49 protein-coding genes and 4 tRNA genes (1 of these 53 running past the window's edge) are annotated in these 56,426 nt (G+C 63.5%); 36 read left to right on the top strand and 17 right to left on the bottom strand.

Going from position 1 to position 56,426, the window contains the following annotated elements; all coding sequences use genetic code 11:
• The 15 genes from rfaE1 to AZSI13_RS10250 all read left to right on the top strand — a co-directional run.
• Positions 1-383, top strand: the end of a protein-coding gene (gene rfaE1 / locus AZSI13_RS10320) for a D-glycero-beta-D-manno-heptose-7-phosphate kinase (RefSeq protein WP_109041086.1). Its footprint begins 565 nt before the window's first position; only the last 383 of its 948 coding nucleotides appear in the window; its start codon lies off the left edge, out of view; the stop codon is at positions 381-383.
• Between the two features lie 9 nt (positions 384-392).
• Positions 393-1,385: an ADP-glyceromanno-heptose 6-epimerase gene (gene rfaD / locus AZSI13_RS10315; RefSeq protein WP_109041085.1), complete on the top strand. Its 993-nt coding sequence runs from the start codon at positions 393-395 to the stop codon at positions 1,383-1,385.
• Entirely contained in the window at positions 1,379-2,287 is a 909-nt protein-coding gene (gene cysM / locus AZSI13_RS10310; protein ID WP_369406661.1) for a cysteine synthase CysM, read from the top strand. Before rfaD ends, cysM begins: the two co-directional genes overlap by 7 nt.
• Before the next feature lie 5 nt (positions 2,288-2,292).
• The gene (locus tag AZSI13_RS10305; RefSeq protein WP_109041083.1) at positions 2,293-3,093 is read left to right on the top strand and encodes a 3'-5' exonuclease; all 801 of its coding nucleotides are present in this window, start codon (positions 2,293-2,295) and stop codon (positions 3,091-3,093) included.
• Between the two features lie 109 nt (positions 3,094-3,202).
• A tRNA-Val gene (locus tag AZSI13_RS10300) sits at positions 3,203-3,279 on the top strand.
• A 151-nt stretch (positions 3,280-3,430) separates the two neighbouring features.
• Positions 3,431-5,347, top strand: a complete 1,917-nt coding sequence (gene thrS / locus AZSI13_RS10295) for a threonine--tRNA ligase (protein ID WP_109041082.1) — start codon at positions 3,431-3,433, stop codon at positions 5,345-5,347.
• Positions 5,348-5,393: 46 nt separating this feature from the next.
• Entirely contained in the window at positions 5,394-5,921 is a 528-nt protein-coding gene (gene infC / locus AZSI13_RS10290) for a translation initiation factor IF-3 (protein ID WP_109041081.1), read from the top strand.
• Positions 5,922-6,030: 109 nt separating this feature from the next.
• On the top strand, positions 6,031-6,228 hold the full coding sequence (gene rpmI, locus AZSI13_RS10285) for a 50S ribosomal protein L35 (protein WP_109041080.1): 198 nt from the start codon (positions 6,031-6,033) through the stop codon (positions 6,226-6,228).
• A gap of 16 nt (positions 6,229-6,244) precedes the next feature.
• The gene (gene rplT / locus AZSI13_RS10280) at positions 6,245-6,604 is read left to right on the top strand and encodes a 50S ribosomal protein L20 (RefSeq protein ID WP_109041079.1); all 360 of its coding nucleotides are present in this window, start codon (positions 6,245-6,247) and stop codon (positions 6,602-6,604) included.
• 135 nt (positions 6,605-6,739) lie between these two features.
• Positions 6,740-7,786 carry a phenylalanine--tRNA ligase subunit alpha gene (gene pheS, locus AZSI13_RS10275; RefSeq protein ID WP_109041078.1) on the top strand — a complete coding sequence of 349 codons (1,047 nt, stop codon included), beginning with the start codon at positions 6,740-6,742 and terminating at the stop codon, positions 7,784-7,786.
• A 9-nt stretch (positions 7,787-7,795) separates the two neighbouring features.
• The gene (gene pheT / locus AZSI13_RS10270) at positions 7,796-10,168 is read left to right on the top strand and encodes a phenylalanine--tRNA ligase subunit beta (protein ID WP_109041077.1); all 2,373 of its coding nucleotides are present in this window, start codon (positions 7,796-7,798) and stop codon (positions 10,166-10,168) included.
• Between the two features lie 6 nt (positions 10,169-10,174).
• Positions 10,175-10,483, top strand: a complete 309-nt coding sequence (locus tag AZSI13_RS10265) for an integration host factor subunit alpha (protein WP_201262371.1) — start codon at positions 10,175-10,177, stop codon at positions 10,481-10,483.
• Positions 10,467-10,835, top strand: a complete 369-nt coding sequence (locus tag AZSI13_RS10260) for a MerR family transcriptional regulator (RefSeq protein ID WP_109041076.1) — start codon at positions 10,467-10,469, stop codon at positions 10,833-10,835. The genes AZSI13_RS10265 and AZSI13_RS10260 overlap by 17 nt, the downstream gene beginning before the upstream one ends.
• 50 nt (positions 10,836-10,885) lie before the next feature.
• Positions 10,886-10,962: transfer RNA gene (locus tag AZSI13_RS10255), tRNA-Pro, on the top strand.
• 328 nt (positions 10,963-11,290) lie between these two features.
• A complete protein-coding gene (locus AZSI13_RS10250; protein ID WP_109041075.1) occupies positions 11,291-12,466 on the top strand; it encodes an MFS transporter in 1,176 nt (391 codons plus the stop codon).
• Here AZSI13_RS10250 and AZSI13_RS10245 read toward each other — a convergent pair.
• Complete coding sequence (locus AZSI13_RS10245) at positions 12,436-13,200, bottom strand: flagellar brake protein (RefSeq protein ID WP_109041074.1); 765 nt, start codon at positions 13,198-13,200, stop codon at positions 12,436-12,438. The two genes, AZSI13_RS10250 and AZSI13_RS10245, sit on opposite strands and share 31 nt — an antisense overlap.
• A gap of 120 nt (positions 13,201-13,320) precedes the next feature.
• A complete protein-coding gene (locus tag AZSI13_RS10240) occupies positions 13,321-13,821 on the bottom strand; it encodes a DUF411 domain-containing protein (protein WP_235609730.1) in 501 nt (166 codons plus the stop codon).
• Positions 13,822-13,995: 174 nt separating this feature from the next.
• Between AZSI13_RS10240 and AZSI13_RS10235 the strand changes: the two genes are divergently transcribed.
• The 5 genes from AZSI13_RS10235 to AZSI13_RS10215 all read left to right on the top strand — a co-directional run bounded on the left by AZSI13_RS10235 (position 13,996) and on the right by AZSI13_RS10215 (position 20,074).
• Positions 13,996-15,186: an FIST signal transduction protein gene (locus AZSI13_RS10235; RefSeq protein ID WP_235609729.1), complete on the top strand. Its 1,191-nt coding sequence runs from the start codon at positions 13,996-13,998 to the stop codon at positions 15,184-15,186.
• Positions 15,171-17,357, top strand: coding sequence for a bifunctional diguanylate cyclase/phosphodiesterase (locus tag AZSI13_RS10230; RefSeq protein ID WP_109041073.1), 2,187 nt, complete (start codon positions 15,171-15,173; stop codon positions 17,355-17,357). The genes AZSI13_RS10235 and AZSI13_RS10230 overlap by 16 nt, the downstream gene beginning before the upstream one ends.
• A gap of 148 nt (positions 17,358-17,505) precedes the next feature.
• Positions 17,506-18,474: an acetyl-CoA carboxylase carboxyltransferase subunit alpha gene (locus tag AZSI13_RS10225; RefSeq protein WP_109041072.1), complete on the top strand. Its 969-nt coding sequence runs from the start codon at positions 17,506-17,508 to the stop codon at positions 18,472-18,474.
• Positions 18,443-19,861, top strand: coding sequence for a tRNA lysidine(34) synthetase TilS (gene tilS / locus AZSI13_RS10220; RefSeq protein ID WP_165833448.1), 1,419 nt, complete (start codon positions 18,443-18,445; stop codon positions 19,859-19,861). Before AZSI13_RS10225 ends, tilS begins: the two co-directional genes overlap by 32 nt.
• A gap of 122 nt (positions 19,862-19,983) precedes the next feature.
• Positions 19,984-20,074: transfer RNA gene (locus AZSI13_RS10215), tRNA-Ser, on the top strand.
• 26 nt (positions 20,075-20,100) lie between these two features.
• Here the strand turns inward: AZSI13_RS10215 and AZSI13_RS17575 are convergent.
• From AZSI13_RS17575 to menB, 4 genes are all read right to left on the bottom strand, one after another.
• Positions 20,101-20,436: a tyrosine-type recombinase/integrase gene (locus AZSI13_RS17575; RefSeq protein WP_165833446.1), complete on the bottom strand. Its 336-nt coding sequence runs from the start codon at positions 20,434-20,436 to the stop codon at positions 20,101-20,103.
• Positions 20,437-20,578: 142 nt separating this feature from the next.
• On the bottom strand, positions 20,579-21,493 hold the full coding sequence (locus tag AZSI13_RS10205) for an SPFH domain-containing protein (protein WP_109041069.1): 915 nt from the start codon (positions 21,491-21,493) through the stop codon (positions 20,579-20,581).
• 65 nt (positions 21,494-21,558) lie between these two features.
• A complete protein-coding gene (menC, locus tag AZSI13_RS10200; protein WP_109041068.1) occupies positions 21,559-22,683 on the bottom strand; it encodes an o-succinylbenzoate synthase in 1,125 nt (374 codons plus the stop codon).
• A 10-nt stretch (positions 22,684-22,693) separates the two neighbouring features.
• Positions 22,694-23,524 carry a 1,4-dihydroxy-2-naphthoyl-CoA synthase gene (gene menB, locus AZSI13_RS10195; RefSeq protein WP_109041067.1) on the bottom strand — a complete coding sequence of 277 codons (831 nt, stop codon included), beginning with the start codon at positions 23,522-23,524 and terminating at the stop codon, positions 22,694-22,696.
• Between the two features lie 216 nt (positions 23,525-23,740).
• On the opposite strand from menB, the gene AZSI13_RS10190 reads away from it, so the two are divergent.
• The gene (locus AZSI13_RS10190) at positions 23,741-24,589 is read left to right on the top strand and encodes a 3-hydroxybutyryl-CoA dehydrogenase (protein ID WP_109041066.1); all 849 of its coding nucleotides are present in this window, start codon (positions 23,741-23,743) and stop codon (positions 24,587-24,589) included.
• Positions 24,590-24,747: 158 nt separating this feature from the next.
• Here AZSI13_RS10190 and gpmI read toward each other — a convergent pair whose 3' ends face one another.
• Positions 24,748-26,400 (bottom strand): 2,3-bisphosphoglycerate-independent phosphoglycerate mutase, encoded by a 1,653-nt coding sequence (gene gpmI, locus AZSI13_RS10185; protein ID WP_109041065.1) that lies wholly within the window; start codon positions 26,398-26,400, stop codon positions 24,748-24,750.
• A 139-nt stretch (positions 26,401-26,539) separates the two neighbouring features.
• Here gpmI and AZSI13_RS10180 point away from each other — a divergent pair, with 139 nt between their 5' ends.
• The 3 genes from AZSI13_RS10180 (at position 26,540) to AZSI13_RS10170 (ending at position 29,108) form a co-directional block, all read left to right on the top strand.
• Positions 26,540-27,580 (top strand): patatin-like phospholipase family protein, encoded by a 1,041-nt coding sequence (locus tag AZSI13_RS10180; RefSeq protein ID WP_109041064.1) that lies wholly within the window; start codon positions 26,540-26,542, stop codon positions 27,578-27,580.
• Between the two features lie 63 nt (positions 27,581-27,643).
• Positions 27,644-28,282 carry a methyltransferase domain-containing protein gene (locus tag AZSI13_RS10175; RefSeq protein ID WP_109041063.1) on the top strand — a complete coding sequence of 213 codons (639 nt, stop codon included), beginning with the start codon at positions 27,644-27,646 and terminating at the stop codon, positions 28,280-28,282.
• Positions 28,283-28,289: 7 nt separating this feature from the next.
• Complete coding sequence (locus tag AZSI13_RS10170) at positions 28,290-29,108, top strand: DUF1684 domain-containing protein (RefSeq protein WP_109041062.1); 819 nt, start codon at positions 28,290-28,292, stop codon at positions 29,106-29,108.
• Positions 29,109-29,177: 69 nt separating this feature from the next.
• On the opposite strand, the gene AZSI13_RS10165 is transcribed toward AZSI13_RS10170, so the two are convergent.
• Positions 29,178-29,987, bottom strand: a complete 810-nt coding sequence (locus AZSI13_RS10165; protein WP_235609728.1) for a zinc-dependent peptidase — start codon at positions 29,985-29,987, stop codon at positions 29,178-29,180.
• Positions 29,984-30,910, bottom strand: a complete 927-nt coding sequence (locus AZSI13_RS10160) for a DMT family transporter (protein WP_109041061.1) — start codon at positions 30,908-30,910, stop codon at positions 29,984-29,986. Before AZSI13_RS10160 ends, AZSI13_RS10165 begins: the two co-directional genes overlap by 4 nt.
• Positions 30,911-31,100: 190 nt before the next feature.
• Between AZSI13_RS10160 and AZSI13_RS10155 the strand changes: the two genes are divergently transcribed.
• The gene (locus tag AZSI13_RS10155) at positions 31,101-33,323 is read left to right on the top strand and encodes a bifunctional (p)ppGpp synthetase/guanosine-3',5'-bis(diphosphate) 3'-pyrophosphohydrolase (protein ID WP_109041060.1); all 2,223 of its coding nucleotides are present in this window, start codon (positions 31,101-31,103) and stop codon (positions 33,321-33,323) included.
• A 110-nt stretch (positions 33,324-33,433) separates the two neighbouring features.
• Here the strand turns inward: AZSI13_RS10155 and AZSI13_RS10150 are convergent, their stop codons facing one another.
• Together AZSI13_RS10150 and ppk1 are read right to left on the bottom strand one after the other, a co-directional pair.
• Entirely contained in the window at positions 33,434-34,000 is a 567-nt protein-coding gene (locus AZSI13_RS10150; RefSeq protein ID WP_109041059.1) for an NADPH-dependent FMN reductase, read from the bottom strand.
• 256 nt (positions 34,001-34,256) lie between these two features.
• Entirely contained in the window at positions 34,257-36,365 is a 2,109-nt protein-coding gene (ppk1, locus tag AZSI13_RS10145; RefSeq protein ID WP_109041058.1) for a polyphosphate kinase 1, read from the bottom strand.
• Positions 36,366-36,589: 224 nt separating this feature from the next.
• Here ppk1 and ppx point away from each other — a divergent pair, with 224 nt between their 5' ends.
• The 8 genes from ppx (at position 36,590) to AZSI13_RS10105 (ending at position 45,221) form a co-directional block, all read left to right on the top strand.
• Positions 36,590-38,122 (top strand): exopolyphosphatase, encoded by a 1,533-nt coding sequence (gene ppx, locus AZSI13_RS10140; protein ID WP_109041057.1) that lies wholly within the window; start codon positions 36,590-36,592, stop codon positions 38,120-38,122.
• A 6-nt stretch (positions 38,123-38,128) separates the two neighbouring features.
• Complete coding sequence (locus AZSI13_RS10135; RefSeq protein ID WP_109041056.1) at positions 38,129-39,244, top strand: ABC transporter permease; 1,116 nt, start codon at positions 38,129-38,131, stop codon at positions 39,242-39,244.
• Positions 39,241-39,999, top strand: coding sequence for an ABC transporter ATP-binding protein (locus AZSI13_RS10130; RefSeq protein WP_109041055.1), 759 nt, complete (start codon positions 39,241-39,243; stop codon positions 39,997-39,999). The genes AZSI13_RS10135 and AZSI13_RS10130 overlap by 4 nt, the downstream gene beginning before the upstream one ends.
• 16 nt (positions 40,000-40,015) lie before the next feature.
• A complete protein-coding gene (locus AZSI13_RS10125; RefSeq protein WP_109041054.1) occupies positions 40,016-40,942 on the top strand; it encodes an MlaD family protein in 927 nt (308 codons plus the stop codon).
• 106 nt (positions 40,943-41,048) lie between these two features.
• Positions 41,049-41,543: an ABC-type transport auxiliary lipoprotein family protein gene (locus tag AZSI13_RS10120; RefSeq protein ID WP_109041053.1), complete on the top strand. Its 495-nt coding sequence runs from the start codon at positions 41,049-41,051 to the stop codon at positions 41,541-41,543.
• Between the two features lie 52 nt (positions 41,544-41,595).
• Positions 41,596-43,239 (top strand): acyl-CoA synthetase, encoded by a 1,644-nt coding sequence (locus AZSI13_RS10115; protein ID WP_109041470.1) that lies wholly within the window; start codon positions 41,596-41,598, stop codon positions 43,237-43,239.
• A 72-nt stretch (positions 43,240-43,311) separates the two neighbouring features.
• Complete coding sequence (locus AZSI13_RS10110; RefSeq protein ID WP_109041052.1) at positions 43,312-44,100, top strand: enoyl-CoA hydratase; 789 nt, start codon at positions 43,312-43,314, stop codon at positions 44,098-44,100.
• A gap of 215 nt (positions 44,101-44,315) precedes the next feature.
• The gene (locus AZSI13_RS10105) at positions 44,316-45,221 is read left to right on the top strand and encodes an EamA family transporter (protein WP_109041051.1); all 906 of its coding nucleotides are present in this window, start codon (positions 44,316-44,318) and stop codon (positions 45,219-45,221) included.
• On the opposite strand, the gene AZSI13_RS10100 is transcribed toward AZSI13_RS10105, so the two are convergent.
• Entirely contained in the window at positions 45,218-45,724 is a 507-nt protein-coding gene (locus tag AZSI13_RS10100; RefSeq protein ID WP_109041050.1) for a diguanylate cyclase, read from the bottom strand. The genes AZSI13_RS10105 and AZSI13_RS10100 overlap by 4 nt on opposite strands.
• Before the next feature lie 94 nt (positions 45,725-45,818).
• Positions 45,819-47,111, bottom strand: a complete 1,293-nt coding sequence (locus tag AZSI13_RS10095; RefSeq protein WP_235609727.1) for a TIGR03862 family flavoprotein — start codon at positions 47,109-47,111, stop codon at positions 45,819-45,821.
• Positions 47,112-47,308: 197 nt separating this feature from the next.
• On the opposite strand from AZSI13_RS10095, the gene AZSI13_RS10090 reads away from it, so the two are divergent.
• From AZSI13_RS10090 to AZSI13_RS10080, 3 genes are read left to right on the top strand one after another with little or no spacing between them, the layout of a single operon-like run.
• Positions 47,309-48,286 (top strand): ABC transporter permease, encoded by a 978-nt coding sequence (locus AZSI13_RS10090; protein WP_109041049.1) that lies wholly within the window; start codon positions 47,309-47,311, stop codon positions 48,284-48,286.
• 1 nt (position 48,287) lies between these two features.
• Positions 48,288-49,736 carry an ABC transporter permease gene (locus AZSI13_RS10085; protein WP_109041048.1) on the top strand — a complete coding sequence of 483 codons (1,449 nt, stop codon included), beginning with the start codon at positions 48,288-48,290 and terminating at the stop codon, positions 49,734-49,736.
• Entirely contained in the window at positions 49,736-51,772 is a 2,037-nt protein-coding gene (locus AZSI13_RS10080) for an ABC transporter ATP-binding protein (protein ID WP_109041047.1), read from the top strand. The genes AZSI13_RS10085 and AZSI13_RS10080 overlap by 1 nt, the downstream gene beginning before the upstream one ends.
• Positions 51,773-51,886: 114 nt before the next feature.
• On the opposite strand, the gene AZSI13_RS10075 is transcribed toward AZSI13_RS10080, so the two are convergent.
• The 4 genes from AZSI13_RS10075 to AZSI13_RS10060 form a co-directional block, all read right to left on the bottom strand.
• Positions 51,887-53,092, bottom strand: coding sequence for an MFS transporter (locus tag AZSI13_RS10075; protein WP_109041046.1), 1,206 nt, complete (start codon positions 53,090-53,092; stop codon positions 51,887-51,889).
• Between the two features lie 382 nt (positions 53,093-53,474).
• A complete protein-coding gene (locus tag AZSI13_RS10070; protein ID WP_109041045.1) occupies positions 53,475-55,283 on the bottom strand; it encodes a LysM peptidoglycan-binding domain-containing protein in 1,809 nt (602 codons plus the stop codon).
• 218 nt (positions 55,284-55,501) lie between these two features.
• The gene (locus AZSI13_RS10065; RefSeq protein ID WP_109041044.1) at positions 55,502-56,272 is read right to left on the bottom strand and encodes an NAD-dependent deacylase; all 771 of its coding nucleotides are present in this window, start codon (positions 56,270-56,272) and stop codon (positions 55,502-55,504) included.
• Between the two features lie 76 nt (positions 56,273-56,348).
• A tRNA-Asp gene (locus AZSI13_RS10060) sits at positions 56,349-56,425 on the bottom strand.
• Position 56,426: the final 1 nt, after the last annotated feature.

Raw genomic sequence — 56,426 nt, 5'->3', positions numbered from 1 at the left:
CCGTGTTGACGCCCAATCGTTCCGAATTCCGCCAAGTGGCGGGAAGCTGGCGGGATGAGGCCGAGCTGGAACGCAAGGCCCGGCAGTTGCGGCAAGAACTGGAACTTGACGCCCTTCTGGTGACTCGGAGCGAAGAGGGAATGAGCCTCTATCAGGCCGCCGAGACTTTCCACCAGCCGGCCCAGGCTCTGGAAGTCTTCGACGTCTCCGGTGCCGGCGATACGGTGATTGCTACCTTGGCAGCCATGATCGCCAGTGGCGCGTCCTGGAGCGATGCCATTCGCCTGGCCAATCTGGCGGGAAGTATCGTGGTGGGCAAGCTCGGTACCGCCACCGTCAGCCGGGAAGAATTGTCGGCCGCCCTGGCGGCGGCCACCAACTAAGGAACCCCTATGTACTACATCGTTACCGGCGCCGCCGGCTTTGTCGGTGCCAATCTGGTCAAGGCCCTCAACGAGCGGGGTATCACCCGCATCATTGCAGTGGACAACCTGACCAAGGCGGACAAGTTCAAGAACCTGGTGGATTGTGAAATTGCCGACTACCTGGACAAGGGCGAGTTCCTTGAGCGTCTGCTCTGCGGCCACTTTGATGGCGATGTGGAAGCCATCTTCCACGAAGGCGCCTGCTCCGACACCATGGAGACCGATGGCCGCTACATGATGGAAAACAACTACCGCTACTCCCTCTCCCTGCTGGACTGGTGCCTGGAGCAGGAAGTGCAGCTGCTATATGCTTCCTCCGCTGCCACCTACGGCGGCAGCAGCGTCTTCAAGGAGGAGCGGCAGTACGAGGCGCCGCTGAACGTCTATGGCTACTCCAAATTCCTCTTTGATCAAATTGTGCGTCAGCGCCTGCCGGATGCAGGCTCCCAGGTGGTGGGATTCCGCTACTTCAATGTCTATGGCCCCCGGGAAAGCCACAAGGGACGCATGGCCTCCGTTGCCTTCCATCACTTCAACCAATATCGGGCTGAAGGCAAGGTCAAGCTTTTCGAGGGCTGCGATGGCTATGCCAACGGTGCCCAGCAGCGCGACTTCGTCTATGTGAAGGATGTGGCCAAGGTCAATCTGTACTTCCTCGACCATCCGGAGAAATCCGGCATTTTCAACCTGGGCACCGGCCGGGCCCAGAGCTTCAACGACGTGGCAGTGGCTACGGTCAATAGTTGTCGTGCCCTGGAAGGTAAGGCCCCCTTGTCTTTGGAGCAGATGGTGCAGCAAGGGCTGGTCGAATATGTGGCCTTCCCTGAGGCGCTGAAAGGCAAATACCAGAGTTTCACCCGGGCCGATCTAACCCGCCTGCGGGCTGCCGGCTATACCGACGAGTTGTCGACCGTCGCCCAAGGGGTGAGCGATTATGTGCAATTCCTGAGCGGATGCTGACCATGTACAAGACCCTGGCCGATTTCATCGGCAACACCCCTCTGGTGCAACTCAAGCGCCTGCCGGGCGAGGCGATTGCCAAGCGCGGCAATGTTATCCTGGCCAAGCTTGAAGGCAACAACCCGGCTGGCTCGGTCAAGGATCGTCCTGCCTTGTCGATGATTTCCCACGCTGCCCGCCGGGGGCAGATCAAGCCGGGGGATACCCTGATTGAGGCGACTTCCGGCAATACGGGCATTGCCCTGGCCATGGCCGCGGCTATCGGTGGCTATCGCATGATCCTGGTGATGCCGGAGAACCAAAGCCTGGAGCGTCGCCAGACCATGCGGGCCTACGGTGCTGAGCTGATTCTGACGCCGCGGGATGGCGGCATGGAGCTGGCCCGGGACGTAGCCGAGAAAATGCGCGATGAAGGCAAGGGCATCATTCTTGACCAGTTTGCCAATCCTGATAATCCCCTGGCCCATTTTGAGGGGACAGGCCCCGAAATCTGGCGGGATACGGAGGGTAAGGTGACCCACTTCGTTTCCAGCATGGGAACCACCGGTACCATCATCGGCACCTCCCAATACCTGAAGGCCCAGAATCCGGCGATCCAGATCATCGGTTGCCAGCCGGAGGAGGGGAGCCAGATTCCCGGCATCCGCAAATGGCCTGAAGCCTATCTGCCGAAAATCTACGACAAGCGCCAGGTGGACCGGCTGGAATACGTTTCCCAGGCGGAAGCGGAGGACATGACCCGTCGCCTCGCCCGGGAGGAGGGTCTGTTTGCCGGAATTTCCTCTGGTGGTGCCTTGGCGGTGGCCCTGCGTCTGGCCCGGGAAGTGGAAAACGCCACCATTGTCAGCATCGTCTGCGATCGGGGCGATCGCTATCTGTCCACCGGCGTGTTCCCGGCCTGAACGCCATGATTCCCGTACTTGTCTTCGATATCGAGACCATTCCGGATGTCCCCGGCTTGCGGCGCCTGCACGACCTGCCGCCGGACCTGTCCGACGATGAGGTGGCGGAACTGGCCTTCCAGCAGCGCCGGGCCCAGAACGGCAGCGATTTCCTGCCGCTCCATCTGCAGCGGGTGGTGACCATTTCCTGCGCCCTACGAGCCCGGGATGCTTTTAAGGTCTGGTCCCTGGCGGCTCCCGAGCTTGGGGAAGGGGAGATCATCCAGCGATTTTTTGATGGCATCGAGAAGTTCACGCCGCAAATTGTTTCCTGGAATGGGGGGGGCTTTGACCTGCCGGTGTTGCACTATCGAGGCATGATCCACGGGGTGATGGCGCCGCGTTACTGGGATCTGGGTGATGGCGACTATGCCGATTCCCGCGATTTCAAGTGGAACAATTACATCAGCCGCTACCACACTCGCCATCTTGATCTGATGGATTTGCTGGCCATGTACCAGCCCCGAGCCAGCGCTCCCCTGGATGACCTGGCCAAGCTCATGGGGTTTCCCGGCAAGCTGGGTATGGATGGCGGCAAGGTGTGGCAGGCCTGGCAGGTCGGCAAAGCGGATGAAATTCGCGACTACTGTGAAACGGACGTGGTGAATACCTATTTGGTGTCCACACGCTTCCGTCTCATGCGCGGAGAGGTCTCCAGGGAAGAGCATGCCCGGGAAGTTGCCTTCGTCAAGGCGGAACTGGGCAAGCTGGAAAAGCCTCATTGGCAGGAATTTCTGGCCGCCTGGCCGGAAGATGCCCAACCCTGAAAAGATGTTCTTACAGGCAGGAAATAAGTTTTTTCGCGAAATCGAGTATTTTTTCTGAAAAACCCCTTGCGCGAATCTCTGGCTTGTATATAATTCGGCCTTCTTCAGCAGGCGCGTAGCTCAGTTGGTTAGAGCACCACCTTGACATGGTGGGGGTCGTTGGTTCGAATCCAATCGCGCCTACCAACACCTTGAACGGAGCTGTACCGTGATTTTCCGAACTTGCACTACTTGGTTCTGAAAGCCTAAGCGGTTCGCCTTCGTTCCTATGTCGAAAAAAAGTGCGGATCCGTCCGCACTTTTTTTTTGCCCTGATTTTTCTGCTGTCGGAGAAAACATGCCTAATATCACCTTGCCCGACGGTTCCGTCCGTTCTTTCGATGCCCCGGTGACGGTGGCCGAAGTGGCTGCTTCCATCGGCGCTGGCCTGGCCCGCGCTGCTCTTGCCGGCAAGGTGGATGGCAAGCTGGTGGATACCTCTTTCCGTATGGAGCGGGATTCCCAGCTGGCAATCATCACGGACAAGGATGCCGATGGCCTGGAGATCATTCGCCACTCCACGGCTCACTTGCTGGCCTATGCCGTCAAGACCCTGTTCCCTGAGGCCCAGGTGACTATCGGCCCGGTGATCGACAACGGCTTCTACTACGACTTCGCCTACAAGCGCCCCTTTACTCCCGAAGATCTGCTGGCCATCGAAAAGAAGATGGCAGAGCTGGCCAAGCAGGATATCCCGGTGAGTCGTGAAGTCCGTTCCCGCGATGATGCGATCCAGTTTTTCCTGGGTCAGGGTGAAAAGTACAAGGCTGAGCTGATCCAGGCCATTCCTGCAGATCAGGAAGTTTCCCTGTATCGCGAAGGCGACTTTACCGACCTTTGCCGCGGCCCTCACGTTCCCTCCACCGGCAAGCTGAAAGTCTTCAAGTTGATGAAGGTGGCCGGTGCCTATTGGCGTGGCGATTCCAAGAACGAGATGCTGCAGCGTATCTACGGTACTGCTTGGGCCAAGAAGGAAGATCAGGAAGCTTATCTGCACATGCTGGAAGAGGCTGAGAAGCGGGATCATCGCCGCATCGGCAAGCACCTTGATCTCTTCCATATGCAGGATGAAGCGCCCGGAATGGTTTTCTGGCACCCCAAGGGTTGGGCTATCTGGCAGGAAATCGAGCAGTACATGCGGCAGGTTTACCGCAACAATGGTTACCAGGAAATCCGTTGCCCCCAGATTCTTGATCGTACCCTGTGGGAAAAATCTGGCCACTGGGAACATTACAAGAACAATATGTTTACCACCGAGTCCGAAAAGCGGGACTACGCCATCAAGCCCATGAACTGTCCAGGTCATGTGCAGGTCTTCAATTCCGACCTGCGCTCGTATCGTGATCTGCCGCTGCGTTATGGCGAGTTCGGGTCCTGCCACCGCAACGAGGCCTCCGGTGCTCTCCATGGTTTGATGCGGGTGCGTGGCTTTGTTCAGGATGATGGTCACATTTTCTGTACCGAAGACCAGATTGAAGCTGAGGTGACGGCGTTCAATGCCCTGGTGAAGCAGGTGTATGCCGATTTCGGTTTCGATCATGTGGCCGTCAAGCTCGCCTTGCGACCGGAGGGTCGGGTTGGTTCCGACGAAATCTGGGACAAGGCTGAAGCTGCCCTGCGTGCCGGCCTTAAGGCTTCCGGCCTGGAATGGGATGAGCTGCCCGGTGAAGGGGCTTTCTATGGCCCCAAGATCGAGTTCCATATCAAGGATGCCATTGGCCGTTCTTGGCAGTGCGGCACCATGCAGGTGGATTTTTCTATGCCGGGCCGCCTCGGTGCTGAGTTTGTCGGCGAGGATAATGCTCGTCATGTGCCGGTCATGCTACACCGGGCAATTCTTGGCTCTCTGGAGCGCTTTATTGGCATTCTGGTGGAGAATTATGCGGGTGCCATGCCGTTGTGGTTGGCTCCAGTGCAGGCCGTGGTGCTGAATATCTCGGAAAAACAGGCAGATTTTGCCAAGGAAGTGGTGCAAGCCTTACGTCAGGCTGGTTTGCGGGCCGAGGCGGATTTGCGTAACGAGAAAATTACCTATAAAATACGCGAACATAGCTTGAACCGGCTGCCTTATCAGCTTGTTGTTGGCGATAAGGAAAAAGAGGCCGGTATGGTGGCCGTGCGTACTCGCGGTGGTCAGGACCTAGGGCAAATCCCCGTGGCAAACCTGATTGAGCGGCTTCAAGAGGAAGTCGCCGCGCGTAAGAGCACGGCTTAGTTTTTGTCTGCGCCGGGGGCGCAGTCTGTTTCGTGGAGATTGAACCATCGCCGCACAACAAAAGGCGCATCGCGTCAACGAAGAAATCACGGTCCCGGAAGTCCGGCTAATCGGAGAAGAGGGCGAGCAGGTCGGAGTCGTGAGTATCCGCGCTGCGCTGCAAATGGCTGAAGATGCTGGTGTGGATCTGGTAGAGATTGCTCCCCTGGCCAAGCCGCCCGTCTGCCGCGTGATGGATTACGGCAAGTTCAAGTACCACGAGGCCAAGAAGCAGCATGAGGCCAAGCTGAAACAGAAGCAGGTACAGGTCAAGGAAGTTAAGTTCCGCCCCGGCACGGACGAGAACGACTACCAGATCAAGCTGCGGAACATGATCCGTTTCTTGGAAGACGAAGACAAGGTCAAGGTGACCCTGCGTTTTCGGGGCCGTGAAATGGCCCACCAGGAAATCGGTATGCGTCAGCTGGAGCGTATCAAGGCTGACCTGACTGAATTGGCGCTGGTCGAACAGATGCCCAAGATGGAAGGTCGCCAGATGGTGATGATGCTGGCACCTTTGAAGAAAAAGCAGTAAGCAATGAATTTGCTGGCCGGGAAATCGGCCGGCCAAATAAGTGGTGCCGGGTAGTGAAGCGTTTCCGTCGGAAACCACCTGGGATCATGTTAAAACCAAGGAGCAGTCAATGCCCAAGATGAAGACCAAGAGCGGTGCCGCCAAGCGGTTCAAAATCCGCTCCGGTGGCAGCATCAAGCGCGGTCAAGCGTTCAAGCGCCACATCCTGACCAAGAAGACCACCAAAAACAAGCGCCAGCTGCGTGGCACTGAAGGCATTCACGATAGTGACAAGGCCTCCATCCGCGCCATGATGCCCTACGCCTAATCAAGGAGAATAGAAGATGCCCCGAGTTAAGCGTGGTGTAACGGCTCGCGCCCGTCACAAAAAGATTCTGGTCCAAGCCAAGGGTTACCGCGGCCGTCGCAAGAACGTCTATCGCATTGCCAAGCAGGCAGTGATGAAGGCTGGTCAATACGCCTACCGTGACCGTCGTCAGCGCAAGCGTCAGTTCCGTTCTCTGTGGATCGCCCGTATCAACGCGGCTGCCCGCGAAGTCGGTCTGAAGTACAGCACCTTCATGAATGGCCTGAAGAAGGCTCAGATTGAAGTGGACCGCAAGGTTCTCGCCGACCTGGCCGTGTTCGACAAGGCTGCGTTTGCCGCTCTGGCAAACCAGGCCAAGGCGAGCCTCGGCGCCTAAGCGTTAAGCAAGCGGAAAAAAGGAGGCTTCTGCCTCCTTTTTTTCTTGGTGCCGGCAGTATCGGCATCTCTGGTGTCTTTTTCGCCCGGGCACCCTAAATCCGGGGCGATAACAGAATTCGAACGACGCGAGCCCATGCAGAATCTCGAACAGATCGTCAGCGAAGCCCTTGCGGCTTTTGCTGCCACCCAGGACCCGGATGCCCTGGAACAGATCAAGGCCCGTTATCTGGGCAAGAGTGGTCAGATCACCGAATTGCTGAAGGGGCTGGGCAAACTGGCTCCGGAAGAGCGCAAGGCGGCCGGTGCCACCATCAACCAGGCCAAGGAACAGGTTGAAGGTGCCCTCAACGCCCGCCGTGAAGCCATCCGCCGCGCGGCCCTGGAGGCCCGTCTGGCCGAGGAATCCCTGGACGTGACCCTGCCCGGCCGGGGTGAAACCCGGGGTGGCCTGCATCCCGTCACCCGTACCCTGGAGCGCATCGAGGCCCTGTTCCGCTCCATCGGCTTTGAAGTGGCCGACGGTCCCGAGATCGAAACCGATTTCCACAACTTCACCGCCCTCAACACGCCGGAAAACCATCCGGCCCGCTCCATGCACGATACGTTCTATCTGCAGGACGAGCAGGGCGGCGTTGCCGAGGGGGTGCTGCTGCGCACCCACACGAGCCCCATCCAGGCCCGCTACATGCAGGCCCACGTGGCCAAGTACGGCCACCTCGACACCATGCCCGAGATTCGCATCATTGCGCCGGGTCGGGTCTATCGCGTCGACTCCGATGCTACCCACTCCCCCATGTTCCACCAGGTCGAAGGCCTGTGGATCGGCGAGAACGTTTCCTTCGCCGACCTCAAGGGCGTAGTCGCCGATTTTCTGCGCCGCTTCTTCGAGAGCGACGACCTGAAGGTGCGCTTCCGTCCTTCCTTTTTCCCCTTTACCGAGCCTTCTGCCGAGATCGACGTGGCCTTCATGAGCGGCGCCCTGGAAGGGCGCTGGCTGGAGATCGCCGGCTGCGGCATGGTGCACCCCAATGTGCTGCGCCATGCCGGCATCGATCCGGAAAAGTACACCGGCTTTGCCTTCGGCTTCGGTCCGGACCGTCTCACCATGCTGCGCTACGGGGTCAATGACCTGCGCCTGTTCTTCGACGGCGACCTGCGCTTCCTGAAGCAATTTGTCTAAGGATTGATCGTGAAATTCTCCGAATCCTGGCTCCGTACCTTCGTCAATCCTGATCTGTCCGCCGACGCTCTGGCCCATCTGCTGACCATGGCGGGCCTGGAAGTGGAAGAGCAGGAGTCCGTTGCGCCCGCCTTCACCCAGGTGGTGGTGGCCCATGTCCTGGAAGTGGTGAAGCACCCCGATGCCGACCGCCTCAATGTCTGCCAGGTTGATGCTGGCAATGGCCCGGTGCAGATCGTCTGCGGCGCCCCCAATGTGGCAGCTGGACTCAAGGTGCCCTGTGCCCTGCCCGGCGCCGTACTGCCCGGCGACTTCAAGATCAAGGTGGCCAAGGTGCGCGGCGTCGAATCTTCCGGCATGTTGTGTTCCGCCCGGGAACTGGGTATCGCCGAAGATGCTTCCGGTCTCCTGGTGCTGCCGGCGGATGCCCCCGTTGGGGAAAGCATCCGCCGCTACCTGGACTTGGACGATACCCTGTTCACCCTCAAACTCACGCCCAACCGGGCCGATTGCCTTTCCCTCACCGGTGTGGCCCGCGAAGTGTCGGCCCTGACCGGCGTGGCCGCTGTCTATCCGGTAGTGGAACCCGTGGCGCCTGCTTGCGATGCCCGCCGGGAAGTGGTGCTGGACGCTCCGGAGGCTTGCCCTCGTTACGCCGGCCGGGTGGTGCGCGGCATCAATGCCAAGGCGCCCACGCCTGAGTGGATGCAGAAGCGCCTGGAGCGCAGCGGCATCCGTTCCATCTCCGCCGTGGTGGATGTCACCAACTACGTCATGCTGGAACTGGGCCAGCCCCTCCATGCCTTCGACGACGCCAAGCTCCAGGGGGCCATCCACGCCCGCCTGCCCAAGGCCGGGGAAAAGCTGTTGTTGCTCAACGAACAGACCATCGATATCGATGCCGACGTGCTGGTGATCGCTGACGACGCCAAGGCCCTCGCCCTGGCAGGTATCATGGGCGGCGAAGAGAGCGGCGTCACCCTGGAAACTGCCGACCTGTTCCTGGAATCCGCATTCTTCACCCCCTTTGCCATTGCCGGTAAGGCGCGTCGTTACGGCTTCTCCAGCGATGCTTCCCACCGTTTTGAGCGGGGTGTGGATTTTGCCGGTGCCGTGCGGGCGTTGGAGCGTGCTACCCGCCTGATCCTCGATATTTGCGGCGGCGAGGCTGGTCCCGTCACCGAGACTGTTGCTGCTCTACCCCAGCGTCAGCCAGTACGCCTGCGCACTGCCCGGGTCAATCGGGTGCTGGGCGTACCCTTCAGCGCTGAAGCCATTGCTTCCCTGCTGGCCCGTCTGGGTTTGCCTTTCGTGCAGGAAGGCGATGACTTCGTGGTAACGCCGCCCAGCTTCCGTTTCGATATCGAAATTGAGGAAGACCTGATTGAGGAGGTGGTGCGGGTTTACGGTTACGACGCAATCCCTGCCCCGGCTCCCGTAGCCAAGGCGGCCATGCTGCCGATGCCCGAGGACAAGCGGCAGATCCAGCGTCTGCGTCAGATCTTGGCGGATTCCGGTTATCAGGAAGTGGTTAACTTCGCTTTTGTCGAAGAAGCCTGGGAGAAGGATTTTGGTGGGAATGCCGACCCCATCCGCCTGGCCAATCCTATTGCCAGCCAGATGGGCGTCATGCGTTCCACCCTGATCGGCGGTCTGGTGTCCACCCTGGCGAATAACCTGAAACGCAAGCAGAACCGAGTTCGGGCGTTTGAAACCGGTCGGGCTTTCTTCAAGGATGTCCAGGCAACCCCGGTGGCAGGCTACCGCCAGCCCTGGAAATTGGCAGGCTTGGCGGCTGGCGATGCCCTGCCCGAGCAGTGGGGCGTGGCCGCCCGCAAGGTGGATTTCTTCGACGTCAAGGGTGACCTGGAAGCATTGCTGCAACCCTTCACGGCCATCTTCGAAAAAACCACCCATCCGGCACTGCATCCTGGACGGTCCGCCTCTCTGAAGCTTGGCGGGCGTGTGATCGGCGTGGTCGGTGAGTTGCACCCGGAATGGGTGCAGAAGTACGAATTGCCCCATCCGCCCATTGTTTTCGAATTGGACCTGGATGCGTTGCTGGCGAGCCGGTTGCCCCAGTATGCCGAATTGTCCCGCTTCCCGGCGGTCGTGCGCGATCTGGCTGTTGTAGTGGATCGGGACATCGCGCTGCAGTCCCTCCTTGAGGGCTTGCAGGCAGAGCGTCCGGCCCTGGTGCAGGACATTCAGTTGTTCGATGTTTACACCGGAAAGGGCATTGATTCCGGGAAGAAAAGCCTTGCTTTCCGCATAGTTATGCAAGATACTCAAAAAACTTTGCAAGATGCGGAGGTCGATGTTGCCATGCAACAGTTGGTGACGCTCCTGGAGCAGCGTTTCGCTGCCAAGCTCCGCGTCTGATCAGGGATAATAATGACGCTCACCAAAGCAGAACTTGCCGACCTGCTTTTCGAAAAGGTCGGATTGAACAAGCGCGAAGCCAAAGATATGGTGGAAGCCTTCTTCGAGGAAATCCGTAATGCCCTGGAGCGGGGAGAGGGTGTCAAGCTCTCCGGCTTCGGTAACTTTCAGCTCCGTGACAAGCCGCAGCGTCCCGGACGTAACCCCAAGACCGGCGAGGAAATTCCGATTACCGCCCGCCGTGTCGTTACCTTCCATGCCAGCCAGAAGCTGAAGGCCGAGGTGGAGCAGTCCTACGATGGAAAGCAGTCCTAAGGAAAGCGGCAAGGTTGAATTGCCGCCCATCCCCGCCAAACGCTATTTCACCATCGGTGAAGTGAGCGAGCTGTGCGGCGTCAAGCCCCATGTCCTGCGTTACTGGGAACAGGAATTTACCCAGCTGCGTCCGGTCAAGCGGCGAGGCAATCGCCGGTATTACCAACATCACGAAGTGTTGTTGGTGCGTCGTATCCGTGAGCTTCTGTATAACCAGGGGTTTACCATCAGCGGTGCGCGGAACCGTCTGGAAGAGGCAAATGCCCCGGTTGATGCCTCTGGCGCTGCTGTTCCGTCCCCCCTGGCCATGCGCCAGGAGCTGCAAGCAATCATTGAATTACTTAGCGTTTAAAAAAGTATTTACAAATTTGGATCGTTTCTGTATAGTTTCGTTTCTCGAGTCGGGGCGTAGCGCAGCCTGGTAGCGCACTTGCATGGGGTGCAAGGGGTCGCGAGTTCGAATCCCGCCGCCCCGACCATTTGTTTTGAGAAAAGCCCGCTCTTCGGAGTGGGCTTTTTCTTTTGTCTTTCCCCGTGGCTTGCTATTGCTCGTTTTGCCTTCGCCAAGCGTTCGCTTTTGGCGGTCTTTCTTGATTTCCCCTGTTTTATCGTTAATCCGGTCGTTTCGGGTTTTTCGTTCCTTTTTCCGCCGCTAGACAAAGATTCCTATCGATGGGGTGTCCACGGTTGGGCTTGCTGTTTTCCAACATGGTAGTGCCTTGTACCAACAGGGTCGGATGGGGCCGCTGCCGCAAGCACAGGTTTTCTGGCTCTGGGGATGTGCCGTGCATCCGGTAGAATTCCCGCATGCATGCCCCACTGCCTTACTGGCGCCTTGCCGGTTACTATTTCTGCCACTTTGCCTTTGTTGGCGTCTTCCAGCCTTATTTCGGGCTTTATCTCCAATTCCTGCAACTTTCCTCCTGGGAAATCGGCCTGATCCTTAGCCAGATGGCGCTGATGCGGGTTTTCTCCCCGGGTATCTGGGGCTGGCTGGCTGACCGGCTACATGTGAGGATTGCCCTGGTGAGGGTGGCGGCCTTGGTCAGTCTGCTGGTCTTCAACCTGTTCTTTTTCGCCCAGACCCTGTGGCCGCTGTTGGGCGCCATGGCGCTTCTTGCCTTCTTCTGGTCAGCCGCCTTGCCCCTGATGGAAACCCTGGTCTTCGACCATCTCCGTCAGGAGCCGGCGCGTTACAGCCGTATTCGTGTCTGGGGGTCTATCGGTTATATCGTCACCGTACTGCTGACCGGTGCGCTGCTGGATGTCTGGTCACCGGTCAGCGTTCTCTGGATTTCCCTGCTGCTGATGGGGGGCATCCTGCTTTTTTCTCTGCTGGTCCCGGAAAGCCCCTCCGCTCCCCATCACATTGATACCCCGCCGGTATCGGCAATCCTGCGCCAGCCTCGGGTCAGAGCCTTGCTGGGGGCCTGTTTCCTGATGTCGGCAGCCCACGGTGCCCTCTACGTCTTTTATTCGATTTACCTCAGTAGCCATGGCTATGCCAAAACCCTGGTTGGCAGCCTGTGGTTTCTCGGGGTGCTGGCGGAGATTGGAATTTTTTTTTACATGGCCCGTTTGCTGCGGCGCTATTCCCTGCGCCATATCCTGCTGGCCAGCTTTGCCGCCGCAGTGCTGCGCTTCCTGTTGATCGGCTGGTGCGTCGATCTGCTGCCCATCCTCATCCTGGCACAGCTGCTGCACGGGCTCACCTTTGGTGCTTACCATGCAGCGGCCATTGCCGCTGTCAGTCGCTGGTTTCCCGGGCGCTGCCTGGCCCGGGGGCAGGCGCTGTATTCCAGCCTGTCCTTTGGCGCAGGGGGGCTGATCGGTGGGTTGGTGAGCGGTTGGGCGTGGGATGAGTGGGGGAGCGCCGTGACCTTCGGGCTGGGCTCACTCTTTGCCGTGGCCGGGCTGATCCTGGTGTTCTGCTGGATTCGCGAACCGGTGGATCAGGCGGCTTCCTGTTCCAGGAGCTTTTGATAGACAAAGGCGGTGAGGGTGATGCGATCCTGGGGGTTGCCGCCGACAAACTCCAGGCCGTAGGCAATCATGCCGGGGCCGATTTCTTCGCCGCCCGGGTTAACCGCCCGAATGACGCCATCCAGAGTCACCAGGGTGACCATGTCGTTGAGCGATAGCTTGAAGCTCAGGCGCAGGGTTTCGCCCTGTAGCCCGAGGGGATGGGGGGAAACAATCAGGGCGCCGGAAATGCTGACATTGCGGATACTGGCTGCAACGGCTTCGGCGACTTCCTGGCCCTGGGCATCGAGACGCCGTGAACTGGCGATGAGATTAACCTTGGCCCGGGCGCCACGGCGCACCACCAGGGCTCGCACATCCTTGGGGTAGGAAAGGTGCAGGTAGGGATAGGGGACGGCAACGGAGCGGATGACCGTGGTCGAGAAGGCATAGGCATTCTTGCCGGAAAAGGCCCGGACCACGTAATTCTGCCCATCACGGACAAAAATATAGGAACCATCCACCTTCGGGGTACTGAGAAGTACGCTACCGTTTTTGGCGAAGCCGATCAGCCGGACGTAGTGTCGCGCCCCATTGGGCTCCCCCAGGGGCTGGATCTGCACGGAATCGCCGATTTGCAGCCGGGCTTCATCCAGGTTCACCGTCGTATTGGCGGCAGGATTTGCGGCTGGGTTGGTTGCTGAATTGCTTGCCGGATTGTCCGGGGCATCCTTGGCGGGGCTGGAATCAGGCATGGCGGAGCGCGCAGGGGAAAATAGGGGCGAGTGTAGCACCCCGATGCCGACGTCGTAATCGCGTCGATGTAATTGCTTTGGCCTTTGCCTGAACGATCTGGCCAGGAGGATCTGGCCTCTTCAGTGCCGGGAGAAAATCTTGGTCTGGCCCTTCATGTCCACCAGCAGGGTGTCGAACAACTCCCGTCGTACTTCCCGCTGGGCCGGGTCGGAATCGAGAACCGTGCAGCCCCGTTCACAAGTCGGGCTGGAGGCTTCCCTTCCCGGTGCGCCGGCCGGCAGGCCGGGGACGGCAATACCCCGTGCCTTGGGCTTGTCCCGCAGCAATTCCTTGATGTCCTCCGCCGGTACATGGCCTTCAACGAAGTAGCCGCCGACCCGGGCGGTATGAACCGACTCAACGGCCGCCGGTACCTTGAGGCGCTTCTTTACCGCCGCCATATCGGTCGTTTCCTTGAGGGTCACGGTAAAGCCGTTCTGCCGCAGGTGTTCTGCCCAGTCGATGCAGGCCAGGCAGGGCACAGGCACAAAGACCTCCACCGGGGGCAGATGCTCTGCCGCCTGGGGGGTGGAGAGGGGAATCGCCGCGAGGCAGGCAGCGGCAAGAAGTCGTTGGATCATGGTCTTCCCTGGAGTGAGTCACGGATCGGGTATGGCAGAGGTGGCCCCCCGTCCGGGAGGCATTCTCGCTTTGCCCCGCCGGCAAGACAACCCTTCCCGCGAACGGGATTTGACCTGCCTCATGATTTCCGGCCCCATCAATTGCCCTTATGACAACAGGGCTGTTATGCGAGAATGGCTGCTGATCTGTACCGTCTGGCCATTTTTATGGATTCCTCCTGCTACCTGGAATTGCTGACCGAAGCTGCACTTGATGCCGCGCTGGCTGCGTGGCGGAAGGCGCATCCTGAGTTTTCCCTGCTGGTCTTGCTGTCGGAGGAGTCTGCCGCATCCATTCCTACCCTGCAGGCCGCTTGCAGAGGTGCGGGCATTGCCCTGGCTGGCGCCGTATTCCCAGCACTGTTGGTGGGTAACCGCCTGGTGCGCCAGGGCGCTCTGTTACTGCCGCTGGTGGGCACCCCGGCCCCCTTGCTGGTCGAGGGGGTCTCCCGGCCGGACCGGGTGGAGGCACTGGCCGCACAACTGGCCGATTATGTGGATACCGTGCTGGGGGACAGTGAGACCGAGGCTACCCTGTTCTGCATTTTCGATGCCATGGTGCCGAACATTGCCACCCACCTGGATGCCTGGTACCTAACCTTGGCTGACCGGGTGCATTACGCCGGCGTCAATGCTGGCTCCGAGCGGTTCGTCCCCATTCCCTGCCTGTTCGACAACCAGCGCTGTATTGGCGATGGCGTGCTGCTGCAACTCCTGCCACAGCATGATGGCGCCGTGCTGGAACATGGCTACCGGGTGCCTGATCACGTTATTACCGCCACCTCGGCCAGCGGCAACCGCATCGTCCAGATCGACTGGCGCCCGGCCCTGGAGGTGTATGGCGAGATGATGGCCAGCCAGTACGGGGTCAGCATCGATCGGGGGAATTTCTACACCTACGCCGTGCATTTCCCTTTTGGCATCCTGCGGGCGGATGGCGAAGTGCTGGTACGCATTCCCGTAGCCCTGGATGAGGCCGGCGGCATCATCTGTGTCGGTGAGATTCCGCCCAATTCCGTCCTCACCCTTCTCGATGCTGGTAGTGCCGGCCAGGGCGTGGCCCGCTTTGTCGCCAGCCTGACGGCCTTGCCGGTAAGTGCCCAGGATACCCTGCTGCTTTTCTACTGCGCTGGCCGGCGCATGCACCTGGGCCAGGACGGGATGGATGCCGAGCTGGCGGAACTGGCCGGATGCTTCGGCGAAGGGAGGCTGCGTGGTGCCCTCTCCCTCGGCGAAATCGGTGCCGCAGTGAGCGGTGGCTATCCGCTGTTCCACAACGCCACCCTGGTGGGTATTCCCTGGAGAAGCCGTTGGGCCGGGCAGTAGCCGACGAACAGGCTCTGGCCATCCTTTACGACCTGGCGCTGACCATCGGCAGCGAGGTCAATGTGGCCCCCCTGATGCTGCGCACCTTGCAGCGTCTGATGTACCACACCGGCCTTCCGGTGGGCCTGTGGTTGGGGTGGCCGGAAGAGGGGGGGAAAACGGCCGTGCTGGAGCTGGCTATCGGGGATTACCACCTGATCCGGCGCAAGGGCGAGCGTTTGGCACTGCCTCAAGCCCTGCTGGCAGGCCCCCCGGCCATGCTGGAAGCGGCTGAGATGCTCGGGGCGCTGCAGCTGCGCAAGCCCTTGGGAACGGTATTGCGCTTGCCGGTTCCCGGGCATGGAGTGATTCTGCTTCTGGGGGCCTCGGCCCCTCTCACCCGGCTCTCCCTGCCCGAACTCTTTTCCCCCATCCTTGAACGCCTGGGGCGCTCCATTACCCTTTGCCGCAGCTATGAGCTGGAGGTGCAGCACCGGGTGGAACAGACGGCCTATTACGACCCCCTCACCGGCCTGCCCAACGCCATCCTCTTCAACACCACCCTGCAGCAAGCTGTGGTTCAGGCCCGTGCCACGGGGCGCTGGTTGGCCCTGGTGCATCTGGATCTGGACGATTTTCGCCCCTTCAATGAAGCCCGGGGAAGTGATCTGGGCAATCAGGTGCTGATTGCCCTGGGGCAGCGTTTGGGGGCCTCCCTCCACCCGGGGGAACTGCTGGCCCGCATTGCCGGGGACGAGTTCGTGCTGCTCCTGCCGGACCTGGGAGGCTGGGAGGATGTGGATGAGCGCATCGTGCGCATCCTCCAGACCAACCGGACGCCTCTGGAAGTGGCGGGGGAGGTGCTGGATCTCACTTTTTCCGCCGGTATTGCCCTGCTGCCGACGGATTCCCCGGATGGCGACACCCTGGTGCGCCACGCCCAAATTGCCCTGCACCAGGCCAAGCAGGAATCCCGCGGCTACTTCCGCCTCTTCGACGGCGACCAGGACCGGCGCACCCACGCCCGGCGGGAACTGCTGCGCCGGCTTGAACTGGCCCTGGTGAATCGGGAATTCCGCCTGTTCTACCAGCCCAAGGTGGATATGCCCAGCGGCCGGGTGCTCGGCTTCGAGGCCCTGCTGCGCTGGTTCCACCCGGAGCAGGGCATGGTGCCGCCGGGAGACTTCCTGCCGGTGGTGGAAAACAGTGATTTCATCATTGCCCTGGGGGAGTGGGTGATGCGGGAGGCTCTGGCCCAGGCGGTGTCCTGGCGCATTGCCGGGCTGGAAACCTGCATCAGCATCAATATCGCCGGGCGCCACCTGCAACTGCCGGATTTCCCCGAGCGGGTCCGTCATGCGTTGGCCGACGTGCCGGGCGGCCGGGCCGAATCCCTGGAAATCGAAATTCTCGAATCCTCCGTGCTGGAGGATATGGCCCACGTACGCGACATCATGCGCGCCTGTTCGGCCATGGGCATCCGCTTTGCCCTGGATGATTTTGGTACCGGCTACTCCTCCCTGGCCTATCTGCACCAGTTGCCGGCATCCACCATCAAGATCGATCAGCTTTTCGTGCGCAACCTGTTCCAGCACCGGGAAGATCCGACCATCATCCAGGCGGTGGTGCAGATCGCCGAAGTGTTCGGCCGCAGCCTGGTGGCCGAAGGGGTGGAAGACCCGGAGCACGGCATGTTGCTGGTGGCCATGGGTTGTCATGTCGGCCAGGGTTACGGCATTGGCCGGCCCATGGCGGCAGAGGCTGTCCTGCCGTGGGTCGAAGGCTATCGGGCGCGCCGGGAATGGACGGCCCTGGAAGGGCTGTCCTGGCATCGCGGCCTCTACGACCTGTTCCATCTGCGTCACGACCATCGGCAGTGGCGGGAACAGGTTTCCGGATGGCTGGCCAGCCGGGAGGACGGGGATGCAGCAATGCCGCCGGCTTTCGACACCTGTGGCCTGAGCGAATGGCTGATGATTTCGGCGCCCACCGGGGCCAGCAGCGAAATCCATGAGTGTTTCCGCCTGCTTGGCCGCCTGTCCGAGCAGACTGCGCAATTGGCCGCCCTGCGGGAGAGTCAGTCGTTTGACGCCTGTTCTGAGTGCCTGGGGGCGTTATTCCTGGCTTCCGATGCCTTGCTGCAGTTGCTCGATGCTTTGGCCGTGCGTCTGGCCGGTGGCTCCAGCACTTGAGCGGCGGCCAGCATTTTCATCTGTGCCAGCCGAATTCATAGCGGCAGGCTAGCCCGGATTCCCGCCCCATTCGCCCGGTTGCCAGGGCAAACGCGAGGATGGCGGGGTTTGGGGTAGAATACGCCCCTGCCAAAAATTCCCAATCTCGATGAAAACCACTTTCCTCGACTTCGAACAGCCCATCGCCGAGCTTGAAACCAAGATCGAAGAACTGCGTTTCATGCAGGACGATTCCGCGGTGGATATCTCCGAAGAGATCGCCCGTCTGGAGAAAAAAAGCCAGGGGCTGACCAAAGACATTTACGCCAAGCTCACCCCTTGGCAGACCGCCCTGGTGGCGCGTCACCCGCAACGCCCCTATACCCTGGACTACGTTTCCCGCCTGTTCACCGACTTCGAGGAACTGCACGGGGACCGCAGCTTTGCCGATGACAAAGCCATCATCGGTGGCCTGGCCCGCTTCAATGGCCAGCCCTGCGTCGTTATCGGCCACCAGAAGGGCCGGGATACCAAGGAAAAGATCTACCGTAATTTCGGCATGCCGCGCCCCGAGGGCTACCGCAAGGCCGAACGCCTGATGAAACTGGCCGAGAAGTTCCAGATTCCCGTGTTTACCTTCGTGGACACTCCGGGCGCTTACCCCGGAATCGACGCCGAGGAACGGGGCCAGTCTGAGGCCATCGGCCGCAACCTTTACGTCATGGCCGAGCTGAAGACGCCCATTATCGTCACTATCATCGGTGAAGGCGGCTCCGGTGGCGCCCTGGCCATCGCCGTCGGCGATTCGGTGCAGATGCTGCAGTACTCCACCTATTCCGTAATCTCCCCCGAAGGCTGTGCCTCCATCCTCTGGAAGAGTGCCGAGAAGGCCAACGAAGCGGCCGAGACCATGGGTATCACCGCGTCCCGCCTGAAGTCCCTGGGCCTGATCGACAAGATCGTCAATGAGCCCGTGGGCGGCGCCCACCGGGATCACGGTGCCATGGCCCAGAGCCTGAAAAAGGCCCTGCAGGATGCCCTGAAGGGTGTTGCCGGCCTGTCTACCCAGGAACTCCTGGCGGCCCGCTATGAGCGGCTCATGTCCTATGGCCGCTACAAGGAACAGCCCGTTTCCTGAGCTTCACCTCCGGATCGCCGACCGCCTGGCCGAGTTGCTGGCGGTGGTCGATCCGGCCCAAGACGGGGCACTGGCCCCGCTCCCTCCGGCCGCTGGCCATCCGCTTTCCCCCGTTGCTCCCCGCCGGCTGACCGTTGCCCTGTCTGGCGGCCGGGATTCCGTTGCCCTGCTGGCCGCCCTGGCCCGGGAAGGGCCTCGCCGGGACTGGCAGCTATCCGCGGTTCATATCCATCACGGTTTGTCACCCAACGCCGATGACTGGGCGGCATTCTGCTCCCGGCTCTGCCTGCAATTGAAGGTGCCGTTGCAGACCCATGCCGTCAGCGTTACGAAAATGCCGGGGGAAGGGCTGGAGGCCGCCGCCCGGCGCGCCCGCTACGACATCTTTGCCGCCCTGGCGACGGATGTGCTCCTCCTCGGGCACCACCGCGAGGATCAGGCCGAGACTGTGCTTTTTAACCTGCTGCGGGGTTCCGGCATCCGGGGCCTGGCGGCGATGCCGCCCCGGCGCTGGCTCGATGCCGCCCCGGGAGTGTCCCCCATCCTGCTGCTGCGCCCACTCCTGGAGATCGCTCGGGTCGATATCGAAGCCTGGCTGCAACAGCAGGGGCTCGCCTGGATCGAGGATGAAAGCAATGCCGACGGGCGCTATTCCCGCAACTTCCTGCGCCATCAGGTCATGCCGCTCCTGCGCCAGCGCTTCCCCGTTGAGGAAAGCCTCGGCCGGGCTGCCAGCCTGGCGGGCGAGGCGGAAGGCTTGCTGGAGGACCTAGCCATCCTGGACCTGGCGCAGGTTGGTGTGGGTGCGCAACTGCAGTTAGCGCCACTGCGCCGCCTCTCTCCATCCCGGGGGCGCAATCTTCTGCGCTACTGGTTGCGCCAGGCCGGTGCTCCCATGCCGGCCCAGCTCGCCCTGGCGGACCTGTGGCACCAGCTGCTGAACAGCGCCGAAGACGGTGAGGTGGCCTGGCGGCTTGGCGCCTGGGTGGTCCATGCCTGGCGGGGCCGGGTATATCTTGAAGCTGAGGCGGATCAAGACCTGCCTCTCGCGCCTCTGTCCTGGCAGGGCGGGGCCGACCTGTCCTGGGGGACAGGCCGCATTGTCTGTCGTGCCGCCCGGGGGCAGGGCGTTGCCGCCCGATTGATGGACCCTGCTGCCATTTTTCGCTTACGTCAGGGTGGGGAACGCCTGCAATTGCCGGGGCGCCCGGGGCGGCCCTTGAAAAAGCTCCTGCAAGAGTCTGCCGTACCTCCCTGGCGCCGATGCCAGTTGCCCATCCTGTGGATCGACAGCCGGCCGGCATGGGTTCCGGGAGTTGGGATTGCCGAAGATTTTCTGGCTGCTCCCGAGGAACTGGGATGGCTGCTGGAATGGACTGAAGCCTAGGCCTCGCCAGTTGCCACGTCAGGATGACGTGGCGCAGAACCTGGTCTTTTGGTCGAGAGTACGGTGATTTTCAGAAAAGGGTTGCATTTCATCAAATCATGTCTATAATGGCGATCTTTCGCGGAGAGGTGGATGAGTGGTTTAAGTCGCACGCCTGGAAAGCGTGTTCAGGGTAATACCCTGACGGGGGTTCGAATCCCCCCCTCTCCGCCACGAATTAGATAAAAAGCCCTTGTAAATCAAGGGCTTTTTTCTTTTGTAATTTCCTCTTCTTGGGGTGTGGTGGGGCTGTTTTGGCTCGGGAATGCCAGCTTTTTGCCAGCTTTTTCCAAGTGCCCTCCAAATAGCCTGACTGCTTTGTTTCCAGCTTCCGGCTCAGTCCCAGGAATCCATCGGCCATAGACCCGGAAAATCATGGTCTGGTCACTGTGTCCCATCTGATGGGCTACCCACATCGGCGGCTCTCCCGCTGAAAGCATCATGCTGGCGTAGGTGTGGCGTGTTTGGTAGGGACGGCGGTAACGTACCCCAGAAGCTTTTACGGCGGGTTTCCAGAAGCGTTCCCGCAGTTGCAAATCTCCCTTCCCGCGTTCCCCGTATCTGGGGTCCTGAAAAATCTCCTGGTTATGGGGTGAAGTTCGGTGTTTGCGTCGGTGTGGGCCGGTGACGATTCCCTGAACAAGCCCTCCCACTGGCGGGCTGTTCAGGCATTTCCTACTACTGGGGATGCTGGGCCCCGTGTTCCTTCGTTTCCCCAGGATTGCCACCCTTGGCGATCCGGGCTGCCAGGCCAAGCAGGGCGCCCTGTTGGCCGTTTTCGCGGGCCATATCCAGTACCAGCAGATTGCCGTGTTTGCCGATGTCGCGCATGGCGTCGATACGGTTGGTTTCCAGCAGCACGGTCAATGCTTCGCTGGAATTGACGTTGTATTTCTCGAAATCCGCCAGTGATTCCCGCAGGCCTTCAGCCAGCAGTTTGCGAGAGTCTGCGAGGCCCTTGGCCCGGGCGCGCTGGGCTTCGGCTTCGGCCTCGGCCTGGCGCACGGTCTTGATGCGTTGGGCTTCTGCTTCTTGCTCCGCCGCTTCCCGTTCCCGTTTGGCTGCGACTACCCGATTGAAAGAGGCCTGCACGTCGTGAGAGACGGAGGGTTGGTCCACCAGCACGGCCTCCAGCACGTAGCCGAATTCGGCCAACTTTTCAGAAAGGGCGTTTTCCACCTGGGTGACCAGGTGGTCCCGATCCTTGAACAGGTCTTCCAGGGTCATGGAGGCGGCGATGGCGCGGATGGTGTTGAGCACCCAGGTGGAAATCTGGCCGGAGGCATTCTGCAGCTTGTACCAGGCGTCGCTGGCCCGCTCCGGGGTGACGCGGATCATCAGGCTGACCGGCAGGGAGACGAACATGTTGTCGGAAGTCTTTACTTCCACGGTGCTCTGAACCTCGTCGATGCGCAGGGATAGCAGGCCGGCAACGCGCTGGAAGGGGAAAAATATCCAGTTCAGGCCTGGTTCCAGGGTGCGGGAGAAACGCCCCAGGGTTTCCACCACGGCCACGGTCTGCTGGTTGATGATGCGGATGCCAAGAATGCCGAGGCCGATGAGGATCAGGGCCAACAAGGTGAGGAGTTCCATAGTGTCTAGCGACCTCCATCGCTAATTGTCGTTGTCATGACTGGCCATTATGCCCGGGTTCCGCGTCAGCCCCCATTTTCTGCAAATTTCACCGAAGGGAAGGGTGTAAATCCTAGCCCGGGTAACGCTGGGCATGGTATCCGCCCCTGCCGGGGCAAGGTGGGCGGGCCCAGGTTGGCTTCCAGCCAGGTGGCCGTTGCCAGCCCATGGGCCGGATTTCCGCCCTGGTATCCGGTCTGGTTGGTGGGATGGCGGCTGTTGATGGCCAGGGCCAGGTGGGTTGCCGCCAGGATGCCGCAACTCGATTCCAGGCTGCTGGTCACCACGCAGTCACCACCCGTGGCGATGAAGGCCTGAGCCAGTTCCCGGGATGCCAGGAGGCCTCCCAGGCGGGGCGGCTTGAGAATCAGGCGGCGGAGGCCGGCTTCCTGCCAGGAATCCGCCGGGAACTGCGCCAGGGATTCATCCACCGCCAGGGGAAAGGTGCAGCGAGCCTGCAGGGCTCGCCATTCGGGCCAGTTGGGCCTCTGCAGGGGCTCTTCCAGGGATTCCACCGGCAGGCTGGCCAGGCCGTCGATCATGGTGCAGGCGTATTCCATTTCCCAGGCCCGATTGGCGTCCAGGCGCAGGGTAATGCCAGGGGGCAGGACTTCGGCCAGTTGTCGGAGCTGTTGCAATTCAAGGGCGGGCGGACCCAGGCCAACCTTGAGTTTGAGTACGCCGTGGCCGGCCTCCAGGGCCTGGGCCACGTCGCCAGGCGCAATATCCGCCAGGGCGCCCAGGGCGGCGTTGACCGGTACGGCAGTCGTGGCGGTGTTGCCAGCACCCAAATAGCGGGCCAGGGGAATGCCTGCTTCTTGTGCCAGCAGATCGAGGAGTGCCGTTTCCAGGGCGCAGCGGGCAGCTGGGGCCGGTGCATCAAGGGGCAGGGCGGTGAGGCGGGCCAGGGCGTCTGCCGCGCTCATGCCGGGGAGCCATGCTTTCCATGCCTGCAGGGCAGCCAGGGCGCTAGAGGGCGATTCGGTACCGATGGCCGGCAGCGGTGCGCAATCGCCGTAACCGCACCGTCCTTCCCCGTTCTTCAGGCGCAGCAGCCAGCCGCTGCGCTGAGTCATGCCTCCGGCCGCACTGCGCCAGGCTCGGCGCAAGGGCAACTGGTAGGCATGGAGCGCCAGGCTGGCGAGGCGCATGGATGCTTGCTCAGGGCCGCTTGCGATATTGGGCGAAATCGGGGGGACGGCGCTCCAGCCAGGCATCCCGGCCTTCCTGGCCTTCCTCGGTCATGTAGAAGAGGCCGGTGGCGTTGCCCGCCAGTTCCTGAATGCCGGCTAGGCCGTCAGTGTCGGCATTGAAGCCGGCCTTGAGTAGGCGCAGGGCCATGGGGGAAAGGCGGAGCATTTCCTGGCACCAGGCGACGGTTTCCTCCTCCAGCTTTTCTACTGGCACCACGGTATTGACCAGGCCCCAATCCAGGGCCTGGGCGGCATCGTACTGGCGGCAGAGGAACCAGATTTCCTTGGCCCGCTTCATGCCAATGGTACGGGCCATGAGGCCGGCGCCCAGACCGGCGTCGAAGCTGCCGACCCGGGGGCCGGTCTGGCCGAAGCGGGCGTTGTCGGCAGCAATAGTTAGGTCGCACACCAGATGCAGGACGTGGCCGCCGCCGATGGCGTAGCCGGCCACCATGGCAACGACCGGCTTGGGCAGGCGGCGAATCTGCATCTGCAGGTCGAGGACGTTGAGGTGGGGCGTGCCGGTTTCATCGTGATAGCCGCCGTCGTCGCCGCGCACTTTCTGATCGCCGCCGGAACAGAAGGCCTCCGGGCCTTCACCGGTGAGGATGATGGCGCCGATGGCGTTGTCCCGATGGGCGCGGTGGAAGGCGTCAATGAGTTGATGCACGGTCTCGGGGCGGAAGGCATTGCGTCGCTCCGGGCGGTTGATGGTGATCTTGGCGATGCCGTCACAGGCTTCGTAGCGGATGTCGGAATAGTCGGCCTGGGCGGCCCAGGGCAGGGCGGTGCGGATCATGGTGGGCAGTTCGGCAAGAATGGTTGCGGGGTAGGGCGAGTATAGCGGCGGGGCCTGCGCCTCGCCATTGATCTGGGTCGTCTCCCGGAAGACCCCGCAGGGCCGGGCTGGAGGCCTGGATGGGAGGCTGGATTGCTGCGCCGCAGTGCGGTAGAGTAGCGGTTCTCCATACGCAGTGGTATGGAAACATTCATCAGATATTTCAGAGGGAATCACATGGAACTGAAGACTATCGGTATCGTCGGCGCCGGCACCATGGGCAACGGCATCGCCCAGGCTTTTGCCGTTTCCGGCTTTGACGTCGTGCTCACCGACATCTCCGACGCCGCTGTGCAGAAGGGCGTGGCCACCATTTCCGCCAGCCTGGACCGCCTGATCAAGAAGGAAAAGATGACGGCCGAACAGAAGGCCGCCGCCCTGGGCAAGATCAAGACCGCCACCGACGTGGCCGCCCTGAAGGATGTGGACCTGATCATCGAAGCCGCCACCGAAAACTTCGACCTCAAGACCAAGATTTTCAAGCAGCTGGACGATCTGGCCAAGCCCGAAGCCATCATCGCCTCCAACACCTCTTCCATTTCCATCACCAAGCTGGCCGCCACCACCAAGCGTCCCGCTCAGGTCATCGGCATGCACTTCTTCAATCCGGTGCCGATGATGGCCCTGGTGGAAGTGATTCGTGGCCTGCAGACCTCCGACGCCACCTACGCCGCCGTGGAAACCCTCTCCAAGGCCGTGGGCAAGACCCCGGTGGAAGTGAAGAACAGCCCGGGCTTCGTGGTGAACCGTCTGCTCTGCCCCATGATCAACGAAGCCATCTTCGCCCTGGGCGAAGGCCTGGCCGACGCTGCCGCCATCGACGATGCCATGAAGCTGGGCTGCAACCACCCCATCGGCCCCCTGGCCCTGTGCGACATGATCGGTCTGGATGTGGAACTGGCCGTGATGCAGGTGCTGTTCGAAGGCACCAAGGATCCCAAGTACCGTCCCGCCCCCCTGCTGGTGGAAATGGTGGAAGCCGGCTACCTGGGCCGCAAGACCGGCAAGGGTTTCTACACCTACTAAGCCGGACGGCCTTTGCTCCTTCCGGCCAAGACGCCGGATTTGGTTGCAAAGTGGCAGCAAAGTCGCAACAAAAAAGGCAGCGGAATGTTCCGCTGCCTTTTTTCTTTTTAACCCCGGGCTGGCCGGGGGGAATCTGCAATGGCTGGAGAGCGCCTGGATCAGCGCACTTCCAGCAGGCTGTCATCCCAGCTGGCGTGCTTTTCCAGGCCGATCAGGTGGGCCACAGTGGCGGCGATGTTGGAAAGGCCGGCGGTGTCCGTCTGCTTCAGGCCCAGCTTACCGCCGGTTTTGCCAGCACTCACGTTGTCGTACAGCACCAGGGGCACCGGGTTGAGGGTGTGGGCGGTCTTGGCCTTGAAGGAGCCGTCCTTGTTGAGCTGGGGCTGCTTGGTCTTCTTGTCCAGCTCGAACATTTCATCGGCGTTGCCGTGGTCGGCGGTGATCAGGGCCACCCCGCCGGCGGCATCGATGACCGGCAGAATGCGCTCCAGGGCCAGGTCCACCGCCTCGATGGAGAGGGTGGCGGCGCGGAAGTTGCCGGTGTGGCCCACCATGTCGCCGTTGGCGAAATTGCAGCGCAGCACCTTGTGCTGACCGCTCTTGATGGCGGCGATCATGGCGTCGGCGATCTCGGCAGATTTCATCCAGGGGCGCTGCTCGAAGGGCACCACGTCGCTGGGCACTTCCTGGTAGGTTTCGCCCTCGAACTTGCCGGAGCGGTTGCCGTTCCAGAAGTAGGTGACGTGGCCGTATTTCTGGGTTTCGGAGCAGGCAAACTGGGTCACGCCGCTCTTGGCGAACCACTCGCCCATGGTGTTCTGGATGGCGGGGGGCGGCACCAGGAAGCGCTTGGGCAGCTGCAGGTCGCCGTCGTACTGCAGCATGCCGGCGTAGGTGACCTGGGGCACGCGCACCCGGTCGAACTTGTCGAAGTCCGCATCTTCAAAGGCCCGGGTGATCTCGATGGCCCGGTCACCGCGGAAGTTGTAGAAGACCACGGCGTCGCCGTCTTCGATGGTGCCCACCGGCTGGCCGTCCTTGCCGATGACGAAGGGGGGCAGATCCTGGTCGATGGTGCCGGGGTGGGCGGCACGCAGGCCGTTCACCGCTTCCACGGCGCTGGCGAACTGCTGGCCTTCACCCAGCACGTGGGTCTTCCAGCCGGCTTCGACCATGGCCCAGTTGGCTTCGTAGCGATCCATGGTGATGACCTGGCGGCCGCCGCCGGAGGCGATCTTCGCGTCGAAAGTGGCGTCGGAAACCTGGGTCAGGAAGGCCTCGAAGGGCTCCACGTATTCCAGGGCGCTGGTCTCGGGCACGTCGCGGCCGTCCAGCAGGGCGTGGATGCGCACGGTCTTGATGCCTTCGGCCTTGGCCTGGGCGATCATGGCCTTGAGGTGGTCGATGTGGCTGTGCACATTGCCGTCGGAGAAGAGCCCGATGAAGTGCAGCACATTACGGCCAGCCTTGGCGCCGGCGACGACTTCCTTCCAGGCCTCACCCTGCCAGATGCTGCCGGACTCGATGGCCCCGGCCACCAGGGCGGCGCCCTGGGAGTAGACCTGGCCGGCGCCGATGGCGTTGTGGCCCACTTCGGAGTTGCCCATGTCGTCGTCCGAAGGCATGCCGACGGCGGTGCCGTGGGCCCGCAGGCGGATGTTCGGGTAGTTGGCGAAGAGCTTGTCCAGGGTGGGCTTCTTGGCGGCGGCGATGGCGCTGCCCACGTCGGTTTTGGGCAGGCCGTAGCCGTCCATGACGATGACCACCACGGGGCCGGGAACGCCGGGGAAGGAGGAGAGCTTCTGCAGCATGGGGAGAATTCCTGGGATGTGCGGTGCGGGAAAATCCGAAAAGCCGTGCGGCAGGCCTATAAAAAGCGGCAAGATGCCTGCTGCGGCGCCGGGCGAAGTATCCTAGCCATAAACCCATCAGTCAATCCGAGGCCGGCCCATGAGTATCCCCCAGGGAAACGCAGCAGACGACAGCATTGCCATCAACCTGGCACTCCAGGGCGGTGGTGCCCACGGGGCCTACAGCTGGGGTGTGCTGGACTGTCTGCTGGACGACGGTCGTTTCGGTTTCGACGGTATCAGCGGCACCAGTGCCGGCGCCATGAATGCCCTGGTGCTGGCCCAGGGCCTCATGTCCGGTGGCCGGGAAGGGGCCAGGCAGGCCCTGGCCGAGTTCTGGCGGGCCCTTGCGGACAGTGTGCCGCTGGATCTCTCCCGTCCGGTGATGGGCGGGGAGGGCGTGGCCCTGCTGCCCGCCACCAAGCTGATGCTCAACTGGACCCAGTACCTTTCGCCCTACCAGTTGAATCCCCTCAACTTCAATCCCCTGCGCAAGTTGCTCAAGCAGCAGGTGGATTTTGAGGCCCTACGCCGTCACAGCCCGGTACGCCTGTTCCTTGCCGCCACCAATGCCAATACCGGCAAGCTGCGCCTCTTCCGCAATGCCGAGTTGAGCGTCGATGCCGCCCTGGCCTCGGCCTGCCTGCCCATGATCCACCATGCCGTGGAGATCGACGGCGAGCCCTACTGGGACGGCGGCTATTCGGCCAACCCGGCGGTCTTCCCCCTGTTCTACGAATGCGACAGCAAGGAAATCCTCCTGGTGCTGCTGGCCCCGCCGGTCTATGGAGAGGTGCCCACCTCGGTGGAGGAAATCCGCGCCCGGGCCATGGAGCTGGCCTTCAACACCAGCGTGCTGCGGGAGATGCTGCTCTTTTCCAACGTCATCGACTTTTCCGAACGCCAGGGCCTGGAGGTGGGGGGGCTGGAGCAGCGCATCCGCGGCACCCATTTCCACCTCATTGAGGCTGCCGACTTGCTGCGTCAGTTCGGCAGCGAGACCAAGGTGGCGGCTGACTGGCCTTTCCTCTGCCAACTTCACGACATGGGCTACACCGACACCCTGGTGTGGCTCAATGCCCATGGCGATCAAGTTGGGCTCCAGACCTCTTTCGATCTGCCCGGCCGCTTTCGGCTCTAGGCCATGCTGCCCGGGAGGGCGCTAGAATAGGGCTTCTCCAACCCACCTACCCGGCGAACCCCCATGTTCAAGAAAGACATCGACCTCATCCGTACCCTGCATACCCGTTACGGCTTGCAGGGCCCTCTGCTGGACGCCGGCGGCCTCATCGCCCCCAGCATCGCCGATTACGATGTCTCCATGGCCAAGGCCCTGGCCCTGGATCTCGAGCTGGACGGCCACAAGTGGTCGGTGAAAATTCCCCACCCCATGCAGAGCGACCGCTACGTGCGTCTGGAGCGGCCCTGGCAGTTCATCGACCCCGGCTACATCATCGCCAACCCGGAATACGGCGACCCCTATATCGAGCAGTTGCCCGAGAAGTATGCCGATACCTTCAACACCGTGATCATGGTGTCGGTCTTCGAGCACGTGGAGAACCCCTACAAGGTTTCCGACGCTCTCTACAAGATCGTCAAGAAGGGCGGCTACCTGATCAACTCCACCCCCTTCCTTTTCCCCTACCACCCCAGCCCGGAAGACAACTTCCGCTATTCTCCCGCCGCCCTGCGCCGTATCCATGAATCCAGCGGCTTCACCTGGCTGGAAGGGGATTTCCACATCAACATTTCTTCCAAGGAAGGCATCGGCGACACCAATCCCCAGAACTATGGCGCCCCCCAGGGCATCATGGCCTGCTACGCCGTTTGCCGGAAGGATTGAGTCCTTCATGAGCGATCCCACCCTGACCCCGCAAGCCCGCCACCAGGGCTGGCGCCAACGCCGCCTGGCCGAATTGACGGCGGCGGATGGCTGGCCGGGACTGATCGGCCTGTTTTGGCTGGAGCCCGGGGCCAATGTCGTGGGCTGGGGCGAGGATTGCACGGTGCGATTACCTGCCGAGGTAGCGGAGGCGGCCAATCTGGGCGTCATCGAGTGGTCCGGCGAAACGGTGGAATCCGTGCGCTGGCGGCCTCGAGAGGGGGATCCCCAAACCCTGCTGATCGATGCCAAAGGCGCCCCCACCACGGTGGCCTGGGGCGATTACCGATTTACCGTGATTGCCCGCGACGGACGCCTCGCGGTGCGCCTGCGGGATCTGGCCTGGCAGGCCCGGCGGCCTTTCCCGGGTATCGACTGTTTTGACTACGATCCGGCCTGGCGTATCGAGGCCCGCTGGGAAACCCTGGCCGAGTCCCTGACCATGGAAGTGCCGACCGTTACCGGCGAACTGAAGTCCGTACAGGTGGGCTACCGGGCTGTCTTCGAAATCCAGGGGCAGACCCTGGCCCTGTTGCCCATGGAGGTGACGGGGGAAAGCGTGTTTTTTGTCTTCCGGGATGGCAGCAGCGGCCGTTTGACCTACGGCGCCGGGCGTTTCCTGCGCACGGCGGCGCCGGAGCACGGCCGCCTGGTGCTGGATTTCAACCGGGCCTACAACCCGCCCTGCGCCTTCACGCCCTTTGCCACCTGCCCCCTGCCGCCGCCGGAAAACTGGCTGCCCCTGGCCATCTTGGCCGGGGAGAAAAAATTCCAGGGCGATCACTGAGTTCCAAGCCACAGCGCCACTCAGCCTGCGGACGACTGAAGGCGCCTGCGCGGGGATGCGGGAGGGGGCTCAGTTGTCGTTGTCGGCAGCAGTTCCGGAGCCGGCCGGTTCCTGGCGATAGAACAGGCAGAGCTGGCGATACAGCTCCGGGTACTCGGCCGCCAGCACGGCGGGGGATTCAAAGAAGGTTTCCGACACCACCGCGAAGAACTCCCCTGGATGCTCGGCCCCATAGGGGTCGATGGGCAACTGGGCCAGGGCCTCCTCGCCGGCCCATTCGGCCCGCTCCACCCGTTGGCAGAAATCATCGTAGGCCCCGTCCAGGGCCGCCAGCCAGGCTTGCCGGTCCATCCCCGCGTGCAGGGGCGGCAGGCCGTCCGGGTCGCCGTTGAGCATGTCCAGCTTGTGGGCGAATTCATGGATCACCACGTTGTAGCCGGCTCCCGCCATCTGGCTGTCCTGCCAGGAAACGATCAGGGGGCCACCGCTCCAGGCCTGGCCCGAGGCCACTTCATCGTATTCGTGGACGACGCCGGTTTCATCCATCTCCTGCCGCGGCACCACGAATTCATCCGGGTAGACGATTACTTCCACCCAATCCCGATACCACTCCAGGCCCAGGTTGAGGATGGGCAGGCAGCCCTGGGCGGCGATATGCACGCCCATGGCGTCGCTCACTTCCAGGCCGCCGGCACCGGCAAACTGCTTCTCGGCGAGAAAGGCCTCGCTGAGGGACTTCAGCCGTTCCAGTTCCGCTGGCGTGAGCCGTTGCAGGAAGGGCAGGGCGGCCAGGGTATCGGCCCACAGCGTTGGGGCAATGGGGCGGTGTTCCCGGGCGCCGAACAGGCGGCCCAGGCGCTGTGCCAGCCAGCCCATCATTGGCCTTTCAGGCGGGGCATCCGGGCCATGGTGAGGTAGATGCCGGCGAAGATCAGGGCAATGCCGGCCAGGTGGTAGAGATGGGGCAGTTCCCCCAGGAAGGCGGCAGAAAGCAGGGTGCCGAAGACCGGCATGAGGTGGATGAAGAGGCTGGCCTTGTTGGGCCCCACCTCGGCCACCCCCTTGTTGTAGAAGATGTAGCCGATGAAGCTGGGAAAAATGCCTACATAGGCGATGCCGGCCAGGGCCTCCCAGCGCAGGTTGATATGCCGGGCAGCGCCGCCGAAGGTGCCCAGCTCCCAGGCGTAAAGCGGTGCCAGGGCGAGGACGCCGACCAGGGTCAGGGCCCCCAGTATGAGCATGGGGTGAACGCCCGCCGGGCGCCATTGCAGGCCGACGGTATAGACGGCCCAGGTCAGCACTGCCCCCAGCATCCATACATCCCCCAGGTTGAGGGAAAGGCCCAGCAGCACCTGCAGGTCGCCCCGGGCGATGATGGTGGCGGCGCCGGTGAAGGAAATGGCCACGCCGATGGCTTCGATGGGCTTCAGGTGCTTGCCCAGGAAGAGCCAGGAAAGGGCAATGGTGACGATGGGAATGAAGGAATTGAGCAGTACCGCGTTGGTAGCAGCGGTGTATTGCAGGGCGATGTAGGCGAAGGTGTTGTAGCAGCCCACCCCCAGCAGGCCCAGTACCAGCACGGTCTTCCAGGCCTTTTTCAGCAGGGGCCATTGTTCCTTCAGGTGGGGCAGGGCCAGGGGCGCCACCAGGGCCAGGGCGATGATCCAGCGCCAGAAGGCCAGGGCAATGGGGGGCACGTCAGCCCGGATACCCCGTCCCAGCACCATGTTGCCCGACCAGAAAAGGGCCGTGAGGGTGAGCAGCAGATAGGGGTGGCGGTACAGGGGCGTGTTGGGGGGCATGTCGTTTTATCCGGCCCGGGGAGGCTTGGGCCTTTGGGTATGGGAGACGGGATTATGCCCCAGGAGGCGCCCCTGTCCAGGCCCGGGTTTTCCCGCCTAAGGCAGGGCCTCAAAGGCAGTCTCGGGGCGTCCGTCGAGACGGTCCGGAGGGCGGGGCGGGGATTCCTGCCCAAGGAGGTATAATTGCCCCATGGTTTCCGTCGTCCACTCCGTCGCCGCCCAGAGCGACTTCGAACAATCCCTCCTGACCCTCACCGATGGCCTTCCCCCGGGGGAGACGGCGTTCATCCGTCAGGCGGCCGACTATGCCCGGGACGCCTATGGCGACAAGACCCTGGGCAGCGGCGAGGGGATTCTCTCCCACGCCCTGGGCATGGCCCTCATCATTGCCGGCCTGCGCCTGGATGCCACGTCCCGCGCGGCGGCCCTGCTGTTCGCGGTGGCCACCTACGACGACAAGGGGTTGGAATCCATTTCCGAGCGTTTCGGTCATGGCGTGGCCCACCTGGTGGGCGGCATTTCCCGGCTCAACCGGCTGCGCCCCATCACCCGGGGTTTTGTCGCCGACACCACCCAGAATCCCCAGGAAATGAAGGCCCAGGTGGAAGTCCTGCGCAAGATGTTCCTGGCCATGGTGGAAGACATCCGGGTGGTGCTGCTGCGCCTCGCCTCCCGCACCCAGACCCTGCGCTACTACGCCGCCGAACCGGATGAGCTGCGGGTCCATGTGGCTCGGGAAACCCTGGAACTTTATTCCCCCCTGGCCAACCGCCTCGGGGTGTGGGAACTGAAGTGGGAGCTGGAGGACCTTTCCTTCCGCTTCATCCACCCGGATACCTACAAGAAAATCGCCAAGATGCTCGACGAGAAGCGTCTGGAGCGGGAGCAGTTCATCATCGACGCCGTGGCCCGGGTCAAGTCCGAGCTGGCTACGGTGGGCATCACCAATGCCGAGATCTACGGCCGGCCCAAGCACATCTATTCCATCTGGAACAAGATGCGCAAGAAGGGTGTGGATTTCTCCGAGGTGTACGATATCCGCGCCCTGCGCGTCATCGTGGACGAGGTGAAGGACTGCTACACGGTGCTGGGCATCGTGCACAACATCTGGACGCCGATCCCCAAGGAATTCGACGACTACATCTCCAATCCCAAGGGCAATAACTACCGCTCCCTGCACACCGCCGTGCGCTGCCCCGACGGGCGCAGCCTGGAAGTGCAGATCCGCACCTGGGAAATGCACCGCCACGCCGAGCTGGGCGTAGCCGCCCACTGGCGCTACAAGGAAGGCACCAAGCACAGCTCCGAGGACAACTACGACGACAAGATCGCCTGGCTGCGCCAGCTGCTGACCTGGAAGGACGAAGTCTCCGACTCCTCCGACTGGGTGAACCACTACAAGCAGGCCGCCCTGGACGAGACCATCTACGTCATGACGCCCCAGGGCAAGGTGGTGGACCTGCCCCAAGGTGCCACCCCGGTGGACTTCGCCTACCGCCTGCATACTGACCTGGGCCACCGCTGCCGCGGCGCCAAGGTGGACGGGGCCCTGGTGCCCCTGGATACGGCCCTGAAGACCGGGCAGCGGGTGGAGATCGTCGCCGCCAAGCAGGGCGGTCCCTCCCGGGACTGGCTCAATCCCTCCCTCGGCTACATCGCCACCAAGACGGCACGGACCAAGGCCAGGGCCTGGTTCTCCAACCTGGCCCTGGAAGAATCCCTGGCCGAAGGCCGGGGCATCGTGGCCAAGGAAATCCAGCGGGTCGGCGGCGGCGGTACCAATCTGGAAGAACTGGCGGGCAAGCTGGGCTACGCCAAGGCGGACGACCTCTACATCGCCGCTGCCCGCAACGAACTCAACCTGCGCCTGTTCCAGGCCGCCGTGCGCGGCACCGAGCCGCCGGTGGACGAGCGGGGCGCCGAGCCCATACCGGTGCGCCGGCCCAAGCCGGCCGAAGGGGAGGGCGCCGGCGACCGGGGCATTCTCATTGTCGGCGTGGACAAGCTGCTCACCCAGCTGGCCCGCTGCTGCAAGCCGGCGCCGCCGGACCCCATCCAGGGCTTCGTCACCCGGGGCAAGGGCGTTTCCATCCACCGGGCCGACTGCCACGATTTCGCCAACCTCCAGGCCCTGCACCCGGAGCGGGTGATCGAGACCGAGTGGGGCGGCCACCCCCACGGCATTTTCCCGGTGGATATCACCGTGGATGCCCACGACCGCCAGGGCCTGCTGCGGGATATCTCCGACGTTTTCGCCCGGGAGAAGATCAACGTCATCGGCGTTCATACCCTCTCCAAGCAGGGCCAGGCCCACATGGGCTTCACCGTGGAAATCCTCAACCTGCCCCAGCTGACGCGGACCTTGAAGCTGATCCACGATGTCCAGGGCGTGGTAGGGGCGCGGCGGGGGTGACGCCCGCTAAGTAAAGCCGCCTCGCTCGGCTGTGGCCGGACGCCCCGGCGGCAAGAAAAAACGCCCTCCAAGGAGGGCGTTTTCTTTTTCGCCTGCTACCGCGGGGCGGTTCAGGCGCCGGCGCGGATGAAGTCGGCGAACTTGGCCAACTGGCCGGCAATGTAATCCCGGGTGCTGGGGTCGTTGAGCTTGCCGTTGGCCGCATCCACCTTGTTCTGCACGCTGCCCACCATCACTTCCGGCACGTTGAAGACCCGCGGGTTGAGATAGATCAGCACCTGGCGCAAGTGGTACTGGGCCCGGGCGCCGCCAAAGGGGCCCATGGAGGCGGATTGCAGGGCCACCGGCTTGCCGGCGAAGGGCTGGTTGGGAATCCGGGAGAGCCAGTCGATGGCGTTCTTCAGCACCCCGGGTACGGAATAGTTGTATTCGGGGGTGATGATGATGAGGCCATCGGCGGCCCGGATGGCGTCAGCCAAGGCAGTGACGGCGGGGGGAATGCCCTGGGCTTCCACGTCGCCGTTGTAGAGAGGAATGTCGTTGAGGGCGGGCAGGGCGCTGATGGTGACGCCGGCCGGGGCCAGTTCCGGCAGGGTGTTGGCGACCATGCGGTTGTAGGAGGCCTGGCGCAGGCTGCCAACCAGGGTGACGATGCGCAGCGGGGTGGCGGTGCTCATTTCCTCTTCTCCTTGAAGTCAGTGCAACGGGAACGGGTGAGGCGGGATGATGCGGGGTGACGCAGTCTGGGGGTGAGGCCAGGGAAGTGACAGCATCGTTCCCCTGGCCGGGAAAGGCAAGGCCGTCGCCGGGGGTGGCGGTATGGGCATCTGCGGCCACCCTGCCCTGGAAGGCAGAAGGGACGCCACTCCCGGCCCTTGATGCGCGGAGATGGGCGTCCCTTCTGCCTTCTGGCGGGGGTAGGGTTCGGGCTTTTCAAACGCCGCTGGAAAGCCCCTGCAGCAGTTCGCTCTGGGCACAGCGGGGTTTGGCCCGGGGGCTGCGCTTGCGGGTGTAGCCGCCGGAGGCGCCATCCATTTCCCAGGCCTGCTGGTTATCCACCATGTAGGGGCGCAGGCCTTCGACGATGACCCGCTTCTTCAGCTTCGGGTCCAGTACCGGGAAGCACAGTTCGATGCGGCGGAAGAAGTTGCGTTCCATCCAGTCGGCGGAGGAGAGATAGACGTTTTCCGCGCCGTTGGCGTGGAAATAGAAAATCCGGTGGTGTTCGAGGAAGCGGCCGATGATGGAGCGCACCCGGATGTTCTCCGACAGCCCGGGCACACCGGGGCGCAGGGCGCAGACGCCACGCACGATGAGATCGATCTTCACCCCGGCCTGGGAGGCTTCGTAGAGGGCCATGATGGTCTCTGGCTCGAGCAGGGAATTCATCTTGGCGATGATGCTGGCGGGCCGGCCGGCCTTGGCGTGTTCCGCTTCCTTGCGGATGGCGGCGATGATGTTGGCGTGCAGGGTGAAGGGCGCCTGCCACAGGTGGTGCAGGGCCTGGGCCCGGCCGAGGCCGGTGAGCTGCTTGAAGACCTCGTTGACGTCAGCCCCCATCTGCTCGTCGGCCGTGAGCAGGCCGAAGTCGGTGTACAGCCGGGCGGTGCGTGGGTGGTAATTGCCGGTGCCCAGGTGCACATAGCGGCGCAGGCGGCTCTGGCCGTTCTTGTCCTCTTCCCGGCGCACGATCATGATCATCTTCGCGTGGGTCTTGTGGCCCACCACGCCGTACACCACGTGGGCGCCGACTTCTTCCAGACGGGTGGCCCAGTTGATGTTGGCCTCTTCGTCGAAACGGGCCATCAGCTCCACCACCGCGGTCACTTCCTTGCCGTTCTCGGCGGCGCGGATGAGGGATTCCATCAGCACCGAGTCGGTGCCGGTGCGATACACCGTCATCTTGATGGCCACCACCGACGGGTCCGTGGCCGCCTGGCTGAGCAGGTCGATCACCGGGGTGAAGCTCTGGTAAGGGTGGTGCAGCAGGATGTCGTTCTTGCGGATGCTGGCGAAGATGCTGGTCCGCTTTTCCAGGGTCTTCGGCAGCCCGGGGGGGAAGGGGGGGAACTTCAGGTCGGGCCGGTCCACCTGGTCGGGAATCTGCATCAGGCGCACCAGATTCACCGGGCCGTTCACCCGGTACAGATCGTTTTCCGACAGGTTGAACTGGCCGAGCAGGAATTCGCTCATGGCGGGGGAGCAGTTGTCTGCAACCTCCAGACGCACCGCATCACCGAAATGGCGCTGAGGTAGTTCGCCCTGAATCTTGGTGCGCAGGTTCTTCACCTCTTCCTCGTCGACGAAGAGGTCGGAATTGCGGGTGACGCGGAACTGGTAGCAACCCAGCACGTTCATGCCGGCGAACAGCTCGCCGACGAAGGCGTGGAGGATGGAGGAGAGAAAGACGAAGCTATATTCCGCCTCGCTCAGTTCCCGCGGCAGGCGGATGACCCGGGGCAGCACCCGGGGGGCCTGGACGATGGCGGCGCCGGAGTTGCGGCCGAAGGCATCCCGGCCTTCCAGTTCCACGGCGAAGTTGAGGCTCTTGTTGAGCACCCGGGGGAAGGGGTGGGAAGGGTCCAGGCCGATGGGGGTGAGCACCGGCATCACTTCGCGGAAGAAATAGTCCCGCACCCACTCGCGCTGGGCGTCGGTCCACCGGGTACGGCGCAGGAATTGCACGCCTTCCTTCTCCAAAGCCGGCAGCACGTCGGCGTTGAGCAGCTCGTACTGCTCATGCATCAGGCGGTGGGCTTCGGCGGAGACCTGGCGGTACACCTCCTGGGGCGTCTTGCCGTCGGTGGTGCGGGTGGAGGAGCCCAGCTTGAGCTGTTCCTTCAGGCCGGCGACACGAATCTCGAAAAATTCGTCCAGGTTGGAGGAGACGATGCACAGGTAGCGCAGCCGCTCCAGCAGCGGAATGGAGAGATTTTCCGCCTGGGCGAAGACGCGGCGGTTGAAGGCCAGCAGGCCCAGTTCCCGATTGATGAAATTTTCCGGCGGGAAGCGGCGGTAGATGTGGGAGCGATTGACGTTCATGGTGGCGAATGGTGAGGAGTCGGGCGTGGGAAGGGCCGGAGGGCAGATTCGATTGACGCCATTTTGTTACGTTAATGTTAAGGGAATATGAAGGGGTTCGGCCAGCCGGTGAAATACCCAGGTTGGCTCCTGTAGGGGCTTTCCCGCGCATCTGTCACAGGAACCCCATAGTTCGGGTGCTAGAATGATCCGTCTTGCCTAACCGGTTACCGGAATCGTTGTTGATGCGCTACGAATTGATTGCCGCCGTGGATCTGGGCTCCAACAGCTTCCGTCTCCAGGTGGGGCGGGTGGTGGATGACCAGATCTATCCTCTGGATGCCCTGAAGGAGCCCGTGCGGCTGGCCTCCGGCCTTTCTCCCGACAAGATCCTTGACCAGGCCGCTCAGGAGCGGGCCATTGCCGCCCTGCGGCTGTTCGGCGAGCGTCTGCGGGGTTTTGCCCCCGATGCGGTGCGGGCCGTGGCCACCAATACTCTGCGGGTGGCGAAGAACGCCCCGGAACTGATGCCCCGGCTCGAAGAGGCCCTGGGCTTCCCCATCGAAATCATTGCCGGCCGCGAAGAAGCACGCCTGATCTATATCGGCGCCGCCCACTCCCTGCCGCCGGCCGAGCACAAGCGCCTGGTCTTTGACATCGGCGGCGGTTCGACCGAATTTATCATCGGTCGACGCTTCGAGCCCCAGTTGCTCGAATCCCTCTACATGGGCTGCGTCAGCTACACGGTGCGCTTCTTTCCTGACGGCAAGGTGGACAAGAAGCGCCTGCGGGAAGCAGAAGTGGCGGCGGGCAAGGAATTGCAGCTCATCGCCCACGACTACCAGCGCCTGGGCTGGGACGAGGCGGTGGGTTCCTCCGGCACCGCCCGGGCCATCGCCGACGTGCTGGAACTCAACCAGCTGAACCCCGGCGGCGTCACCGGCATCACCCGGGAAGGCCTGGAGAAGCTGCGCAGCATCCTGCTCAAGGCCGGCTCTGCCGAGGCCATGCCTCTGGAAGGCCTGCGCAACGACCGTACGCCGGTGCTTTCCGGCGGCATTGCCATCATGTCGGCGATTTTCGAGACCCTGGGGCTGGAGCGCATTACCTACGGCGACGGCGCCTTGCGCCTGGGGGTGCTGTACGACCTGCTGGGCCGCTTCCACCACCACGACATGCGGGATGCCACGGTGGCCAGCTTCATGCGCCGCTACCAGGTGGATATCTGGCAGGCCCAGCGGGTGGAGCAGACCGCCCTGGAAATCTTCGGCCAGCTGAGCGGTAGCCGCCGGGGGGCGGAGGAGGGGGATTCCGACATCCACGCCCACTTCCTGCGCTGGGCGGCGAAGCTGCACGAAATCGGCATTTCCATCGCCCATAACGGCTACCACAAGCACGGCGCCTACATCCTCACCTTTGCCGACATGCCCGGCTTCTCCAAGAAGGACCAGGGGCGCCTGGCCCTGCTGGTGCTCGGTCACCGGGGCAAGCTGGACAAGGTGGCGGCCCTGCCCCGGGGGGATGTGAACTGGCTGCTGATTCTTTCCCTGCGGCTGGCGGTGCTTTTCCACCGCTCCCGCAGCGACCAGGGGCGGCCGCCCTACCGCATTGCCATGGGCGAGAAGGGCGTCAGCCTGGAGCTGCCGGCCGAATGGCTGGCTGCCAACCCCCTCACGGCGGCGGCCTTTGCCGATGAAAGCCTGGCCTGGCACCGGGTTGGCCTGGATTTTCGCCTCAAACGTATCAACCCGGCCAAGGCCGGAAAACAGGCGGCCTGACCTCCCATGGTGTCCGCGGGCCTGGAGATTCGGCAGGGCGCCGCTGGTCCGGTGGTGTGTCCCACCGGTGATTGGACCTTGGCCTCCTTTCCCCTGCCCCTGGATAACCTTGAGTCCCGCCTGCTGGCCCGGGTGCCGGCCGGCAGCTCTTGGGATCTATCTGCCCTGGGGCGGCTGGACAGCCTGGGGGCCCTGCTCCTGTGGCGGGCCTGGGGGCGCCGCTGGCCGGAGGGCCTGGCCCTGGAGGCGGAACACCGCCGGTCCCTGGAGCGGGTGGCAGCCCTGCCGCAAGCCCCGGTGGCCGCCGCACCCCGGCGGCCTTTCGAGGGCGTGGAATCCCTTGGCACCTTCGCCCTGAAGTTCGGCCACAACCTGCTTGGCCTGGTGGCCCTGCTCGGCCAGCTGGTGCTGGACCTGCTCTTCCTCATCCGCCATCCCCGTCATCTGCCCCTGGTGGAGTATTCCGCCACCCTCTACAAGAGTGGCGCCAAGGCCCTGCCGGTCACAGCCCTGGTGGGTTTTCTCATCGGGGTGGTGATGAGCTACCTCTCGGCCCTGCAGCTGAAGACCTTTGGCGCCGACATCTTCATCATCAACATCCTCGGCGTCAGCATCATCCGGGAGCTGGGGCCGGTGCTGGTGGCGGTGCTGGTGGCCGGGCGCTCCGGTTCGGCCATGACCGCCCAGATCGGCGTCATGCGGGTTACCGAGGAAATCGACGCCCTGGCCACCATGGGCATTTCCCGCACCCAGCGCCTGGTGCTGCCGAAGATCGCCGCCCTGACCACTGCCCTGCCGTTGCTGGTGGTGTGGACCTCCGCCGCCGGCATTCTCGGCGGCATGGTCTCGGCCCATTTGCAGCTCGGGCTTTCCTACGGCTTCTTCCTGGATCAACTGCCCAAGGTGGTGCCCCTGGCCAACCTGTGGATCGGTCTGGCCAAGGGCTGGATTTTTGGCCTGTTGATTTCCCTGGTGGCCTGCCACTTCGGGCTCCACGTCAAACCCAATACGGAAAGCCTGTCGGCCCGTACCACCGCCGCGGTGGTGACGGCCATCACTGCCGTCATCCTGGCCGATGCCCTGATTGCCATCGCCACCCGGGACATCGGGATGCCCAAATGAGCGTGCCGGTCATCGAAGCCCGGGGCCTGTGGAGCCGTTATGGTGACACGGTGATCCATAAAAATCTGGACCTGACGGTGCAGCGGGGCCAGATGGTGGGGCTGGTGGGCGGCTCCGGCAGCGGCAAGACTACCCTGCTGCGGGAGGTGGTGGGCCTGCTGCGTCCCTGGAAGGGGGCAGTGCATCTGTTCGGCGAGCCGCTCCATTCCGGCGACCCGGGCAAGGATCGGCACCTGCGCCAGCGTTTCGGCATGTTGTTCCAGCAGGGCGCCCTGTATTCGGCCCTCAGCGTTTTCGACAACGTGGCCTTCCCCCTGCGGGAGATGGGCATTCGGGACCTGGATCTGCTGCGGGACCTGGTGCATCTGAAACTGGCCATGGTGGAGCTGGAACCTCGCCACGGCGGCCTCAAGCCAGCCGAGCTGTCCGGCGGCATGGTCAAGCGCGTCGCCCTGGCCCGGGCCCTGGCCCTGGAGCCGGAGCTGCTGATCCTTGATGAACCCACCGCAGGCCTGGACCCGGATCGTAGCGATGGCTTCGTTCGCCTGATCCGGGAACTGCAGAGCGAGCTGGGTTTTACCGTGATCATGGTGACCCACGACCTGCCGACCCTGCTGGGCCTGTCCACCCACATCGCCGCCCTGGCGGACCAGCGCATCGTCGCTTTCGGTCCGCCGGAGGCGGTGCGGCAGGTGGACCACCCCTTCATCCGCAATTTTTTCGGTGCCGGCCGTAGCGCCGCCGATTCACCCTAGGAGCTTCGGGAATCCCATGGAAAACCGCGCCCACGCCCTTGCTGCCGGAGTCTTCACCCTGCTCCTGGTGGCTGCCGCCCTGTTCGCCGTCTGGTGGTTCGGCGGCAAGCATGAACTGACCCGGGACTACCTGGTGGTCACCCAGGGCAACGTCACCGGCCTCAATGTCCAGGCCCAGGTGCGCTACCGGGGTATCCGGGTCGGCCGGGTGGAGGAAATCCACCTGGACAAGGCCCGGCCTGACGACATCCTGATCCGCATCAGCATTCTTGACGAGGTGCCGGTGAACCGCAGCACCATCGCCATCCTCAACTACCAGGGTGTCACCGGCCTGGCCCAGGTGCAGCTGGAGGAGCGCGGTGACGACGAGCGACCCCTGGATACCCCGAAGGATCAGTTGCCGCGCATTCCCATGCAGCCCTCCCTGATCCAGGAGCTTTCCGACGCTGGTGCCGATACCCTGCGCCAGGCCCGGGATCTGCTGACTTCCGCCAACAAGCTGCTGGGGGACGACAACCAGCGCCGCATCGGCAATACCCTCGCCAACCTGGAGGAGGTTTCCACCGGCCTCAAGCCCGCCGCCCGGGAGCTGGGGCCGACCCTGGCCCAGCTGCGCAAGGCCCTCTCCGAAGACAACGTGAAACGCCTTTCCGCCACCCTGGAAGGCGGCGCCGAAGCCACTCGGGAGGCCAAGGAATTGCTGGCCGGCCTGCGCCGCCTGTCCGAGCGCCTGGAACACGCCGGTGCCGGGGAGGGCGGCCCCGGGTTGCTGTCGCCGCGCTGGGGCGAACTGGCCACCGATGTGGCGGCCAGCACCCGGCAACTGAACCGGGTGCTCGAACAGGTGGAGCGGGAACCCCAGAGTCTTATCTTCGGTGCGCCCGCCCCCGCTCCCGGCCCGGGAGAGCCGGGCTTCATTCCCCGTTCCGGGAGGTCCCAATAATGACTTCGTCCCAACCGTCTTCCCTGGTGCGCGCCTGCCGCGGCCTGAAAGTCCTGGCCGCCCTGGGGCTGGCCGCCAGCCTGCNGGTGGCCGCCAGGCCCCGCCGATGAGCGTCCACGACTTCGGCCCCGCTCCCCTGGCGGCGGCCGGCCCGGCCGTCAATGTGGAAGTGCGCCTGTCGCCCTGGCTCGACAGCACTGCCGTGCATTACCGGCTGGCCTACGAAGATGCCACCCGCCTGGGGGCTTACAGCCAGAGCCGCTGGGCGGCCCCGGCCGGACAGCTGCTTGGCCAGCGCCTGCGGCAGCAGGTGGGGCGCGGCGGCGGGGGCTGCCTGCTCCGCCTGGAGGTGGAGGAATTTGCCCAGGTCTTTGACGCTCCGGCGACCAGTCGCGGCGTGTTGCAGGGCCGCATGACATTGTGGGACAAACAGCGCAAACTCCTTGCTGAGCGTTCCTTTAGCGCTGAAAAGCCCGCCCAGAGCGCCGATGCGCGGGGTGGGGTGGCAGCGCTGATCGAGGCGGCCGATGCCTCTGGCAAGGAGGCAGTGTTGTGGTTGTCCGGTCTGGAGCGGGAGAACAGGCTCCCGGCCTGCCGTTGAGGCGGGTCCGCTCGGTGATTTCAACTAAAACTCAATCACAAGAGGGATGTTCATGGCAGATAACAATATCTACAAGCAGGGTCTGGAAAAAAATACGGCCAACTATGTGCCGCTGTCGCCGCTGACTTTCATTGCCCGTTCCGCCTATATCTATCCGGACCGGGTTTCCGTCATCCATGGCCAGCGCCGCTACACCTGGCTGGAGACCTTCAACCGCGCCAAGCGCCTGGCCTCCGCCCTGGAAGCCCGGGGCATCAAGGAAGGCGAAACCGTCGCTGTGATGCTCAACAACACGCCGGAAATGTACGAATGCCACTTCGGCGTGCCCGTCACCGGTGCTGTACTCAATACCCTGAATACCCGCCTCGACCCCGAGGCTGTGGCCTTCATGCTGAACCACGGCGAGGCCAAGATCCTGATCACCGACAAGGAGTATTCCCATATCGTCGGGCCGGCCCTGGAAAAACTGGGCCGCAGCATCGTCGTCATCGACGTGAACGACAGCGAATACACCGGCCCCGGCGACCTGCTGGGCGAGAAGGACTACGAGGCCCTGCTGGCCGAAGGCACCCCCGATTACGAGTGGAAGGGCCCCCAGGACGAGTGGGACGCCATCTCCCTCAACTACACCTCCGGCACCACCGGCAATCCCAAGGGCGTGGTTTATCACCATCGCGGCGCCTACCTCAATGCCATGTCCAACATCGTCTCCTGGGGCATGCAGCCCCATTCGGTGTATCTGTGGACCCTGCCCATGTTCCACTGCAACGGCTGGTGCTTCCCCTGGACCATGGCGGCCAACGCCGGCACCAACGTTTGTCTGCGCCGCGTTGATCCCAAGCTGATTCTGCAGTCCATCCGCGAAAACAAGGTCACCCACTACTGCGGCGCCCCCATCGTCCATTCCATGCTGGCCAATGCGCCCGCCGAATGGCGTGAAGGCATCAACCACGGCGTGGCCGGCCTGATTGCCGCTGCTCCGCCACCCGCCGCCGTTATCGAAGGCATGGCCAAGATCGGCTTCAAGATCACCCACGTCTATGGCCTGACCGAAACCTACGGCCCGGCTTCGGTTTGCGCCCAGCATCCGGAGTGGAATGATCTGCCGGTGGGCGAGCAGGTGAACCTGAACGGCCGCCAGGGCGTGCGCTACCACGCCCAGGAAGCCATCACCGTGCTCGACCCGGCCACCATGGAGGCGGTGCCCTGGGACAACGAGACCATGGGCGAGATCATGTTCCGCGGCAACCTGGTGATGAAGGGCTACCTGAAGAACCCCAAGGCCACCGAGGAATCCTTCGCCGGCGGCTACTACCACACCGGCGACCTGGCGGTGATGCAGGCCGACGGCTATGTGAAGATCAAGGACCGCTCCAAGGACGTGATCATCTCCGGTGGCGAGAATATTTCCTCCATCGAGGTGGAAGATACTCTTTACAAGCACCCGGCGGTGATGGCCGTGGCCGTGGTGGCCACCCCCGATCCGAAGTGGGGCGAGGTGCCGGCAGCCTTCATCGAACTGCGGGATGGCGCCAGCGTCACCGAAGTGGAAATCATCGAGTTCTGCCGCGAACACATGGCCCGCTTCAAGGTGCCCAAGAAGGTGATCTTCGGGCCCCTGCCCAAGACCTCCACCGGCAAGATCCAGAAGTTCGTGCTGCGGGAACAGGCCAAGTCCTCCGCCGCCATCGAGTAACTTTGCTGCATCCATAACCACGCCGGGGGCAGACAGCACAGCCCCCGGCTTTTTTCTGTAGGAGACAAGAAAATGACGCAACAAGAACCCATCCTGCTGCGGGAAGACCGGGCCGACGGCCGTACCACCCTGGTCCTCAACCGCCCTGCCCAGTTCAATTCCCTTTCCAACGCCATGCTGGAAGCCCTGTTGGCAGAGCTGAAGGCCATCGCGGCTGACAAGCGTGTCCGCACCGTGGTGATCCAGGGCGCCGGCAAGGCCTTCTGTGCCGGCCACGACCTCAAGGAGATGCGCAGCAACCACGACAAGGCCTTCATGCAGGCCCTGTTCAAGCTGTGCGCCAAGGTCATGCTGGCCATCCAGGAGATGCCCCAGCCGGTCATCGCCCGTATCCACGGTATTGCCACTGCCGCCGGCTGCCAGCTGGTCTCCATGTGCGACCTGGCCGTGGCCGCCGATGTGGCCAAGTTCGCTGTCTCCGGCATTAACGTGGGCCTCTTCTGTTCCACCCCGGCGGTCGGTTTGTCCCGCAACATGGGCCGCAAGGAAGCCCTGGAAATGCTGCTCACCGGCGAGTTCATCGACGCCGAGGAGGCCAAGGCCCGGGGGCTGGTGAACCGGGTGGTGCCTCTTGGCGATCTGGACGAGTCGGTGGAAGCCCTGGTGCAGTCCATCCTGGCCAAGAGCCCGGTGGCCGTGGCTACCGGCAAGCAGATGTTCTACAAGCAGCTGGAAATGGGCATCGAGGCCGCTTACCAGTATGCCGGCGAGGTCATGGCCTGCAACATGATGGCCGGGGATGCCGCCGAGGGCATCGACGCCTTCATCGAGAAGCGCAAGCCGGTCTGGCAGGCTGCCTGAAGCCAGTCTCTAGCCTCCCTCAAGAAAGCGGCCCGTCAGGGCCGTTTTTCTTTGGTACGGGGACAGGGATATGAGCAAGGGAGGACAAGGGAAGGAGGGCTCGACCCGCAAAGGCGGAAGGCCTATGATCCGCTCCTTGCTTCTTGGGCTTCCCCTTTGCCGGGAACTGTCCTGTAGCTCCCGCATCGTTCCACTCACCGTCCCCCAACGCTCCCATGCCTTACCTGCTTGTCGTCAATCTGCTCTGGGCCTTTTCCTTCAGCCTGATCGGGGAATATCTGGCCGGGCGGGTGGATAGCGATTTTGCCGTGCTGATCCGGGTGGCCATTGCCGCCCTGGTTTTTCTGCCCTTCACCCGCTGGCGGGGCCTGCCTGGCCGGCTGGTTGCAGGCTTCTGGCTGGCCGGCGCCTTGCAGTTCGGCATTACCTATCTTTGCCTGTACCGCAGCTTTGCCGTGCTGACGGTCCCGGAAGTGCTGCTCTTTACCGTACTGACGCCGATCTACGTCACCCTGCTGGACGATGCCCTGGTGCGGCGCTTCAATCCCTGGGCCCTGGCCGCGGCACTGGTGGCTGTAGGGGGCGGCATCCTGATCCGTTTCCAGCCGGTGGAAGGGGAATACCTGATGGGCTTCCTGCTGCTGCAACTGGCCAATGCCACCTTCGCCGCCGGCCAGGTGCTTTGCCGCCACCTGTTGCTGCGCCATCCGGTGGACTTGCCCCTTTACCGCTTCTTCGGCCACTTCTTTCTCGGCGCCCTGGTGCTGGCCCTGCCGTCCTTCCTGATTTTCGGCAACCCGGCCCGGCTGCCGGCCACGGCCGTGCAATGGGGCGTGCTGCTGTGGATGGGCCTGTTTGCCACGGCCCTCGGCATGTTCTGGTGGGTCAAGGGGAGCACACGGGTGGATGGCGGCACCCTGGCGGTGATGAATGAACTCCACGTACCGCTGGGGCTGCTGGTGAATCTGCTGATCTGGAACCGGGATGCGGACCTGGGCCGAATGGCCCTGGGGGCCGCGGTGATCCTGATCTCCCTTGGCTTGAACCGTGTCGGGAGATGTCAGCAGGTGGCAGAGGGGAGTGGCGTCCAGGCGGAAGCGGGCGCCACCCGTCACGGCTAGAGGGCGGCTTCTTCGCCCGCGTCCTGCGCCGGCAACAGCACTTCCCGGCGAGAGAGCCGGGCGCGGTTGTGCTTCAGGTAGGAGAGCAGGTCCTGGCCCGAGGCGGCCAGCCCCAGTTCGGGAAAGCCTTCTGTCAGGGAAAAGAAGGAAATGTCCCGCTCGACGATTTCAAGACCGCTGCGAGACGTGACCTCAATGATTTCCTGAAGCTTTTCGGAAAACACGTTGCTGCTGGGGGCCGAAGGAACGAGGATCCAGAAATCCACCCCTTGCCGTGCCACCAGATCGGTTTTGCGCAGGCTGGCCCGCAGGGTGTCGAGCACTTCGTGAAGCTTGAGGGAGGCTTCCTGGGCACCATAGTTCTCACCGAGGATGCGCGGATTGCCGAAATTGATATGAACCAAGTGGTATTCGGCGGCATGACCGTAGCGGGCAGAAACTTCCAGCAGCCATTCCAGGGTGAACAGGAATTTGCCGAACAGTTCGTTGTCTTCGTGCAACATCTTGATCTCCTTCAGGGAGCTTCTACGCCGCCGCCCGGGGGAGGGGTCCGGCAATCTTTTTGCGGGAAGTGTCTGGTCCGGCCGATGTCGTTGCTTATGCCGTTGCGTTGTCCCACCGTTGGTTCAACTGTACCCACTGTAGGACACTCGCGCCAGCTTTACGACCGGTAGCGAAGCAGGCAGTGAGCAGATAGCCGCCGGTGGGGGCTTCCCAGTCCAGCATTTCTCCGGCGCAGAACACTCCGGGGCGGCTCTGCAGCATCAGGCCTTCATCCAGCCCGTTCAGGCAGACGCCGCCAGCGCTGCTGATGGCTTCGTCCAGGGGACGGGGGCGTTGTAGCACCAGGGGCAGGGCCTTGATCGCATCGGCCAGCCGTTCCGCGTCCTGGAAGGCCTCCTTGTCCAGGCACTCCCGCAGCAGTCCCATTTTGACCCCCTTCAACCCCAGGCGGCTTTGCAGGTGGCTGGAGAGGGAGCGGGAGCCCCGGGGACGGCGTACTTCGGCCAGCACCTGGGCCGCATCGTGGGCGGGCAGCAGATCGAGGAGAAGGTGCCCTTGGCCCTCCCGCTGGCATTGTTCCCGCAGCGGAGCCGAGAGGGCGTAGATGAGGCCCCCTTCGATGCCGTCAGCCGTAATGACGAATTCTCCCTGGCGACGCCACTCGTTGCCATCCGGTCCGCTACAGCTGGCCACTACCGGCTTGACCGGCTGGCCGGCGAAATGTTCGCGGAAATAGGGACTCCAGTCGCAGTCGAAGCCGCAGTTGGCCGGCTGCAGGTGGGCCACTGCCACGCCGGCCCGGCTGAGGGATTCCACCCAGGCGCCATCGGACCCCAGACGGGCCCAGCTGCCGCCGCCCAGGGCCAGCAGGGTGGCAGCGGGGGTGATGCAGCATTCGCCGTCCGGGGTGGCAAAGCGCAGGGCACCGCTCTCCGTCCAGCCCAGCCAGCGATGGCGTACGCGGAATTCGACGCCAGCCTGGCGCAGGCGGTGCAGCCAGGCACGCAGCAGGGGCGCAGCCTTCATCTCCCGGGGAAAGACCCGGCCCGAGGTGCCGACAAAAGTTTCGATGCCCAGGCCGTGGATCCAGGCCCGTAGCTGTTCCGGCCCGAATTCCTGCAGCAGGGGCGTGAGCCACTCCCGGGCGGTGCCGTAGCGCCCGAGAAAGCTGTCCAGGGCTTCGGCGTGGGTGATGTTCATGCCGCCCTTGCCCGCCATGAGGAACTTGCGGCCTACGGAAGGCATGGCGTCATAGACGGTGACCCGCACGCCGCCGGCCGCCAGCACTTCTGCTGCCATGAGCCCTGCCGGGCCGCCGCCGATGATGGCGACGGCGGGCGTATTCCCGGGCTGGGGATTGGGGAAAGGAGTAGGGGGCATGGACATGGAGCGGCTCGGCAGGCGGGGAATGGCCGCCATTCTAGGGCCGGGCCGGGCCCGGGCCAAGGGCTGTGCTGCCGAGACGCAGGGGAGCCATCCTGCGGGCGTGGGTGCTTGTCAGCCGGCACGCAGCGGGTTGGCCTGCTGCCCAAGGCGGGCGCGGGTGGTCAGGGGCGGCGGGGCCTTGGTATAGTCGCGGGCTTATGCTTGCTTACATCCTTCGTCGCCTGGCCTATGCCATCCCCATTCTGATCGGGGTTAACCTGCTGACTTTTGCCCTGTTCTTCGTGGTGAACACCCCGGACGACATGGCGCGCATGCAGTTGGGGGTGAAGCGGGTGACGCCGGAAGCCATCACCAAGTGGAAGGCAGAGCGGGGCTACGATGCCCCCCTGTTCTGGAACGGCGAGGCCCCAGGGCTGGCCAAGGCGACCCGGACCATTTTCTTTACCAAGTCGGCCAAGCTCTTCGTCGGGGATTTTGGCGCCGCGGAAGATGGGCGGGACATCGCCAACGAGATCAAGACGCGCATGGGGCCGTCCCTGGCCATCGCTATCCCCACCTTCATCCTGGGTTTGCTGGTGACCGTGACTGTGGCCCTGATGCTGGCGTTCTTCCGTGCCACGGCGCTGGATTTATGGGGCGTGGTGACCTGCGTCGTGCTGATGTCCATTTCCAGCCTGTTCTACATCATCGGCGGCCAGTGGCTGATCGCCAAGGTCTGGCGGTTGGTGCCCATTTCCGGCTATGCGGAAGGGCTGGAGGGTTGGAAATTCCTCATCCTCCCGGTGGCTATCGGCGTGGTGGCCGGCATCGGCAGCAGTGCCCGCTGGTATCGCACCATCTTTCTCGAGGAAATGGGCAAGGATTACGTGCGCACCGCCCGGGCCAAGGGCCTGGCCGAAGGCGTGGTGATGTTCCGCCATGTGCTGCGCAATGCCCTGATCCCCATCCTCACCGGGGTGGTCGTGGTGATTCCCCTGCTGTTCATGGGCTCCCTGCTCACCGAATCCTTCTTTGGCATTCCCGGCCTGGGCAGTTACACCATCGACGCCATCAATGCCCAGGACTTCGCCGTAGTCCGTTCCATGGTCTTCATCGGCTCGGTGCTGTACATCGCCGGGCTGATCCTGACGGACATTTCCTACACCCTGGTGGATCCCCGGATTCGTTTTGACTGACATGGCCTTTCTCCCCGTTCTCCTCTGGTCTGATCTGCTTGTCTGGCTGCTGGTGGCCGGCCTGGGCCTGGCCGCCTGGGGCGTGGCCCGCACCCCGCCCCTGCGGGCCGCCTGGGGCCGGGTGCTGCATCGCCGTACCGGCATGGCGGCGCTGGTGGTGCTGGCGGTGTTTGTCCTCATCGGCCTAGCCGATTCCCTGCACTACCGCCCCCGTCTGGCTGACACGCCCAGTCCCGCCGAGGCGAAAGCAGCGGCAGGCAAGCCGGTCTACGGGGTGGAAGTCTTTTCCTTACTGGATGTTCTGCTGACGCCCCTGCGCACCCAGATGGAGAAGACCTATTCTGCGCCCCTGGCCACCCGGGCCTACGCCAAGGAAATGCAGGAGGTGCGCCAGCCCGACGGCTCCCTGGTCCAGCAGCGGGATTTCCCTCGCCTGCGCCACGGCGGCAAGCATCTGGGAGACAACGAGGCCGGCCGCGACGATGATGTGTTGCGCCGGGTCCTGGCGGGGGCTGGATGCGCGCTCCTGGCCTGGTGGGGGCTGGCGGAGATCCTGGTGGATCTGCTGGCCCGTGCTCGGGGCTGCTCCCGCCGGGAAGCCTGGCATGAGCTGTGGCATCGCCCCCCTACCAGCGCTGCGCCTGCCTGGGATGCCCTGCTGCTGGCGCTGGGGGGGCTGCTGCTCCTGGTGGTGCCCCTGCTGGCTCTGGTGCCGGAATATCACGTGCTGGGCACCGACAAGGTGGGCCAGGATGTGCTCTACCAGATCCTCAAAAGCATCCGCACGGCCCTGGTGATCGGCCTGGTCACCACCCTGGTGACTCTGCCCGTGGGGGTGTTGCTGGGCATCGCCGCCGGCTATTTCCGTGGCTGGGTGGATGACCTGATCCAATACCTCTACACCACCCTCAGCTCCATTCCCGGTGTGCTGCTCATTGCTGCCGCTGTACTGATGATGCAGGTGGTCATCGACACCCACCCCCACTGGTTTGATACTGCCGCCGAGCGGGCCGACCTGCGCCTGCTGGCCCTCTGCTTCATTCTCGGCATGACCAGCTGGACCGGCCTGGCCCGCCTGCTGCGGGGCGAAACCCTGAAACTTGCCCAACTGGAGTACATCCAGGCGGCCCAGGCTTTCGGCGTTTCCTCCTGGCGTATCCTGCTGCGCCACATCCTGCCCAACGTCATGCACATCGTGCTGATCGCCCTGGTCATGGATTTCTCCGGCCTGGTGCTGGCCGAGGCCGTGCTTTCCTACGTGGGCATCGGTGTCGATCCGACCATGATCAGCTTCGGCACCATGATCAACAACGCCCGCCTGGAGCTGGCCCGGGAACCCATGGTGTGGTGGTCCCTGGCGGCGGCATTCTTTTTCATGGTCGTCCTCGTCCTCGCTGCCAACCTGCTGGCAGATGTGGTGCGGGACGCATTCGATCCGAGGGCCGCCTGATGTCCGATCTGCTTTCCGTGCGTGGCCTCAAGGCCGGCTTCCTGGCCGGCGGCCGGGTGCTGACCGCCGTGGATGGAGTCTCCTTCACCGTGGCGCCCGGCGAAACCTTCGCACTACTGGGGGAATCCGGCTGCGGCAAGTCTGCCACGGCCCTGGCCCTGCTGCGCCTTTTGCCCGATGCCGGGCGCATCCTGGCCGGCGAAGTCTGGCTGGAGGGCGAGGAGGTGCTGGGCCTGCCGGAATCCGCCATGCGCGACCGCCGGGGCAGTGCCGCTGCCATGATCTTCCAGGAGCCGGCCACCAGCCTCAATCCGGTGCTTACCGTCGGGCGCCAGATCGGCGAATCCCTGGCGCGGCACCGCGGCCTCCAGGGCGAAGCTGCCCGTCAGGAGGCCCTGGCCCTGCTGGCCGCCGTGGGCATTGCCGACCCGGCCCGGCGCCTGGAGGAATACCCCTTTCAGCTGTCCGGCGGCATGAAGCAGCGGGTGATGATCGCCATTGCCTTGGCGGGGGAGCCCCGGCTGCTCATCGCCGACGAACCGACCACGGCCCTGGATGTGACCATCCAGGCCCAGATTCTCGATCTGCTGGCCAAGCTTCAGACCGAGCGGGCCATGGGGATGTTGCTCATCACCCATGACCTGGGCGTGGTGGCCCGCAGCGCCCACCGGGTGGGGGTGATGTACGCCGGCGAGATTGTCGAAATGGCCGATCGCCAGTCTTTCTTCGGCTGCCCCCGCCATCCGTATACGCAAAAGCTCTTTGCTGCCCTGCCGGACCTGGGCCAGCGGGGTGGCCAACTGGCCACCATTCCCGGCCAGGTGCCCGGGCTGGCGGCCATGCCGGCTGGTTGTCGTTTTGCCCCGCGTTGCCCGGTGGCCATGGATCGTTGCCGGGAGCAAAGCCCGGACTGGACGGAGCTGGCCCGCGGCCACCGGGTGCGCTGCCATTGGGTGGCCGGGCAGGTGGAATCCGTTGCGGCCGAGGCAGCGCTTTCCGTTGCCGACGCAACGCCGGCTGTGTCGCCCACCGTGCCGGCACTTTCCGGTGGTGGCCAGACTCGGGCTGCGCCGCTGTTGCAGGTTAGCGACCTGAAAGTACATTTCCCCATCCGCAAGGGGCTGCTCAAGCGCACCGTTGGCCATGTCAAGGCGGTGGACGGCGTTTCCCTGGAGTTGCAGCGGGGCCGCACCCTGGCCCTAGTCGGGGAGTCTGGCTGCGGCAAGACCACGGCAGGCAAGGCTCTGTTGCGCTTGCTGCCGGCCACGGGGTCCGTGCAGCTGGAAGGCAAGGAGCTGCTCCCGCTTTCCATTGGGGAATTGAAGCCCCTGCGCCGGCGGATGCAAATGGTCTTCCAGGACCCATTTGCCTCCCTCAATCCACGCCTTACCGTGGGAGAAATCCTGGAGGAGGGGGTACGGGCCTTGCAGGTCGGCACCCCCGGCCAGGAGCGCCGCCAGGCCCTGGAGGCGCTCCTGGCCTCTGTTGGCCTGCCGCCGGAGGCCCTGGGCCGTTACCCCCATGAATTTTCCGGCGGCCAGCGCCAGCGCATCGCCATTGCTCGGGCCCTGGCGGTGCAGCCGGAACTGCTGATCTGCGACGAGCCCACCTCGGCCCTGGATGTCTCGGTACAGGCCCAGATTCTCAACCTGTTGCGGCAATTGCAGGACAGCCTGGGTCTGGCCTATCTCTTCATCACCCACAACTTTGCCGTGGTGGAATACCTGGCCCATGAGGTGGCAGTGATGTACCTGGGCCGCATCGTCGAGCAGGGGCCGGTGGCCCAGGTGCTGGAGCGGCCCTGCCACCCCTATACCCGGGCGCTCCTGTCGGCGGTGCCGGAGCCGCGCCTGGAAGGTCAGCGGGAGATGATCCGCCTGCCCGGGGAAACGCCTTCACCGGCCCGGCCGCCGGCCGGTTGCCATTTCCATCCCCGCTGCGCCCAGGCCATGGACGTGTGCCGGCAGGCTTATCCGCCCCTGAGCCATCCTGAGAGCGGCGTTCAGGTCCGTTGCCATCTGTATCCGCCGGAGTAAGGTGGGGCTTCCTCCCTCGGTAAGGGCGGTTGGGGAAAATGAAAAACGCGCCGTCAGGCGCGTTTTTCATTGGCTAGAGCTGTGTCTATTATCGTGAGGACTTGGATTTTCCGCTCAGTTTTCCGGTATCCGACGCAGGTAGAACGCGATGGCAATCACTAGGGTCACACAGCCCAGCAGGGTTACCACGACTCCCGGCCAGCCGCCGTGGATCCACGGCCAGCCGGCGGCACTACCGATGACGCTGCCGCCCAGGTAGTAGCTGGACAGATACAGGGCGGAAACCAGCCCCCGGCGTGGCCCGGCCCGGCGCCCGACCCAGCCGCTGGCAACGGCATGGACGGCAAAATAACCGAAGGTGAAGATTGCCAGCCCGAGGATGATGACAGCCAACTGGGAGGCCAGGGTGATGCCGATGCCCAGGGCCATGCACAGGCTCATGACGAGGACGATGGTGTGGCGGCCCAGGCAGTCCACCAGATGGCCGGCCAGGGCCGAGGAGGCGCTGCCTACCGCATAGAGTAGGAAAATGGCGCCGATGGCCGCCGGACCCAGGTGATAGGGGGCGAGGCTGAGGCGGAAACCCAGATAATTGTAGAGGCCGACGAAGGACCCCATGATGAGGAAGGCTGTGACGAACAGCCAGGGCAGGCCGGGGTCCTTGTAGATGCGCCCGACGTCGGCCAGTAGCAGGCGGGGGGCCAGGGAGCGGGCCTTGAAATGCCGAGCTGGCGGCAGCAGGCGCCAGAACAGCCCGGCCGCGGCAAAGCCTAGCAGGCCCAGGGCGGCCAGGCCGTAGCGCCAGTCCAGCCAGCCTGTGACCAGGGCGGCAAGAAAACGCCCCGACATGCCGCCCAGGGCATTGGCGGCGATATACAAGCCCATGGCCCGACCCCGGGCATTGGGGGCAAATTCTTCCCCCAGATAGGCCATGGCAGCGGCGGGAACGCCAGCGATGCAGGCTCCCAGCAGGGCCCGGCAACAAACCAGGAGGAAGAAATTGGGGGCCAGGGCCGAGGCGCAAGCGAACAAGGCGGCACCGGCCAGCCCCCAGCGCATCAGTCTTTCCCGGCCGTAGCGGTCGGCAATGAGACTGAGCGGAATCAACAGCAGTGCCATGGCCAGGGTGCCGGCAGCAACGCTGAAGCTGGCCGTGGCGGGGGAAATGCCGAACTCGTGAGTCAGCTGGGGCAGCACCGGCTGGGTACCGTAGAGCAGGGAGAAGCAGGTGAAGCCGCCGGTGGCGAGAGCCAGGTTGGCCCGCCGGAAGTCGGCGCTGCCGGCCTCGAGGCCGACGGGGGATGATTCAGCAGATGACATGGAGCAATAGGTGTGGGGAACAGGCGCCATCGGCAGATGTGAGCGCCCTGCCGGCGGCAAACCTGGCGCCATGCGGCGGCCAGGTAGCGATGGGAGTCATTTTAGGGCAGGGCGGTTCCCGGCCGGGGCAGGGATATCCGAACTTGAGAGATGGTGCGGGGCAGTGTAGGTGGCCCGCGGTTTTACCTTGCCGCCTTGGTCAAGCCCGGGATGTTGGGGTTGATGTGGGCCGTGATGTGGCCTGTGACGCGGGCAGCCAGGGTTGGGTTGTGGGATATGTCGGTACCAGTGAGACCGACCTGTTTCAGGAGGGTCTATTGTCCGTCCGAAAAAGAAAAACGCGCCCGAAGGCGCGTTTGGTTCAGCCGGGAATGACGCTGCTTCAGTCGTTGCGGGCCAGTTGGATGGTCAGGGTCTGCCCAGGCTTCAGGTCGCCGGGGGCCACCTTGTTCCAGCGGCGCAGATCGTCTGCCTCGACCTTGAACTTGCGGGCGATGCCGGCCAGGGTGTCACCCTTGCGGATGGTGTAGCGGGCCACCTTGGCTTTGGCAGGGCCCTTGGCGGGCTGGGCCTTGTCGGCCTTGGCCAGTTTGTCCGTCTTGCCGGCCTTGTCGGCTTTTTCGTCCTTGCCCAGCTTAAGGGTCTTGCCTTCCAGGGTGGCACTGACGCGGCTGTTGCCGGCAGCCGATGCGGCGATGGAGGCTGCCGGAGCCGCCACCGTGAGCTTGGTGCCGGGCGCCATGCCACGACCCAGCTTGTTCCATCGCTTCAGGTCATCGACGGAAACGTCGTGGCGGCGGGCGATGGAATAGAGGGTGTCACCCTTCTTGACGATGTAGGCCTTGGCGGCGGCAGTGCGCCCGTCATTGCGGGGAGCGACCGGTTCCGGGGTTGCGGTGGGCGGAGTGAAGGCGCTGGCGATGGCCGGCTCGGCGCCATCCCGGGCGGGAATGAGCAGGGTGGTGCCGGGACCGATCTTGGCCTTGGGGGGCAGCCCGTTCACCGTCTTCAGGTGGGCCACGGAAACGCCCAGGCGGGCGGCCACCTTGTCCAGCTTGTCCCCGGCCTTGAGGGTGTAGGAGGTCCAGGAGGAAAGGGGGGCGTCGTTGTTTTCCAGATTGAGGCGGAAGCGCTCGACCTTTTCCGCCGGCAGCACCAGGGGTGTATCAGCCTTGATGATGGGGCGGTTGTGGGCCGGGTTGAGGGCGACGAATTCATCCACGGGCATTTCCGCCAGCTTGGCTGCTACCTTCACATCCATGTCCGCCGGCTTGGGGATGGCGGCAAAGTAGGGCTGGTTGGGAATCTGGGGCAGATCCAGCTGGGCCAGCAGACGGGGGTTGGCGAGGATGTTCTTCAAGGCCTGCAGCTTGGGCACGTAGTTGCGCGTTTCTGCCGGCATGGTCAGGTTTTCGTAATCCGTCGGCAGGCCCTTGGCCCGGTTCTTGGCGATGGCCCGGCCGACGGCACCTTCGCCCCAGTTGTAGGAGGCCAGGGCCAGTTGCCAGTCACCATGCATGTCGTAGATGGTTTGCAGGTAGTCCAGAGCCGCCGAGGTGGAGGCAATGATGTCGCGGCGCTCATCCACCCACCAGTTTTGCTCCAGCTTGAAGTTCTTGCCGGTGGAGGGAATGAACTGCCACAGGCCGGAAGCATGGCTGCGGGAATAAGCCATGGGGTTGTAGGCGCTTTCCACCATGGGCAGCAGGGCCAGTTCCATGGGCATGCCGCGCTTTTCGATAGCTTCGACAATGTGGAACATGTAGCGACGGCTGCGCTCCACCATGCGGCGGACGTAATCCGGCCGGTTCATGTACCACTGCTGGTGGGTCAGCACCAGGTCGTTGTTGAGGTTGGGCATGCCGAAACCATTGCGGATGCGCTCCCACAGGTTGTCCGTGGGGGCGGTGAGGTCAATGGTGCGGGGGAGTTGGGGGATAGGCTTGATCTCTTCTACCGGCAGGGTGCCATCGTCTGCGATTGCCGCCGTATCCGTCGTCATGGGCAGTTCTGCACGGGCTGGGGCCACGGTTTGCAGACTGGGGGCGAAGGAGAGGGTGAGGGGCAGATCGTTGGCCTGGACGGCGGTGGCCGTGGTGGCGAGGAGGGCGGTACCGCTCAGGGTGAGGAGGCGGTGGCCGAGTTGCCGGAAGAAATCGAGGGTGCAGCCTAGCGTGTCGTCGAGCGTCATGGATTCTCTTTGTCTGCTGTTCGCCGCCGGAGCGGGAGAAATCCCGGCAATGGGCCTTTGGCAAAGGCGGTGCCGGGCACGCTGTTTCAGGATGACCGAATCGGGGGATTATACCCCATGGCCGAGAAGGGGTTTTCCTTCGACCAGGGGGCAAAATGTAAAAACGCCATGGGGTTGGCGCAGGGACGGGGCTGGTGGTGGATGGATGCCGGAGGGGTTCAGGCGCCGGCAGACAGGCGCTGCCAGAGGGCATCCAGGGCGGCTGCGGCGCCGAGCTTCAGCTGGAAATCCACATAAGGACTAACCGGTGTGTCACCGGGGTTGATTTCCACCGTGGTGATTCCCTGGCTTCTGGCCCAGAGCACCGGTTCCGCAATGTAGGGGAAGAGGCTGGAGGTGCCGATGGAAAACACCATGTCGGGGCCGGCATCCAGGGTGTCGATCAGCCGGTCCAGGGCTTCCTGCGGCAGGGATTCGCCAAACAGCACGACCCGGGGGCGAACCAGGGCGAAGCAGCGGGGGCAGGAAGGCGGCATGGCCAGGGTGTCGAAATCCTCCACCTCTGCCTCGTAGCTGCAACGGGTGCAGTGCAGATGGTGTAGGCGTCCGTGGATTTCGATGACATCCGCCGAACCTGCCTGATGATGCAGGCCATCGATGTTCTGGGTGAATACAGTGATGGAGCGGTCTGCCTGCTCAAGCTCGGCAATCACCTGATGGGCGCGGTTGGGGCCGGCCCCCCGGCAGGTGTGCTCGATTTGTTGCAGATACTTCCAGGTGATTTCGGGGTGCTGTTGCAGCATGGCGCCGGACAAGGCGTCTTCGATGGTGTATCCCTCGGCCGTCAATTCCTCTTCGTACAGGCCGCCGATACCGCGATAGGTAGGCAGGCCGGAATCCGCAGAGATACCGGCGCCGGTGATGAACAGGATACGGCGTGCCCCGGCGAGGCGTGCGGCGATGTCATCCAGCATGGAAGCTTCGGTCATGGCGGATTCCTGGAATGAAGGAAAATAGGGCGTGGAAATGAAAAAACCGGCACAAGGCCGGTTTTTTCATATTTGTTGGCGGAGCGGACGGGACTCGAACCCGCGACCCCCGGCGTGACAGGCCGGTATTCTAACCAACTGAACTACCGCTCCG

It is taken from the genome of Azospira sp. I13 (assembly GCF_003112695.1).
GTDB lineage: Bacteria > Pseudomonadota > Gammaproteobacteria > Burkholderiales > Rhodocyclaceae > Azospira.
The sequence above is the reverse complement of the archived record's forward strand: the minus strand, read 5'-3'. Positions and strand labels throughout refer to the sequence as shown.

Coding starts and splice junctions, on each gene's coding strand:
- gpmI (WP_109041065.1), bottom strand. CDS start 26,400: ATGCTGCAGAAGCTCTCCTCCTTCCCCGGCGTTCCCGGCCCCGTGGTG.
- AZSI13_RS10085 (WP_109041048.1), top strand. CDS start 48,288: ATGGCCTTTCTCCCCGTTCTCCTCTGGTCTGATCTGCTTGTCTGGCTG.
- thrS (WP_109041082.1), top strand. CDS start 3,431: ATGCCTAATATCACCTTGCCCGACGGTTCCGTCCGTTCTTTCGATGCC.
- cysM (WP_369406661.1), top strand. CDS start 1,379: ATGCTGACCATGTACAAGACCCTGGCCGATTTCATCGGCAACACCCCT.
- AZSI13_RS10120 (WP_109041053.1), top strand. CDS start 41,049: ATGAGCGTCCACGACTTCGGCCCCGCTCCCCTGGCGGCGGCCGGCCCG.
- AZSI13_RS10115 (WP_109041470.1), top strand. CDS start 41,596: ATGGCAGATAACAATATCTACAAGCAGGGTCTGGAAAAAAATACGGCC.
- AZSI13_RS10190 (WP_109041066.1), top strand. CDS start 23,741: ATGGAACTGAAGACTATCGGTATCGTCGGCGCCGGCACCATGGGCAAC.
- AZSI13_RS10240 (WP_235609730.1), bottom strand. CDS start 13,821: ATGATCCAACGACTTCTTGCCGCTGCCTGCCTCGCGGCGATTCCCCTC.
- AZSI13_RS10105 (WP_109041051.1), top strand. CDS start 44,316: ATGCCTTACCTGCTTGTCGTCAATCTGCTCTGGGCCTTTTCCTTCAGC.
- AZSI13_RS10100 (WP_109041050.1), bottom strand. CDS start 45,724: ATGTTGCACGAAGACAACGAACTGTTCGGCAAATTCCTGTTCACCCTG.
- AZSI13_RS10150 (WP_109041059.1), bottom strand. CDS start 34,000: ATGAGCACCGCCACCCCGCTGCGCATCGTCACCCTGGTTGGCAGCCTG.
- AZSI13_RS10065 (WP_109041044.1), bottom strand. CDS start 56,272: ATGACCGAAGCTTCCATGCTGGATGACATCGCCGCACGCCTCGCCGGG.
- rfaD (WP_109041085.1), top strand. CDS start 393: ATGTACTACATCGTTACCGGCGCCGCCGGCTTTGTCGGTGCCAATCTG.
- AZSI13_RS10090 (WP_109041049.1), top strand. CDS start 47,309: ATGCTTGCTTACATCCTTCGTCGCCTGGCCTATGCCATCCCCATTCTG.
- AZSI13_RS10205 (WP_109041069.1), bottom strand. CDS start 21,493: ATGGAACTCCTCACCTTGTTGGCCCTGATCCTCATCGGCCTCGGCATT.
- tilS (WP_165833448.1), top strand. CDS start 18,443: ATGGCCGCTACAAGGAACAGCCCGTTTCCTGAGCTTCACCTCCGGATC.
- AZSI13_RS10075 (WP_109041046.1), bottom strand. CDS start 53,092: ATGTCATCTGCTGAATCATCCCCCGTCGGCCTCGAGGCCGGCAGCGCC.
- AZSI13_RS10130 (WP_109041055.1), top strand. CDS start 39,241: ATGAGCGTGCCGGTCATCGAAGCCCGGGGCCTGTGGAGCCGTTATGGT.
- AZSI13_RS10235 (WP_235609729.1), top strand. CDS start 13,996: ATGGCTGCTGATCTGTACCGTCTGGCCATTTTTATGGATTCCTCCTGC.
- AZSI13_RS10305 (WP_109041083.1), top strand. CDS start 2,293: ATGATTCCCGTACTTGTCTTCGATATCGAGACCATTCCGGATGTCCCC.
- AZSI13_RS10225 (WP_109041072.1), top strand. CDS start 17,506: ATGAAAACCACTTTCCTCGACTTCGAACAGCCCATCGCCGAGCTTGAA.
- AZSI13_RS10250 (WP_109041075.1), top strand. CDS start 11,291: ATGCATGCCCCACTGCCTTACTGGCGCCTTGCCGGTTACTATTTCTGC.
- AZSI13_RS10110 (WP_109041052.1), top strand. CDS start 43,312: ATGACGCAACAAGAACCCATCCTGCTGCGGGAAGACCGGGCCGACGGC.
- rpmI (WP_109041080.1), top strand. CDS start 6,031: ATGCCCAAGATGAAGACCAAGAGCGGTGCCGCCAAGCGGTTCAAAATC.
- AZSI13_RS10245 (WP_109041074.1), bottom strand. CDS start 13,200: ATGCCTGATTCCAGCCCCGCCAAGGATGCCCCGGACAATCCGGCAAGC.
- AZSI13_RS10080 (WP_109041047.1), top strand. CDS start 49,736: ATGTCCGATCTGCTTTCCGTGCGTGGCCTCAAGGCCGGCTTCCTGGCC.
- menB (WP_109041067.1), bottom strand. CDS start 23,524: ATGATCCGCACCGCCCTGCCCTGGGCCGCCCAGGCCGACTATTCCGAC.
- AZSI13_RS10260 (WP_109041076.1), top strand. CDS start 10,467: ATGGAAAGCAGTCCTAAGGAAAGCGGCAAGGTTGAATTGCCGCCCATC.
- AZSI13_RS10095 (WP_235609727.1), bottom strand. CDS start 47,111: ATGTCCATGCCCCCTACTCCTTTCCCCAATCCCCAGCCCGGGAATACG.
- pheS (WP_109041078.1), top strand. CDS start 6,740: ATGCAGAATCTCGAACAGATCGTCAGCGAAGCCCTTGCGGCTTTTGCT.
- AZSI13_RS10180 (WP_109041064.1), top strand. CDS start 26,540: ATGAGTATCCCCCAGGGAAACGCAGCAGACGACAGCATTGCCATCAAC.
- AZSI13_RS10070 (WP_109041045.1), bottom strand. CDS start 55,283: ATGACGCTCGACGACACGCTAGGCTGCACCCTCGATTTCTTCCGGCAA.
- ppx (WP_109041057.1), top strand. CDS start 36,590: ATGCGCTACGAATTGATTGCCGCCGTGGATCTGGGCTCCAACAGCTTC.
- rplT (WP_109041079.1), top strand. CDS start 6,245: ATGCCCCGAGTTAAGCGTGGTGTAACGGCTCGCGCCCGTCACAAAAAG.
- AZSI13_RS10175 (WP_109041063.1), top strand. CDS start 27,644: ATGTTCAAGAAAGACATCGACCTCATCCGTACCCTGCATACCCGTTAC.
- AZSI13_RS10125 (WP_109041054.1), top strand. CDS start 40,016: ATGGAAAACCGCGCCCACGCCCTTGCTGCCGGAGTCTTCACCCTGCTC.
- AZSI13_RS10155 (WP_109041060.1), top strand. CDS start 31,101: ATGGTTTCCGTCGTCCACTCCGTCGCCGCCCAGAGCGACTTCGAACAA.
- AZSI13_RS10170 (WP_109041062.1), top strand. CDS start 28,290: ATGAGCGATCCCACCCTGACCCCGCAAGCCCGCCACCAGGGCTGGCGC.
- menC (WP_109041068.1), bottom strand. CDS start 22,683: ATGCGCCTCGCCAGCCTGGCGCTCCATGCCTACCAGTTGCCCTTGCGC.
- AZSI13_RS10135 (WP_109041056.1), top strand. CDS start 38,129: ATGGTGTCCGCGGGCCTGGAGATTCGGCAGGGCGCCGCTGGTCCGGTG.
- ppk1 (WP_109041058.1), bottom strand. CDS start 36,365: ATGAACGTCAATCGCTCCCACATCTACCGCCGCTTCCCGCCGGAAAAT.
- AZSI13_RS10165 (WP_235609728.1), bottom strand. CDS start 29,987: ATGATGGGCTGGCTGGCACAGCGCCTGGGCCGCCTGTTCGGCGCCCGG.
- AZSI13_RS10160 (WP_109041061.1), bottom strand. CDS start 30,910: ATGCCCCCCAACACGCCCCTGTACCGCCACCCCTATCTGCTGCTCACC.